The following is a 57671-nucleotide window of genomic DNA, read 5'->3' on the forward strand; positions in this document are numbered from 1 at the left end:
AAATTACACCAATGCCGGGGGGAGTGGCCCTCGGGCTACGCCCTCACGCCACTCCCCCCGGCATGTAACACGATGGCCTGGTTTTACGCCGCCGAATGGCCGACTTTTGCTCCGCCGTTGACACTCGCCTCCCGGATCATTGTCGATGAACAAGTGGAGCTCGCGCACACTCTCGGGAATCGCGACGAGGCCGAACCGCTCGTTCCCGAGCGTTGCCCAGCAAGGAATCCCAAACAGCTGCATGGCTGACAGGGCGCTTTCGATACCTTCGGCAAGGCCCAACCGGCCCGCGGCTGGCGGGGCAAGTCTGACAGCACCACAGCTGAGGCTTCCCAGCGCACGCTTGGGACGCTCGAAACCCGCCAACTTGCCGCTCGCAGTATCGATAAACGTCCTGTGCACCGCTATTATGCCGATGTCAGTCGTGACGGCCGCCAACATTGCAGGGAGGAACTGGACCGCGCCACGTGGTCCGAGCGGCGTGCGCTCGAGGTAACGGAGCTGATCAGAGGCACGCAGGATCCCGCGCTGCGCGAGGTATCCTTCGGCAGGGCTGTCGGAGATCGCCGTCGCCGATTGCCACAAACGCCGCGCGTTGGAATCGAAGGCCCTATTTTCCTGTCGATCAGCGACCACGGCACTAGAGCCATCGAACAGGTCACGGCTGCGAACACCCTGGCGGCCCAGTGCTGCTATGACCTCCTCGTTCGAGCATCCCGCGAAGCAATGAAACAGGATCGCCTTTCTTCCCAGTGTCACGCTCAAAGAGGGAGTTCGGTCATCATGCGCCGGGCAGCAGCACATGCCTTTGCCCCGACTCCATGTACCCTGAAGGCTTTCGACGATCGCGCGGGCGCGGCGTTCGAGTTGATGAGGTTTGTCTAACGGGGGCATCGACCTTCTCCGGTTGAGGTGCCCTCCCCGTGCAGCCTCCACTCTGCACTCGCGCCAAACCAATTTCCTACGCCGCTTGTTCTATATATGTTCTCACTCGATTCGGCTATGGAAGGATCGAAAAATGACAATGAAAGCTATCTTGGTCGCAGGCATCGCGATCACCTCTGCTACCTCCGCCAGAGCCCAGGATTTGCCCGCGCCAGCCACAATCGAAGCCCCCGCCAGCCACTCCGAAGGCATCCGGATTGCTGAAACGTCGAACGGCTTCCAGCTGGTCGAGCATGGGCTGTGGTCATCCCGTCATGCTGGCCCGGCATCTGGTCTCATTGTTCCACAAAATGGCCGGGTGAACCTGCCATACAGATACGAACCCAAAGCCACACGTGGCCCGTCCGACTTCAGGCGAGCAAGCTACCTTCCCCACATCTATGCGGCGGAAGCGAAGTACTCATTGCCCGCGGGCCTGCTCGATGCGCTCGTATGGACAGAATCTCGATATAACCCCTTCGCCGTCAGCCCTGCAGGCGCAGCAGGTCTTGGACAGCTGATGCCAGCCACGGCAAAAGAACTCGGGGTCCTCAATCGCTTCGATCCTATGGCCAACATCTTCGGCGCGGCGCGGTATCTGCGGCAGATGCTCGACAGGTTCGGCGTGGTTCACCTCGCGGTGGCTGCCTACAATGCGGGTCCCGGCGCAGTGGAACGCGCAGGCGGCATTCCCCGGAATGGCGAGACGCCCGGATATGTCCAAGAGGTCCTTCGACAATGGCGTTTCTAAAGATCGACACACGATAGCCAGAGCACGGCCCGTCATCCTGCGGTTTCTAGCTGTGCGGATTTGTAGCGGTTGCGAACCCCTGTGAGATTAGCCGTCTTTGACTTCGACTGGGTACTTGGCTGCAATCTGCATTACCTCCTTACCCCACAGCGCCAACGCCTCCCGTTTCTCGTTGGTATACTGGTGACGGTGATAGACGCCAGCGACGCCAGCCATAGCTGATCCTGACTGGTGATTGAGGACCGCCTCAGAAACCACCAAGGGTATGCCAAGACGCTGGAGACCGGTTGCCACCGTCCGTCGAATATCATGCATTGTGAAGTGACCGGCCTCATAGCCGAGCTTCTCGTCCACGCTTGCCCTGATGCGCTTCCAGGCCTTCGATAGTCCGCTGACGCTGTTCGTATTGGTGACCTTCGATGCCAACAGGATCTGGGATTGCTTATGGGCCTCGTCAGGGTCGATGCCAGCCGCCATGAATATCTCGGTAATGACTGCCAGGGCCTGCGCGGATAGCGGCACCACATTCGCCTTGCCGTTTTTCGCTCGGTCGCCCGGAACTGTCCAGACTCTCGCCTTGAAATCGAACTCGTCGCACGCTGCATCGAGCACCTCGCCCCGGCGCTGAGCTGTAAGGACAAGCATCTGCACAAGATGACCGAATGGATAGCCATCCTCAACAGCAGACTGCCATAGTGCTGCTAGCTCGCGGTCGCTCAGTACACGATCTCGAGGTTCATTCCGCTTCGGGCGCCACGCATCCCGGCAGGGGTTGGCTGGCATATGCTCAAGTCTGGTGAGCGCCCACGTGTAGAAGGTCGAAAGATGGCGATACACGATGCGCGCCATCGTCAGGGTTTCCTTGCCCCGCTCGAACGCAATTTTCTCAACGAAGCGGCTCACGTCACTTCGGGTAATGGAGTCCGCGAGCCGGTCTCCAATCTCGGGCTCGATGTATTTTCGGAACACTCGATCGAACTCCCTCGCGCTCCGCTTTTTGCCCTCGATCTGCTGAGCAAGGTACGTCTCGTAGAGCTCCGCGACTGTCCCGACGCCTTTTGATCCCTTCCTCTTTGCGCCCGCTTTTCTGGCGATGCTCTTGCCCTGTTCGACATCGACAAGCAGATCGCGCGCCTTCTTGCGGGCATGGGCCAGTGTAAAGCTCGGCCCATGGCGTCCGATTGTCACATTCAACCATTTGCCCTGAACCCGCTTGCGCAGAATGTACGTCTTGATACCACTGGCCCCCATGCGGAGCCTAAGACCGGGTACGATACCATCGGCGAGCTCAATCTGACCCGCAGTCGGCGCCTTCAGCCCTGCGATCTTTGCGTCCGTCAAACCTACTTTGTTCGCCATATGTGCCTGCTACCTTAGGTAGCTTTTTGTAGTGGATACTGGAGAACATTTCAAGAACAATGCGGACTATGAATCGCAGATTTCCGCCATTTTTGGACACATGCGGACGCGCAAGGACCCTCTGATCATGGCTCTTAATCAGCGGGTCCTAGGTTCGAGCCCTAGTGCGTCCACCATTACTCCTCCAATGAAAACCGCTATTTATCGAATATCGAGCGTGCTCTCGTTCGTCGCCAGCATTTGCGTGATAGCACTATACGCGCGACTGCGCCGTTCGCAGCCACTGCTGGGACAGTGCAGCTCTTCTTACCCCTCAAAACCGAGCGGATCAGAAGGACTATCTACAGATCGCGAGATCAGGCCAGAGCCGATATGTTCGATTATATCGAGAGATTTTACAATCCGGCACGCCGACACTCGACATTGGGGATCTCAGCCCCATCGACTTCGAGCGACAGGCTGGTGTAGCCTGAATGCGCTTATCTCGATGCGATGTCCACCAAAACGGCAGCAGGCCACTCATACCGGCCAAGGCCTATGAGAGCCAGGTTGCAGACGCGCTGGTGATCGGTGACGAGCGCGCCGTCTATGCCGGCAAGGCGTATGAGAAACGCAGCCGGCGGGCCGATCTCTCAAGGCGCGTGGCATCAGGAACCGCATCCAGCACCGCCGCACCAACGTTCAGCGCATGCTGTCCGACTGGCAGAGCGCGCGCAACAAACTGATTGGCCGTATCCGCGCACGTTCAGCCCCCCCTCAAGCGAGGCGGCTACGGACTGACCCGGACGCGATATCGCGGGCTTTCCCGCTGCGCACCCATCTCGACATCGCCATCATCGCCTATAATCGGGGCCGCATCACAGCCTGAACACCGCAACATCATCCGCCAAGGTCGGGAGAAGCGGAAAGTTGGCCTGAACACGCACAGGCATCAGCCGTCCCGGCCGTCGCACAATGAGCATCGGGCTATATTCTCAGAGGTTTCGCGAAGGCGGGAACCCATCTCCCGGCCTCATGCCCCTATCGCCCTGACCGCGCCCTTATGCGCCTTGGCATTGTGGACATAATGGTCCACCCCTTCGCGCATGTCGATCAGCGCCGCATCGCTCAAATCGCGCATATATTTGGCCGGGCGCCCCGCCCAGAGCTGGCGGTGCGCCACCGTCTTGCCGCCGGGTAACAGCGCGCCCGCCGCCAGCATGGCGTCGCTTTCGACGCACGCGCCGCTCATGACGATCGCGCCCAGCCCGACGAAGGCCCGGTCGTGTAACACGCAGCCATGGATCATCGCCATATGGCCGATCAGCACATCGTCGCCGATGATCGTGGGCCAGCCATCGGCGGGGCGGCCATCGGCGCGGTCGCCGGGGCTGTCGCAATGGACGACGCTGCCGTCCTGGATATTGGTCCGCGCGCCGATCCGCACCCGGTTCACATCGGCGCGGATGACGCAATTATACCAGATGCTGGCGTCCTGCCCGATCTCCACATCGCCGATGATGCGGCATCCCGGCGCGATGAATGCGCTGGGGTGGATGACCGGCGTCTTGCCATTGAACGGGATGATGGAGACATCGGGATAATCGGTCATGTCAGGCACCCAGCAACCGCGCGGCGTGCAGCGCATGATAGGTCAGCACACCGCTGCACCCCGCCCGCTTGAACGCCATCAATGTTTCCAGGATCAGCGCGTCGCGGTCCCCCGCCCCTGCTGCCGCGGCATGTTCGATCATCGCATATTCGCCCGACACCTGATAGGCGAACACCGGCACGGCGAAGCGGTCGCGCACCCGCGCCACGATGTCGAGATAGGGCAGGCCCGGCTTCACCATCACGCTGTCCGCCCCTTCAGCCAGGTCCAGCGCGACTTCGCGCAGCGCTTCCTCCCCATTGGCGGGGTCCATCTGGTAATTTTTCTTGTCGCCTTTCAGCAACCCGCGCGATCCCACCGCATCGCGGAACGGGCCGTAGAAGGCACTGGCATATTTGGCGGCATAGGCCATGATCTGGACATTGGCATGGCCGCCCTGCTCCAGCGCGGCGCGGATTGCGCCGACGCGGCCGTCCATCATGTCGCTGGGCGCGATGATGTCCGCGCCGGCCGCCGCCTGGTTGAGCGACTGGCCGATCAATATATCGATCGTCGCATCGTTCAGCACATAGCCGCTGCCGTCCAGCAGCCCGTCCTGCCCATGGGCGGTATAGGGGTCGAGCGCCACGTCGGTCAGCACGCCGATATCGGGCACCGCATCCTTGATCGCGCGGATCGCCCGGCACATGAGGTTATCGGGATTGAGCGCTTCGACGCCATCGTCGCTGCGTCGGTCGGGCTGAGTATTGGGGAACAGCGCAAGGCAGGGAATGCCCGCATCGCGCGCATCCCGCGCCCGCTCCACCATCAGGTCCACCGACCAGCGCGACACGCCGGGCAAGGCGGCAATCGGCTCCTCGACCTGGCGGCCTTCGGTTACGAACAGCGGCCAGAGAAAATCACTGGGCGACAGCCGGTTTTCGGCGTGCATCGCCCGGCTCCAGGCGGAGGCGCGGGTGCGGCGCATACGCAGCGCCGGATAGGGTGCATGGGTCATCGCGCGGGTGTAGGCGCGGGCGTGCGAGGGATCAAGCGGGGCGGTCATACAGGGCGACTGGACGCCCTTCTCCGATAGGCAGCCTTGCCGGCACAGCCGGCTAGGCGAAGTTGGAAGAGGGGGAGGAATGACCGCCAAGAAACGAAGTCGCAACTTGCTCCTTCTGCTATCGGAAATGAGACGGCAGATAAAAGCCGACGGAACGCCAACGACCATTTTTGGTCCCTCCACCAGATTATCCCCACTCTTGAAACCGGCCACTTATTCAGATGACAGGTCGGAGGCGGAATGACGAAATCGGGTGGAAAGCGGACATTCCTGCTTCACCAAGGGAAAACTATAAACCCAGACCATGGCGCATCCGCTGCCACCACGAACCTTGCCCCGACGACCCCGATGCCAAGATTCGCTTCGCTTGCGCTTCGGGGACACCAAGCATAAGCGCGATCTCCTCCACTGAAATGTCGGGCCGTTCCCTCCGCAGGTCTTGCGCAGTCCACACCAGCGACGCCGGGAGTTGCTCTAAGAAGATGCAAGGTCGAATGCGCAAGGCGTGTCCTGTCTTGAGCACGCGCTCGTAGCTGAGAAACTCGATCGGCCATTCCGCATTGATGGAGATGCGGGTGGCCTCATCGACGGTCAACCGTCGTAGGAAGTGTTCATCGAAGATGCGCTCTTCTTGAGCAATCATCCAATGCTGGCCACAGGCCCGGCACCGCGAAAGATGTAGCCACCAAATGTCTCCACCATGATCGATGACATTCTCGACGGTCGCAAACACTCGCTCGTCGAGACCGTCGCCGCCCATTGGAACTGCGGCCAAGTCTGGCAGGGATGCGCAACAGCAAGGGCTCGACTCTTCATTCACTGAAGCATCATGCAGTTAGGAACCAATGTCCGCTAGTGGGCCGATTGTTGCCGAATAATTTTTTGGCGTTATTATACTTGACGTACCCACTGTGAGAGGGTAGTCAAAATGCATGAGCAGCGCCCTTTCCGCCACGCACTTTCATAACGAAGAAGCCGCCTACGCCTACGTTGAGGCACGCATCTGGCCGGAAGGCCCGGTGTGCCCGCACTGTGGCGGTGTGGATCGTATCAGCAAGATGCAGGGCAAGAGCACTCGCGTAGGCGTGTACAAGTGCTATCAGTGCCGCAAGCCGTTCACTGTGAAGATCGGCACCATCTTTGAGGACAGCAAGGTCGCAATGCATATCTGGCTGCAGGCGATGTACCTGATCGCGGGCAGCAAAAAGGGCATCAGCAGCAACCAGCTTCATCGCACCCTTGGCGTCACCCTCAAGACCGCTTGGTTCATGTCGCATCGCATCCGTGAAGCGATGCGTTCGGACGATACCACCATGTTTGGTGGCGAAGGCGGCATTGTTGAGGTGGACGAAACTTTCATCGGCAAGTTGAAGGGCGTCGAGAAGAAGCGCGCCTTCCACCACAAGATGAAGGTTCTGGCGCTGGTTGATCGGACCACTGGCAAGGCCCGCACCATGGTTATTGATGACGTGCGGGCTGAAACCTTGATGCCGATCGTGAAAGATAACGTGCGGGCTGAAACCCGCATCATGACGGATGAGCATAGCGGATATCGCTCGATCAAGGATCATTTCTCCGCCCACGGCACCACCAGCCATGGCCGGGGCGAATATGTGAATGCCACCGATCGGACGATCCACAGCAACACCGTGGAAGGCTATTTCAGCATCTTCAAGCGCGGCATGAAGGGGGTCTATCAGTTCTGCGGCGAGCAGCATCTGCACCGCTATCTGGCTGAGTTCGAGTTCCGGTATAACAACCGCATCGCGCTGGGCTGCAATGATGCCGACCGCGCCGACGCACTCCTTTCCGGGATCATCGGCAAGCGCCTGACTTACGCCCAATCTAGTGCGAGGGTCTGATGCCAAAAAAAACGAAACAGGAAACACAGGAGGAGCAGAGCGAGCGGTTCCGCGCCGAGGCCGAAAGGCTAATCGCCGCTGGCGAACTAAGCCCCACAGAGGCAGAGGCCGCGATTGACAACCTTGTGCGGAAGCAAGCGCGGAAGCCACCTAGTTAGCCGCCGTGCTGTTGCAGAACGGGTGCTGCGGTGTTGCATTGGCCACCCTGCTAGAACCGCCGTCGCGTTTCGCCTGAATGTGCCCGGTTTGGATGCCGTTGCGGTGTATCAAGCCACGGCAAGTCGGGCACTTTGGAACAGTAGGTAGGGCACCGGCGATAAACGCGGCACCCTTGACCTCGCGTGTAAAGTTGCCTCCTTCCAGATTGAACATCGGTTCCTCGTCCTGCGGTTCGATCAGGAACCCGTATTCTTCGGTCCCCCGGAGGAAAGTCGTGACCTCCTCGGGTGTCTGACTTTCCAGCAACCGGCTCAGGATCGCGCGATAGAAGCCCACAATTCGGGGCCGACTGCGGCTTGCGCTCCCCAGTTTACGGATCGCTTCCGTGATGCTGCGGTTAGCAAGGAGGATGCCTTCAAACCCCTCCCGAACACTCGTGAAACCAAGATAATCTGGCGTGTCCCAATCTCGCATTAGATTGACGATACTAAGCAGCGCGGAAGGCTGAAATGTTCCGGCTCGGCTGTAAAAATACAGGACCGGATGCAGGCCGAGCGACGATGGATGGTTAGAACATAGCCTCCACAATATCCGTCGCACCTCGGTAAGATATGATAGGGTCAACGTGCCGTCGGGATCATCCGGCAGCTCGTCATTCTTCTTGCCGCTGGCGGAAGTTGAAAGACGGTTGCACAGCCCAACAAGGTCGAAAACGAATGGCAGCACGTGAGGCCCATATCCCTGCCCTGCTACTGGCAAATCGAGAGTTTTCACGGGTAGCTCAATAGGGGGCCTGAACATAAGATCATGGATTTCGCGGCCTATGTCCTCGATCCGCTTCTGTGTGCCGGAATGGAAACGATGCCAATAGTTATGCCCGGTTCCGCCTCTTAGGATCGCGCGGGAAGTCAGGGCGGGCGCTGACCGCCTAGCCTTCAATATCCGCTGCTCGGTATCGTTGATCCGCTCACCACCCTGGTTGATCCTAAAGAACGATTTTTCAGCACGTTCTGCGTCCTGTGTCCTGATCCATTGAACCTCGATGTTCTGCCAACCCATCCGCTGCGCCCGCTCTTTTACCGCTGGGTCGGCGCGGTCGGGATTATCTATTGCGTCGCGGTGAGTACGGTAGGAGCCGACGGTTGAGTTCACCAATTCCCGCGTCTTGTTGGCGGCCTTAATCTGATCTTCCGGGATGACGTTATGGAAGAAGCGGCGGCTAACCTCGCCATCACCATAATCGTCGTGAACCCATGCGATCAGGGCGCTAAGACGGTGCGCTCCGTCAATTACAAAAACGTCACTTCCACTTCGCCACAGAATAATCGCCGGGATAAGCTCGCGGCTTAGAAACGTCTGAATGATCCCGGCGACCGCATCGGGCTGCCAATCAGAAGTCTCGCGCTGGAAGTCGGGCTTTCGCAACGACTGATAAAGCCAGCCCTTCGGCTCCAACCCGGTCACGTAAATCGCGTTGATATCCTCTCCGCCTTCGCCGGTAGCAGCCAAGTCGGCACGCTCTATCAGCGCATCGAGGTTCACAACGTTCGTAGTAGTGCGTGCCATTTCCCCGACTTCCCATGCCTTAGGCCAGTTAATGGTCATAGCTCATGCCCTCCCTCTCGGGAAGTGGGTACGCTTGGTATAATAACGCCAATTTTTTACCGCACAGCGTCAGCTATCGCCGGTCATCTCTCCAAAACCGGACAGTCCCCAACCCACCCCATCCCGTCACCCCAGCGAAAGCTGGGGTCTCAGGCGATGGCGCGATACGCTTGAGACAAGCGCCACGACCAACTGTTGCGTGCCTCCGCATGAGACCCCAGCCTACGCTGGGGTGACGGCCTTTTGTTGCGGGCCGCATAGAACATCGCGCAAACCCGACCGCCTGCCCCTACCCATTCCCCAACCCGCCAAAATCCCCTAAACCCGGCCCATGCACGCTATCCACCATATCGCCATCATCTGTTCCGACTATGCCCGCTCGCGCGCCTTTTACCGTGACATCATCGGGCTGCCGGTCATCCGCGAAGTCTGGCGCGCCGAGCGGGAGTCGTGGAAATGCGATCTCGACGCGGGCAATGCGCAGATCGAACTCTTCTCCTTCCCCGCGTGCCCGCCCCGCCCCAGCCGACCCGAAGCCTGCGGCCTGCGCCACCTGGCGTTCAGCGTGGACGATCTCGACGCGGAGGTCGCGCGGCTGGCGGCGGCCGGAGTCCTGTGCGAACCGATCCGGGTGGACGAGCATACCGGCCAGCGCTTCACCTTCTTCGCCGACCCGGACGACCTGCCGCTGGAACTGTACGAGCGCGCCGCCTGACCGCCGCTACTTCGCGAACCGCTTGAAAAAACTGTCGTCATTCCAGCGTGGCCGCGCCGCGCTGTTCGCGACGCGCAACGCCACGGCGGTCACATAATCGTTCAGCTTCGCGCTTTCGGCGGGCAACACCGGCTGGTTCAGATCGTCGAACGGCGAATGATAGAGGTTCGCGCGCCACGCCTTTTCCATTTTGGCCTCCGGCGTGCCGGCCTTGAACCCATATTTGAAGAACAGCGCCGGTATCCCCTCCCGAATGAAGGCATATTGGTCCGACCGGATGAACACATTGCGGTCCGGGAAGGGATCGGGCGTGATCGGCAGGCCCATCGCCGTGCTGACGGCGGCGGCATCCTGCCCCAGGCTGCTCTGGTCATAGCCGATCGGGGTCACGCTGGTCAGCGGGAAGATCGGCAGCGCCATGTCGAAATTGAGGTCGGCGACGATGCTTGCCTGCGGCACGGTCGGCCGGCGGGCGAAGTAGCGCGCGCCCAGCAGCCCCTTCTCCTCCGCCGTGACGAAGGCGAACAGGATCGAGCGTTTCGGCTTCACCGTCCCCGCCTTCAACGCGCGGGCGATTTCCAGCAGGCTGGCAACGCCCGATGCATTGTCGAACGCGCCATTATAGATCGCGTCGCCCTTGATCGGGGTGCCCACGCCATAGCCGTCCAGATGCGCCGACAGCACGACATATTCCCCGCGCAATTTGGGATCGCTGCCCGGCAGCACACCGACCAGATTGGGCGAGGACAGGTCGCGCCGCTTCGCCGCCACCTGCGCCTTCAGCCGCACCGCCAGCGGAAAGCTGGCCACCGGGGCGGAGGCGTCGGCGGCAGCAGCGATCGCGTCGAAATCCTGGCCCGACCCGGCAAAGAGCAGCGCGGACTTGGCCGGGTCGAACTGCGCCCCCAGAAACGCCGTGCGCGTTTCGCGCAGCGTCACATCGGCATAATAAAGCGCGGGGGCACTGGCCAGCGCGACGCGGCGGCTCCACGGTATCTCCACCTGTTTGGGCGTCACCAGCGCGATCAGCCCGACCGCCCCCTGCGCCGCCAGCCACTGCGCGCGTTCCGACCGCGCGTGCGATTTGAGCGCGCCCGAAATGCCCACCGGCCCGCCCGACAGCACCACCACGACCTTGCCCTTGAGGTCCAGCCCGGCAAAATCGTCATGCCCGACTTCGGGCAGGTGCAGCCCATATCCGGCGAACACGATCGGCGCGTCGATCGCTTCGGGCACCGGCCCGCCGCTCCCTGAAAAGATGATGTCGCCCGGCACCGCCAGCGCCGCCTCCCCCTGCGGCCCGGCCAGCGCGGCGCGGCTCTGGTCCGGCAGGATCACCTGCTCGACGAAGGCGACCGGCTGCTTGTAGCCCTCCACCCCCGCGGGTTTCAGTCCCAGCGCCTGCATCTGGCCGATCACATAGTCGGCCGCGCGATCATAACCCGGCGTCCCGGTGCCGCGCCCTTCCATCGCGTCATTGGCGATCGCCTGCACATGGTTCCACCAGCGCGCGCCCTTCTGCGCATCCGTTTCCGCCTGGGCGGGCAGGGCGAGGGCAAGGGCGAGCAAAGGGAGGGCGAGGCAGGAGAGGCGCATAGAACAGGGACTCCTTAAGGTGGAAGCGTTCAGACCCGGCGACCTGCTCCGCTCGCAATGGCGATTTTGCACTATCATCCGTTCCAGTCTGGCTTGAACCGATCCGACGAACAAGGGGCTTGGAACCGCCACGCACATGTGTATTATTATGGCAATACACGTTCAGGAGAATGACGATGCCTCGCCCCCTTCCCTTGCTCGCCCTGGCCTTGTCGGGCCTCGTCCTTTCGACCGGCGCCTGTTCGCGCACCGACCAAAGCCCCGCCGCCGATGCAACCGTCCAATCTCCGCAGAACTGGACCATGCTCAAGGATTTCGACGCGATCGAGGCAACCGGACCGGACGATGTATCCGTCACCATCGGCAGCGCCTTTTCGGTCAGGGCGGATGGCGATGCGAAGGCGATCGGCGATCTCGACATCCAGGTGAAGGGTGGCAAGCTGCTGATCGGCCGCAAGTCGAAGGGCGACTGGAACTGGGGCCGCAAGGATGGCGACAAGGGCGCCACCGTCCATGTCACCATGCCCGCGATCACCGCCGCGGACCTGACCGGCGCGGGCGATTTCTCACTGGACAAGGCGACGGGCGACCGCCTTGCCCTCTCGCTCACCGGCGCGGGCGATTTCCATGTCGGCGCGGTGACGCTCAAGATGCTGGAGGTCGATATAACCGGCGCCGGATCGGTCAAGATCGCGGGTGCCGCCGAGCGTGCCAAACTGTCGATCACGGGTGCAGGTGATATTGATGCCGAAGCGCTCAAGGTCAGCACGGCCGACATATCGATAATGGGCGCGGGCGACATCGACATTGCGTCCGATGGCCAGGTCGCTATCGATATCATGGGACCGGGCGACGTGACGGTGAAGGGCAAGGCGCAATGCACGACCAAGGGTATGGGACCGGGCGAAGCGCGCTGCGCGCCCTGATCGGCGCGGGGTTCGCGCTGCCAGGCCCTGTTCCCGTGAAAGCGGGAACCCCGTCCCGCCGCATCGGCCATGGCACCGCCCTTGCAGCCCTATGCAGCGCCCTCCTCCCCCTGCCCGCCGGCGCGGCGACGCGCGGCTTTACCATCAGCAGTTTCGACGCGATCCGGGTCGACGCGCCGGTCAGCGTGATACTGACGACTGGCACCGGCGCATCGGCACGAGCGGAGGGCGATGATGCCGCCGTCGACCGGCTGAAGGTGGACGTTTCAGGCCGGTTGCTGACCGTGACCATGGACCGGCTGCGGCCGGGTGAAAGGAGCAGCGGTACAGCAACCCTGCGCCTGTCCACGGGCGCGGTGGAGCGGGTCGTGCTGACCGGCGGCGGATCGATCGCGATCAACCGGATGAAGGGGCTGCGCGGTCAGATCATCCTGGGCGGTAATGGCGATGTCAGCGTGGCCGATGTGCAACTGGACCAGATCGACCTGATGCTGGCAGGCGGCGGGCGCATGACGCTGGCGGGCCGGGCGGGCATCGCCAATGTCCGCGTGACCGGACCGGGCAGCGTCGCCGCCGAATCGCTCCACGCACGACAGGCTGCCGTCGGCAATGACGGGCCGGGCAGTATCGCCCTGACGGCCGAGGTCAATGCGAAGGTGACGGCCACTGGATCGGGCGACGTGACCATCACTGGGAAAGCGGCATGCAGCGTGGACAATCGCGGGGTTGGGCGCGTGACCTGTGGCGGTGAAGGAGATTGAAGGCCGTTCGGTCAGAAAACCGCCCTGCCATGACGGCAAGGTTGCCCTGACCGTTCATTTCACGCCCCCAGGGCCGCGCGTGTCACCCTCTCCGCTTCGGTCCAGGCGATATCACGCGCGGCAAGCCATGCGTCCTGATAATAGGTGCAGGCGTAGCGATCGCCACCGTCGCACAGCAAGGTGACAAGGCTGCCTTCCATGCCTGCCCCCGCCATCTCCCTGATGATCCGCAGACAGGCCCATAAATTGGTGCCGGTCGATCCGCCGACGCTGCGGCCCAGCCGCTGCGACAGGGCGCGCATCGCGCCGATGCTGTCGGCGTCGGCGACCGGGATCATGCGATCGATGACGCCCGGCACGAAACTTGGCTCTACACGCGGACGGCCGATCCCCTCGATGCAACTGCCGCAGCCTTCCGGCAGGAGCGTCTCCAGTCGATCGGCGAAATGCCGGTGAAAGACGGAATGTTCAGGATCGGCAACGCACAGGCGCGTCGCATGCCGCCGATACCGCAGGAAACGCCCGATTGTGGCCGATGTGCCGCCGGTGCCCGCCCCGCAGACGATCCATGACGGGATCGGGAACCGTTCCTCCGCCATCTGCGCGAAAATGCTTTCGGCGATATTGTTGTTGCCGCGCCAATCGGTCGCCCGCTCGGCATAGGTGAACTGGTCGATATAATGGCCGCCCGTCTCCACAGCCAGGCGCTGCGCGACATCATAGACGGTGCGCGGGTCATCGACCGCATGGATTTCGCCGCCATGAAAGCGGATTGCGTCCAGCTTTGGCGCGGCGGTCGTGGCCGGCACCACGGCGATGAAACGCAGCCCCAGCATCCGCGCGAAATAGGCTTCGCTGACCGCCGTTGACCCCGATGATGCCTCTATCACCGTGGTATCAGGTCCGATCCACTGATTGCACAAGGCATAGAGGAACAGCGATCGGGCAAGCCGGTGCTTGAGGCTGCCGGTCGGGTGGCTGCTCTCATCCTTCAGGTACAGGTCGATGCCGGGATAGTGTGGCAGCGGCAGATGGATGAGGTGGGTATCGGCGGACCGATTGAAATCCGCCTCGATCCGCCGTACCGCCTCATCCAGCCAGGCGCGCGTCGCGCCACCTGCTTCCCTGTCGCTCATGCCAGTCCTCGCCTGACCAGCAGCGCCTCGATATCCGGGTCGCGCCCACGGAACGCGCGGAAACTGTCTGCGGCCGGCCGGCTCGCACCCATGGCCAGCACTTCGTCCCGGAACCTGTCGCCGGTGGCGCGGTCGACCAGTCCCGCCTGAACGAAACGCTGGAACCCGTCTGCGGCCAGCACCTCCGCCCACAAATAGCTGTAATAGCCCGATGCATAACCACCGGCGAAAATATGGGTGAAGCCATGGGGAAAGCGGTGCCATGCGGGCGGGCGTATCACCGCCACTTCATCCCGCACCGCTTCGATCACCTCCATCGGATCAGACCCCATCGTGCCCAGGTGCAAAAGCAGATCGAACAGCGAGAATTCGACCTGCCGCACGACCGCCATCGCCGACTGGAAGCGTCGCGCGGCGAGCAGCTTTGCAAACATGTCCGCCGGCAGCGGCGCGCCGGTCTTGTAGTGGCCCGACATGCTGGTCAGTATGGCCTGATCCCAGGCGAAATCCTCCATCAACTGGCTGGGCAGTTCGACCGCGTCCCATTCGAACCCGCTGGTGCCCGCGATGCTCGGCCGGTCGACGCGCGTGAACAGATGGTGGAGGCAGTGGCCGGTTTCGTGCAGCAACGTCACCACATCGCCATGCGACAGCAAAGAGGGCGCATCCGCTCCCTTGGGCGCGAAATTGCAGACCAGATAGGCGACCGGAAGGCCGATCGCGTTGCCATCACGCAAACGCGGTCGCGCTTCCGACATCCAGGCGCCGCCACGCTTGCCGGAACGGGCATGGAGGTCGAGATAGAGTCCGGCAATGACACTGCCATCCTCATCCGACACATCATAATATTGCGCGTCATCATGCCACAGGGCAACATCGTCGCGCAGGGTCAGGCGAATGCCGAACAGGCGACCAAGCAATGTCTGCCAGCCTTCCAGCACATGCTCGACCGGGAAATGCGCGCGCACAGCCTGTTCATCGACGGCATAACGCATCGCGCGCAGCCTTTCGCTGACAAAACCGACATCCCACGATTGCATGTCGTCAATGCCGCATTCGTCAGCCGCAAAGGCCCGCAGTTCGGCCAGTTCCTGCGCCGCGATCGGTTTTGCACGGGCGGCAAGATCGCGCAGGAAGGTCAGAACATCCGCGCCGCCAGATGCCATCTTGGTCGCCAGCGACCAGGACACAGGATCGGCAAAGCCCAGGATATGCGCCATTTCATGTCGCAAGGCCAGAATGCGGGCGATGCGCGGGCTGTTATCGAACTGCCCTGCCTGCGGCCCCTGATCGGACGCGCGTGTCCCGAATGCCCGATAGACACGGGCGCGAAGGTCGCGATTCTGTGCAAAGCTCATCACCGCATTGACGCTGGGCGCGTGCAGCGTGACCAGCCAGCCGTCGAGCCCCTTCCCTTTCGCAGCGGCAGCGAACATGGCAAGGTCCGCCTCCGATATGCCGGCCAGCAGCGCAGGGTCGGTGACATGCTCGGTCCAGGCGTCGGTGGCGTCGAGCACGGCGCTGCCGAAATCCGTCGACAGTTGCGACAGTTCGAGCGAAATTTCCGCGAAACGCGCGCGGCCATCCTCGTCAAGCGCGACGCCGGACAGGGTGAAGTCCCGGATCATATGTGCGACCGCGGCACGATCCGCCTGCGGCAGACTGGCGAAGGCGGGCGTCAGCGAAAGAGCAACCAATATGTCGTATATGTCACGGTTCTGGCGCAATCGCGTACCCGCATCGACCAGCTTCGCCATGCCCTGCGCATAGGTGGCGCGCAATTCCGGCGTGTCGGCGACGCCGTGCAGATGGGACACCGCCGACCACAATGCATCGATCGCATTGCCGCTTCGCTCCAGTGGCATCCACGCCGCCTCGAACGTCGTTGGCCGCTCGGCCACCAGCCTGGCCACCATGGCGTCCTGATCGGCCAGGGCGCGATCGAGCGCCGGCAATATCGCGTCAGGCGTCAGCACGTCGAACGGCGGCAGCCTGGTGGGAAGAAGCAGTTCGGCACTTGTCATCATCGCTGTCTCGTCTTTCAATAGGGGGGCACTGGCAATTATGCCGAAACGCGGGCTGTGTCGCCCGGTTATCGGCTGGCCCCCGCAACCCAGGCCGCGACTTCGGACCTGAAACCGATATATGCCAGATTGAAAGCCTGGAGGTTCATCGCAAACCGCCTTTCAAGCTCCGGCTCTGCAACCCGGAACAGGCCGGGTATCTCTTCCCGCGCGGGTGCCGTACCTTCGTTGTCGCCGACAATTGCATGAAAAGCGGCATTGGCTTTCTCCTCATCCGCCTGCGTCCAACCCGTATTGACCGATGCCTGAGACGCGCGAAGCTGGCAAATCGCCTGCATCAATTCCACAAGACCTGCCTGCGACGTGGACAATGGCCATGCCGCTGCCTCCGCAACAGCACCGAACGCCCTGACCATGGCATCCTCGCTCTCGCCCAGGCCGACCGCCGCCCGGCGCAGGTTGCGCCACACGCCGGCATCCTGTGCAACATCGCGATGCGCGACATACAGGGCCTCCATCGTTGCGCAAGCCTCGACCGGCCAGGGCTGCGTCGCGGCCAGCATCCAACATGCCAGCCGGGTCGCTTCATCGGCATCATGCAACACAGGGTCGATCACCTTGATTGCAAGCACCTGCCGCAGCGTGGCCATTGCCGGGGACATGCCATCATCGCTCATGCTGCGGCATCCCCCTGTTCCATCGCATCGTCGATCATCATCGCAAGGCGGGTGCGCGTCAGCCCGCCGACATGGCGGTGGATCAGCGCGCCATCGCGCCGGATCACCAGCGTGGGCACGCCCCGCACCTCAAACGTCGCGGCGAGTTCGGGGGACGCCTCGATATCGATCTTCGCAACCGCCACGTCATTGGCATAGCTCGCCGCGATATCTTCGACGGCAGGCGCCATCGCCTTGCACGGCCCGCACCAGGTTGCGCTGAATACCAGCATCTGCATCCGGTCGCCGCTCGCTGCATCGATCGCAGCCAGCGAATTGCCGTCGATCTGGATAATGGGGGATGTCATGGGAAGCCTCTTTTACAGGGATAAGGAAGGGGGTTTTGAACAGGGGCGATCAGGATGCGCCGCCGACCATCATCTGGTCGATGCGGATCGTCGGCTGACCGACGCCAACATCGAGATGCTGGCCCTGCTTGCTGCAACTGGCGACACCATCGTCCAGCGCCAGGTCGTCACCGACCATCGAGATATGCTTGAGCGCCTGATGCCCGACGCCGATCAGCGTCGCGCCTTCGACCGGGGCGGTGATGCGGCCATTTTCGATCAGCCATGCCTGCGTGGTGGTGAAGTTGAACCGTCCGCTGACGATATCCACCCGCCCGCCGCCAAAAGCGGTGGCATAGATGCCGTCCTTGACCGATCCGATAATGTCGCCGGGCTGGTGCGCCCCGGCCAGCAGGAAGGTATTGGTCATGCGCGGCATCGGCAGATGCGCGTAGGACTGACGCCGGCCATTGCCGGTAGGCAGGTCGTTCATCAGCCCGGCATTCAGCCGATCCTGGATCAGGCCGGTCAGGACACCGTCCTCGATCAGCATCGTGCGTGCGCCCTTTGCCCCTTCGTCATCGACGCCAAGCGATCCGATCCGGCCCGGCAGCGATCCGTCATCCACAACCGTCACGCCTTTCGCCGCGATCCGTTCCCCCATGCGCCCGGCGAAGGCGGACTGGTTCTTGCGATGATGGTCGCCCTCCAGCCCATGGCCGATCGCCTCGTGGAACAGCACGCCGGGATAGCCGGGGCCAAGCACGACGGGCATCGTGCCGGTCGGCGCGGGACGCGCATCGAGGTTGATGCACGCCATTTCCACTGCCCGCCGGATCAGGGCGTCAAGCGTCGCGCCGACAAGGACTTCGGCGCCATGTCGCCCGCCAAACCCCGCTTGACCACGCGCGCGCCGTCCCGCCGCCTGCGCGACGACCGTGACGAACAGTTGCATCGATGGCCGGACGTCGGCGGCGATCCGACCATCGAGGTCGGCGAACAGGATCGCCTGATCCGCCGTGCGTAGGTCCGCCTCGACGCGCACGACGCGCGGATCGACGGCACGCGCCTGCGCATCGATCCGACCCAGCAGGGCGATCCACGGCGCAGCGCTGTCTGCACCATTCAGGTCGATCGGCGGATACAGGTCGTGGACCGGCGGCTGACCAACAAGCGGCACCGCCACCTCGCCGCCAGTCCCGCCATCCAGGGCCCGCACGGCATCCGCCAAGGTCGCCAGCGCGCCAGCGCCCATGTCCGCCGAATGCGCGAAAGCCACTTGCCCGCCACGGGCCGAGCGTGCCCCGACACCTTGGGCAATCTGGAACGACCCGCCAGCGACGCGCCCGTCCTCCAGCCGGAAGGTGCGTGTCCGCTTCGTTTCGAAGAACAGATCGGCAAGATCGGTCCCCGCGCTCGCCAATGCGCCCAGCGTGCGCGACAGGTCGGCAGGTGCCAGCCCCGCCGGTGTCAGGATGCGCGCGGTCGCGATATCGAATATCGTGCCGGCAGGTTCATTTTCAACCTCGGCGATCATGCCGCGCCTCCTATCTGCAATCCGTCGATCAGGATGGATCCGGTGCGCACCGCACCGGCGCGGTGCATATCGTCGCCGACCGCAACGATGCCCATCAACATGTCGCGCATGTTGCCGCCCACGGTTACGTCCGCGACCGCGTGCACCAGCACGCCATCCTCGACCCATGTGCCCACCACGGCATAGGTCCAGTTGCCGCTGACGGGATCGGTCGCACCGCCGGTCAGGCCGCGAACGATCAGCCCGCGCCCCATCTGGCGGCACAGCGTTTCGAACGATTCGCTGCCCGCGCGACTGGCCAGTCGCAGATTCCACGGCCCGTCGGCATTGCCGGTGGAGGTCATGCCCAGCCTGCGGGCCGAGCGCGTGCCCAGAAACAGCCCCTCGACCACCCCGCCGTTCAAGATGGCGCGACGGCTGCCAGCAACGCCTTCACGATCGAAGCCGCCGCTGGCAAGGCCATAAGGCTCGAACGGATCCTCCATCAGGTCCAGATGCGGGGCGGCAACCGTCTTGCCCAGTGCATCGGGCAGGAAAGTCGTTCCGCGCTGTTGCGGGTTGCCCGACAGCGCGCCGACCAGATCGCCGATCAGGGCGGTCGCCACCCGTGCTTCGAACAGGACGGGACAGCGCTGGCTGGGCAGAGTCCGCGCGCCCAGCTTGCCCGTGGCGCGGGCGATGACCCGTTCGGCCAGCACCGCCATCGGCTCCAGACTGTCGAACCGGCGATCTTGGCTATCGGCACTGTCGTTGACGGCGCCGCCCGCATCCCGCGCCAGCGCGACGAGCCAGGCGCTGTGGAAGGAAAATATCTCGCCACGGCAGAATCCGGCGCTGGTGGCCAGCGCCATCCCGCCTTCGCTGGACAGGACACCGGACGCAATCGTCTCGATCATCACGCCGGGCACGGTTGCCCCGCGCAGCAGCGCATCACCCTCCAGCGCCAGCGCGCGCAGGCTGGCGGGATCACGCCCCGATGGTGCGTCGATCGGCGGCAACGGCGTATCGACCGCCATCTGCGCAAGCGAAGGCGGCAGGCTGTCCGCATCCTCGCCGACCAGATCGGCTATCGCAAAGGCTTCCTCCGCCGCGCGGCGGATCGCCGCCGGATCGAGCGCGGCGGTCGTCGCCGTGCCCGCACGCGCGCCGCGATACAGTGTCAGGGTCAACCCCTGGCCAGCATCGCGCAGCGCCGTATCCGTCTCGCCCATGCGCGCCGTCACCTTGATCCCGGCATTGGCGCGGGCGGTGGCGACGGCCTGATCCGCGCCGACGGCCTGGGCGATCTTCACCGCCTGGGCCGCGACATCCTGCATCCGGGCGACATCGGTTGCGAGCAGCCGCATCATGCGATCTCCTCGATCGGACCGGCAGAGGTGCGTCCGTCGGCAATGACCAGCGCATGATCGTGATAGCGGTGCAATCGTTCGTCATGGACGACGCTGATCAGGGTGATGCCGGGGAGCTGCGCCTCCAGCAACTGATGGAAATGCTGCGTATTGGCGGGGTCGAGCGCGCTCGTCGCCTCGTCCAGGATCAGCAGGGAGGGCTTCTGGAGCAGGATACGCATCAGGGCGACGCGCTGCTGCTCACCTGGCGAGAGTTCCTCCGACCACATGCGCAGGGCGTGCATGTCATCGGCAAGGTGCGAGAGGTGCACCATGTCGAGCAACGCCGCGATCGCGCTGTCGTCATGGTCCTCCGGCGCATCGGGAAAGCAGATTGCGGCCTTGAGCGTGCCGAGCGGCAGATAGAGGCGCTGGGGCACGAACATCGCCGTCGAGCGATCGGCCAGCGCCACCTGTCCCTCGCCATCGGGCCAGAGACCGGCAATCGTCCGCAGCAGCGTGCTCTTGCCTGCGCCCGATGGCCCGCGGATCACCCAGCGTTCGCCATCGCGCACCTGCCAGTCGCCCAATATGACCAGCGGTTCGCCATGCGGACGACGGACGGTGAGCCCGGTCACAGCCACGGCCACGCCAGCGGGCGTGCCGATGGTGGCGGTGATGCCGGCCGGTCGTTCGTAATCGATCGCATCGTCCAGCGCCTTGATACGGTTGATGTACGAAATCTGGGTCGCCATGCGCGGATAGAAATGCACGAAGAAACCAAGTTGCGGCACGAGCGCGCTGAAGGCGTCGCGCCCGCCCATCACCTGGCCGAAGCTGATCGCGCCGGCGAAGTAGCGCGGCACCAGGATAAACAGCGGGATGATCGAACCGAGACGATCATAAAGACCATTGGCCATGTTCAATCCGATTTGCGCCCGAATGACCGATCGCCAGCTTTGCCGGATATTCTCGACATTGATCCGCAGCGAACCACGCTCGATCTGCACTGCATTCGCCATGCCGATCTGGGCGGCATTGCGCCGGACATGGACCAGGTTCGATCGAAAATCGGCTTCGCGATGCTGCCACCGCATCATCGAGCGGATATAGGGCTTGCCGAGCAGCACCATGACGACGCTGCTGACCAGAACATAGGCAACGGCATACCAGATGGTGCTGCCGGGGATCGATATCGCCGTGCCGAACAGCGCAAGCGTGATCGGCGGCGCGGTTTCCAGCAGGATAGCGACGGTCGCCCAGACCATCACCAGCGCGCTGAGCGCATCCAGAAGGATCACCATCGAACCCAGTTCGGGATCGGTGATGTAGCGCAGGTCATCGGCGATACGCTGATCGGGATTGTCGATCATCCGCAGCCGTTCGATTTCTGCATAACGATTCCGGCCGAGCCAGCGATCCACATATGTCTGGGTGAGGTAAACGCGCCAGCGGATGCAGAGCAGGCGCTTTACCAGCGGTTCGACAACCACGAACACCATCTGTAGTGCGAGAATGGATATATAGGCGGCCACCAGCCCCCCGAAAGCCGCAACCTCGCGCGCCTCGACACTGTTGAAAAAGCGCTGCTGCCAGCGGTTCATCAGCACGAAAACATAGGCGCCGCTGAATTGAAAGGCGACCAGGACGAGCAGATATCCCCACGCCACCTTCCAGTCCTTCGAGGTCCAGTAGCTGGCAAAGAACCGCAAGGCATGGCGCCAGCGATCCCCTGCCGGCTGGGGTGGGGCAAGCCCCGTCTCGCGACGGGACTCACCGGAAGGAACTGGCTGGGGCAGCATCGTTCGAAAAGCCTTTTATTACCGGAAGCGATAGCCGACGGTGAGGCGCCAGGTGCGCGGTTCACCAAGTGGGACGTAACTTGTCGTGGACGTGATGCCATAATTCACGCGATCGAACAGATTGCGCACACCCAGATTCACGTCGAACTTGTGCAGGTTCATGAAGGCATTGATATCGACCTGCCTGTTGCCGGGGATGCTGTTGCGCCCGAAGCTGTCGACCACCGCGCTCGACCGGCCATAAAGCCCGCCGCCAAGGCCGACGCTCACATCGTCCGCGATGCGATGCCGGTAGGAGGTATAGAGGCTAAACTGGTCGCGCGGGGCCATGGTTACGGTGGTGCCCGTGGTCAGGCTTGGCCGCAGCAGGCTGTAGTCGATGCGCGTCAGGCTGGCGCTGATGAGCCAGCCCTTGAGCGGTTCACCCTGGACACTGACATCGATGCCCTTGCCCACCTGACCAGGTATGGCGATCTGAAAGCGGCGGTTGACGGGATCGTTCACGCGCAGATTGCTCTGGCGCAGATTGAAATAGCTGGCGTTGATCAGCACGCGCTTGTCGAACAGGTCCAGCTTGAAGCCACCCTCGACATTGCGGGTGCGATTGTCAGGAAGCAGGTTCAGGAAACGGTCGGTCTGGAAACTGGGGATGAAGCCATAGGCCAGCGCCCCATAGACCGAGAAGTCATCCGTCACATTGAACACCAAGCCATAGCTGGGCGTGGTCGCGCCGTTGGAATGATAATTTGCGGTCGGTCGCCCCGGTATGACGACGGTCGAATCCGAATTCGTCCGACGCACGCTCGCCATCAAGGCCAGCTTCCAGAATTTCCCGACATATTGCGCGTAGTAGGATTTTTGCTTGCCCGTGACGGAGTTTGAAAACACATATTGTGAGGCCAGGGCGCCCAAAGTTGGCTGTTTCGTCACGAAATTATAGAGGAACATGCCCGATTCGCTGGGTGGATAAATGGCTTGATTGGCAACCACGTCATAATCGCTGGCCATGCCGCCGACGACGACCTTATGCTCGACCGGTCCCGTCTTGAAGGTAGCGCGCGCATAGCCGTCGATGGCATTGTTGACGCTATGCTGATTCACGCCGCTGCGGGAAATCACCAACCGATTGGGTTCCCAGAGAGCGAATGGCGAATATTGGCGGATCAGCAGGGAACTGTCCTGATGCTGCCAATGCCCCGCCACCGTCAGCCAGGGCGCTATTTCCTGCTTGACCTGCACATCATAGATGCTGCTCTTGATCTGGGCGAACTGGTTGCGCCCGCCAACGATCGGCTTGTCGCGCGGGACCGAAAGCGGCACCCCATTTGCATCGAAGATCGTATAGGGAACCATGCCGAATACCTGGTTGCCCAAGGTGATGCTGGCGATGATATCGGTATGCGCATTTTTGAAGCGAATGGACGGCGCGAACAGATAATCCTCATTGCCGCGATAGCCCCCGGCATTGCGATCGGCATCCGCCGCCGCCGCGATGACTCGCCCACTGAGCTTCCCATCCGCCGTGATCGCGCGATTGGCGTCGATCGTGATGCGTCCTGCGCCAAAAGAGCCGGTTTCGGTTGATACATAGAGCCGTTCGTCCGCACTCGGCTTCTTCGTCACGATATTGACCGTGCCGCCCAGGCTTTCCCCGCCCAGCAGGATCGCGTCAGGCCCCTTGAGCACCTCCAGCCGCTCGATATTGGCGATGGGTTGCGTGCTGCCGGCGGCAAAGGTGCTGCTTGATGGCGTGGGCAGGCCGTTGACGGAGCCACCCGACGAAAAGCCGCGTACCGAATAGGTGACGCCGCCCTGGACGGTTGCGGTGTTGACCGCGACGCCGCCCGCATTGCGCAGGGCGTCGGGCAGGCTTTGCGCCTGCTGATCGGCCAGCAGCTTGGACGAAATCACCTGAACGCTGCGCGGCTGGTCACGCAGGCTTTCGCCCGTGCGGGTCGATGTGGTCGAACCGCGGACCATGACATTGGTTTCCGCCTCGTCCCGCCGCGCGACCACGACGATTTCGCTGACCACGGAAATGGCCCCGTCGCTTTCCATGATCGCCAGCCTCATACCGCGCGTCGCCTGCCTGACCGCTGCGATCGCGGTGCGGGCGTTATCGACCGGGGCGGAACGCAGGTCACGAATGGCGTCCGGATCGGCATTGACCTGCGTGCCGGTCTGACGCTGGATCCGGTCCAGCGCATCACTGAGCGGCATCGCGGGCAGCGTCAACCCCTGCGTTTGGGCCGAAACCGCCACCGGAGCGGCCAAAGCCAGAATCGGCATCAGGCCGATCGCTGCGACATGAACATGCAACATTGCTTGACGACGGAACATAAACCCTCCTCCCCGCGCCGCAGACATGCATCCTCATGCCCTTGCGGGCACCGTTCAGGATGGCGTATCTACGCCACGTTTACAGCCGTAGGCAAAAGCTTCGCGGATGGCGAAGCGATCGATCGCCGCAGGCCCCCTGGCCCGCCGACGGTTCACTCTGCGTTGCCAGGGTTGATCGTCTTTCCTGGGCCTTCGCCCCGTGATGCGATCATTGTCCTGACAGGGCGAAATCTGCGCGCAATTCGTCACGTCATCAAATTGTAATTGGTTATGACCTCATAATGAAATGGGTATGGGCTGGCCAATGGCATCCGCACCGCGTTTGAGTTCCGCGATCAGCCAGCGAATAATCGGTTCGCGGTCGCGATAGGGCTGCCACTGCGCCACCAGGGCCGTCGTGGGCGATGGGATCTCCAGGTCGAGCAGGGTCACGGGCAGGTAGCTGGCCTGATATTGGGCGAACCAGTTGCTGGTCGTCACGATCAGATCGGACCCGATCGCCAGCGCCGGGAGCATCGAGTGCAATCCCGTCCGCACCACGACATTGCGCCGTGCAAGCTGATGATTGCTGTCATACTCTCCGAACATCTGCTTTTCCATATCCCCATGGACCGCTGCATGGCGCGCGGCGAGATACTCTGCTTCGCTCACAAGGCGTCCAACCAGCGGATGCTTCTCCCACACCAGCGCCGAAGGACCATGTGCGAACAGTGTCGTCGCGCGCAGTCCATCGTCCACCATCGCACCCGGCACGATCGCGACATCGACGCCCGCGTCAAACAGGCGGCGGGTCGACCCATGGACAAAGGGCACCATTTTCAGTTCGATGCCCGGCGCGACCGCTCGCAATTGCGGCACGATCCGGCTGATGAACATCAGTTCGATCACTTCCGGCGCGGTCAGCGTCACCGTCTGATGCGCGGTCGCCGGATCGAAATGCAGCGTGAGCGTGAACGTGTCGTTGATTTCCCGCAACAGACGCCCGACCCTGCTCTGCAAGGCTTCGCCCAGTGCCGTCAAATGCCGCCGTTCCCCGAACAACACCAGTTCATCGCCAAAATGATCGCGCAACTGGCGCAGCTTGACGCTCATGGCCGGCTGGCTGATGGCGATCGCGTTGGCCGCGGCGGTCAGGGAAGGCGAATGCAGCAACGCATCAAGCGCATAGAGCAGGTTGATGTTCAGCCGGCGCAAGCGCGCCCGCTCGTCGCTCTCTGTCGATGACGTGTCGAACTCGCGCAACCCTCACTCCCTTTTATCGGCGGTGAGTGCGCAGCATAGAGTGCGACAAGGCGCTTGTCCTGATGATTAAGAGGACCCACAGGCGCTTTGCTGACGGTCGTGCTGCTGGACCATGGCACATGCGGCAAATGGCATAGCCCCTATCCTGAACCTACAGCTTGAACCGACAGCTTGAACCCTGCCGCCAGCGCGTTACGCTGGCGGCATGAACGCGCCATCTCCCTTTGCCCGCCGCCGTCGATCCCCCTGGATCATGATCCCGCTGAAGTTGCTCTTCATCTTCATTGCCCTGTCGCTGATGATGGTGGTGATCTACCGCTTCGTGCCGCCGCCGGTGACATGGACCATGCTGCTCGACCCGAACGGCATCACCAAGGACTGGACCAGCCTGAACGAGATCGATCCCGACATGGCGCGGGCGGCGATTGCCGGCGAAGATGGCAAATTTTGCAGCCATCACGGCTTCGACGTGGATGCCATAGCCAAGGCGGCGATCCACAATGCCAGCGGCGGCCGCATTCGGGGCGGCTCCACCATCAGCCAGCAAACGGCCAAGAATGTGTTCCTGTGGCAGGGCGGCGGCTTCGTCCGCAAGGGGCTGGAAGCCTGGTTCACCGTGCTGATCGAGGCAGTTTGGGGCAAGCGCCGGATCATGGAAGTCTATCTGAACGTCGCGGAGACCGGCATCGGCACCTATGGCGTACAGGCGGGCGCGATCCGTTACTTCCACCATGGCGCGGGCAAGCTGACCCGTGCGCAAGCCGCTCGCATCGCCGCCGTCCTGCCACTCCCCAAGAAGCGTGCCGCCGTCGCCCCCAGCGGCTTCACCCGCCGCTATGGCAACAGCATCGCCGCGCGGATTGGCGTGGTGCAGCGCGACGGGCTGGATGGCTGCCTGCAATAAAAAAGGGCGGGGATCGCTCCCCGCCCTCCTGTGTTCTGGCTGATCGTGAAGATCAGAGGCCCACCGTCAACGTGCCCATGATCGTGCGCGGCGCACCCACCGAGAAGTTCGGATTGGCGCCATTCAACCCCTGGATGGTTCCGGCGTTGATCTGCGTGCTGATGTTGCCCAAGTAGAATTTGTTGAACAGGTTGGTGACGTTCAACTGGAAGTAGGTCTTTTCCGCGCCCCATTGTGCCAGGCTGAATCGGGCGTCGAGATCGACCAGCGTGTAGTTCGGCACCTTGACGTCGTTGACATCTGTGGCGAAGCGACTGCCAACATATTTAGCCTGTGCGCCGACCGACACCGGACCGACTTCGACCTGTGCCCGACCGCCAACAGTCCAGTCAGGTGTCTCGGTAACACGCTTGCCGGCAGTCGGTGCGAAGATCGCCTGACCCAGGGCGGAGCAACCGATGGCTGCATTGACCGTCGAACAACTGCCGATCTGCACGTCGTTTTTCAGGCGGCTGTGGTTGTAGGATGCAAAGGTGTAGAGCGTCAGTTCCTTGATCGGCTGATAAGCGATGTTGGCATCGACGCCATAAGCCTCAACCTTGCCGACGTTGCGATCGACCGAGATACCCTGGTCAGCATCAAACGACGTAACGATGCGATTCTTGAAGCTGATATACCAGGTCGTCAACTGCGCCTGGATCTTGCGCGATGTATAACGGGCACCCAAATCGAACGAGTCGGTCGTTTCGGGCGTGATGTCGATGATCGGCGCGCGGTACAGATTGTCGGTGCGTGGGGCCGAAATACCCTTTGCATAGCTCCAGAACAAGCTGGCTTCCGGCGTCAGGCTGTAGGTCAGGCCGACATTGGGCAGAACCTTGTTGAATTTATAGTCAGCCTTGAACGGTGCGTAGAGCGAGTTGCTTGGGAAGGGGGCAACCTGCGTTGGTGGCACGATAACGAGTTGGCTGGTCGGCTGGCTGGTGCAGGTCGCAAAACCGCTGCCCGATGTCTGAATGGGGCAGTAGGTTTCCAGATCGCGCTTGAAGAAGGGCGCACGAACGCCGACTTCAACGCGCAGCTTTTCGTCCATGAACTTACCGACATACTGGCCGGCAACCTGATTGAGGAGCGCGATCGAGAGTCGGTCGCGCTGTTGCATCTGGAAACCGTCGGCATTCAGCACCGGCCGCCCGTTGCGACCGCCAAATACATTTTCAGGCGCACCGTTGCTGCCCAGATAACCCCACTCGCCGGTCTGGCGATGACGGGCGCGGTCATAGGTGTAGGCGACACGCACGCGATGTTCCGGCGCGATGTCCCAGATCAACGATGCCAGCAGGGTGTAGCGATTGGTGTTGGTGTTGTTCGGCGTGTAGAAGCCGATCGTATCGGTCGTATCACCATCACCATTATAATCGACGCCGGTCGCCTTCGAACCCTTGATCAGGGCAGCATCTTCGCGGATCGACGTGTAACCGCCGCCATTGGCCAGTACATATTGATAGGCGCCATCGACGGTGAAGATCAGATTGTCGGTCAGCGTCCAGCGCGAATTAAGGCGCACATTGCCAGTATTCGACGGATTGATACGCACGCCATAATAGTTGGTGCATCCGGTAACCGGCGAATTGCAGACCGCGTCATTTTCGAAGTTGAACAGCGCGTCCTGCTGCGCATTCGTAAGCTTCAGATAGACGGGACTGGCGGCTGAAATGCTGCCAGAGGCGGGCACGGTGCCTGTACCGAACAGGGTGCGCATGTCATTGACGCTGGGGTTGCGATAGAAATTGTTGCGGTTGACGTTCCAGTGGCCTGCCAGCGAAATAAAGTCGCCATTGCTGCCGATCGGCTGGTAGATTCGGGCGTTATATTGCTGCTTCTCGACACCGCCCGGCCCCTTGAACTTGTCATTGCGAGCGGTGCTGGCGGCGAAGAACATCTTCGTCCCCCATGGTCCGATCTCGCCTGTCTGGACCATGCCGAACAGACGAAAATAATCATCTTCGCCCGCAGAACCGGACATCAGGACACCAAAATCATCGCTCGGCATGATGGTGCGATAGTTGACGGTGCCACCTGCGGCCGACGCAGTTGGACTATCGATGTCGGTCGCACCCAGATTGACGTTGACCTGCTCGATCAGTTCGGGGTCGAGCATCTGGTTCGGATAGATCGCATAATTGCCCGAATCGTTCAGCGGAATGCCGTCGAAGGTCAGCGATACACGGTTGCCGTCAAAACCGCGGATGCGGATATTGCCGCCGGCCGATCCATAAGCGTCGGACTGGGTGAAGTTGACACCCGGAACCAGATTGAGTGCATTCAAAATGGTCTGGCCTGCGGGCTGGCGCGCGATGATCTCTTGCGTCAGGACAGCGCGGGCCTTGGTCGAATCCGGGATAACGACGCCGCTGACACCGTTGGATGCCGTGCGCGCACCTGTAACGATAATGCTATTTTCGGTTTCAATGGATCCGGTCGACTGCGCGAATGCTGCAGTAGGGGCGGCGACGGCGATGATCGCGGCGCTGCCCATCAGAAACTGTTTCATGTGACCCTTATCCCTTTTTCAAGAGTGGCGCCTGTCGGCACCTGATGCTGTGATGCTCTTGCAAGCCGGAGCCGCTCTCTGGCGGCGTCTGGCGAAGGCCCTGTGATGCTCTGATTGCAATTATGTTACAACGCACCCGCAGGACTGTCACATTCCTCCCCTGCCTCCGTCACCGCAGTTTGAAGGCGCATCCTGACTGCCCGTAATATATTGAAGTTTAATGACTTATCTGAATTCCAGAACGCCTGTTTAACAGTGGTGCAATTTTGCAACGCGGCGAGAATTTTTGTGCGCCGCACGCATGGCCAATGAAAAAGGGGCCAGCGATCATACGCTGGCCCCTCGTCAAATCGGGCTTTCCGTAAGGGAAGGTCAGGCCGCGTCTTCGGCCCGCTTTTCCTTCTCACTGAACACGCGAATCGGTTCCTTGGTGCCTGCGACGACATCCTTGTCGACCACGACTTCCCCCACACCTTGCATGGACGGCAGATCGAACATGGTGTCCAGCAGGATGGCTTCCAGGATGGAGCGCAACCCACGCGCGCCAGTCTTGCGCTCGATCGCCTTCTTCGCGATCGCGACCAGTGCGTCGTCGGTGAAGCTGAGGTCGACATTCTCCATGTCGAACAGCTTGCCATATTGCTTGACCAGCGCATTCTTCGGCTCGACCAGGATTTTGACCAGCGCGGTCACGTCCAGATCTTCCAGCGTCGCGATCACCGGCAGACGACCGACAAATTCGGGGATCAGGCCGAATTTGAGCAGATCTTCCGGCTCGCTCTGGCGCAGCAGTTCGCCGGTGCGGCGTTCTTCCGGCGCAGCGACATGGGCACCAAAGCCGATCGACTTGGCTTCCAGCCGATCGCCGATGATTCTTTCCAGGCCTGCAAAAGCGCCACCGCAGATGAACAGGATGTTGGTCGTGTCGACCTGTAGAAATTCCTGCTGCGGATGCTTGCGCCCGCCCTGCGGCGGGACCGAGGCGGTGGTGCCTTCCATCAGCTTGAGCAGCGCCTGCTGCACGCCTTCGCCCGACACGTCGCGGGTGATGGAGGGGTTTTCGGCCTTGCGGCTGATCTTGTCGATCTCGTCAATATAGACGATGCCGCGCTGCGCCTTTTCGACATTGTAGTCCGACGCCTGGAGCAGCTTGAGGATGATATTCTCCACATCCTCGCCGACATAGCCCGCTTCGGTCAGCGTGGTGGCGTCGGCCATGGTGAAGGGCACATCGAACGTCTTGGCCAATGTCTGCGCCAGCAGCGTCTTGCCGCAGCCTGTCGGGCCGACCAGCAGGATGTTCGACTTGGCCAGTTCGACCTCGCCCGGCTTGGAGCCGTGGTTCAACCGCTTGTAATGATTGTGGACCGCGACCGAGAGCACGCGCTTGGCGCGCTTCTGACCGATCACATAATCGTCGAGCACATCGCAGATTTCCTGCGGGGTGGGCACGCCGCCATCCTTCTTGCCGACAAGACCGCCCTTGGTCTCCTCGCGGATGATGTCGTTGCACAATTCCACGCATTCGTCGCAGATGAACACGGTCGGTCCCGCGATCAGCTTACGCACCTCATGCTGCGACTTGCCGCAAAAGGAGCAGTAAAGCGTGCTTTTCGAATCCGACCCGGTTAGCTTAGTCATTCGCCATTCTCTCTTCCCCCTCCAGTCAACAGTCACCAGATCCGCGATCGGCGGGGGATTTCTGGTCCAAACGCCATATTAGACCGCCGCGCGCCCGTTTCACAAGGGTAGAAAGTGGCGCGCGGCGGTAAAGATGTCCTTTAGGCGTCGGTTGCTTCCGCCGGAGCCGGACGGCGATCGAACACTTCGTCGACCAGGCCGAACGCCTTGGCCTCATCCGCCTCCAGGAACGTATCGCGGTCCATGGCCTTTTCGACCGCTTCCAGCGTCTGCCCGGTATATTTGACATAGAGGTCGTTCAGGCGTCGGCGAATCCGCAGGATTTCCTTGGCCTGGATCTCGATATCGGACGCCATGCCCTGCGCGCCGCCGGACGGCTGATGCACCATGATGCGGGCGTTGCCCAGCGCGATGCGCTTGCCCGGTTCACCGGCGGCCAGCAGGAAGCTGCCCATCGACGCAGCCTGGCCGATGCACACGGTCCCGACCTGGGGCCGGATATATTTCATCGTATCATGGATCGCCATGCCGGCCGTCACCACCCCGCCGGGCGAGTTGATGTACATCCATATGTCCTTCTTCGGATTTTCCGATTCGAGGAACAGGAGCTGGGCAACGATGAGCGAGGCCATATGGTCCTCGACCTGGCCGGTGACGAAGATGATCCGTTCACGCAGCAGCCGCGAATAGATGTCAAAGCTGCGTTCGCCGCGGTTCGACTGTTCGATGACGATAGGGACCAGCGCGGCCATGGGATCGGACATGATATCGGTCATTGTGCTCTTTTCCGGGTAGTTGCTTTTGCCCACTCCCTACATCGGGACAAAAAGCGAATGGTTCAAGGGGGGAACGATGCCCCGCCCACATCGATGCCTAATCGCGGCACGCGAAATCGGATGGCGCGCGAAAGGCGAGATAGGCCAGCCGCCGTACTTCACGACGCCCGCGCACCACAGTGTCGAGGATGAGCCCGCACATGGCCGACAGGGTGGCAAGGATCATCAGGCCCGTCACTAGGATCGCCGTCGGGAAGCGGGGCACCAGGCCCGTCTGGAGATAGGTAACGATCAGCGGCGCCGCCAGCCCCAGGCCAAGCGCCGCCAGAAAGGCCGCGATGATGCCGAAGAAGAGGATCGGCCGCTCGATGCGATACAGGGTGATGATCGTACGCAGGATGCGAAATCCGTCGCGATAGGTGCTGAGCTTGCTTTCCGATCCTTCCGGCCTGGCGCCATAGGCCGTCATCACCTCCGCCACCGGCATCGCGAGTTCGAGCGCATGGACGCTGATTTCGGTTTCGATCTCGAAACCGGCGGACAGGACCGGAAAACTCTTGACGAAGCGGCGTGAAAAGACGCGATAGCCCGAAAGAATGTCGGTAAAACTGCGGCCGAACAATTGCTTGAGCAGGCTGGTTAGCGCCCAGTTGCCAAAGCGGTGGCCACGCCGATAGGCCGACTCCACCTGATCCCGGCGACACCCGACAACCATGTCGAGATTATCCTCCAGCATCGCCGCGATCATCGCGGGGGCGGCGGCGGCTTCGTAGGTCGCATCGCCATCGGCCATTATATAGATGTCCGCATCGACATCCGCGAACATGCGGCGCACGACATGCCCCTTGCCCTGCTGGCTGACGCGACGGACGATCGCCCCTGCCCCGGCCGCCAGTTCACGGCTGCCGTCGCGGCTGTTATTATCGAACACATAAATGGTTGCGGTCGGCAACGCGCGGCGGAAATCCTCGACCGTCTGCACGATCGCGCCGGCTTCGTTATAGCAGGGCAGGATCACCGCGACGCGCGGGGTTGCCACGGCCGTTTCGCCATTCACTGCGGGAAATTCCTTCATCGTCGCAACCAATCCCTGCCCTTTGCCGCCTGCATCGGACAACATGATTAATATTTCGTCTGCCATGCCGATCCCGAAATGAAAAGCGCCCGCGCTTCCCAGGGAAGCCGGGCGCAGATCATTTTGCTGAAGGCAGGCTTATTCGGCCTTGGCGGCAGCCTTCTTGGGAGCAGCCTTCTTCTTGGGCTTGTCCTCGCCGGCGGCATCATCGGCCACGGCCTCATCCTTCTTTACCGCCTTCTTGGCGGCAGGCTTCTTGACGGGGGCCTCTTCGGCTTCGTCGGCCTTCACCTCTTCAGCAGACGGTTCGGCATCAGCATCCGCCTTCTTCTTGGGTACAGCCTTCTTGGCCTTCGGCTTCTCGTCATGGTCATGGTCATGGCCGCAGCCCGGACCGTGGACATGGGGCTTCAGGTCGCCATCTTCGGCCTCGATCGCGGCTTCCAGCTCTTCCTTGGTCACGACGCGGTCGGTGACTTCAGCCTTTTCGAACAGGAAGTCGACGACCTTGTCCTCATAGAGCGGGGCACGCAACTGGGCGGCGGCCATGGGATCCTGGCGGACATATTGCACGAAGCGCTCGCGATCCTGCGGGCTATACTGTTGCGCCGCCTGCATGATCAGGCGGTTCATTTCCTGATCGTTGACAACAACGCCATTGGCCTGGCCGATTTCGGAGAGGAGCAGGCCCAGACGGACGCGACGCACCGCGATGGCGCGATAATCATCCTTCTCCGCTTCCATTTCAGCGATCGCGGCGGCCGGATCTTCCTCATGGCTGGCTTCGTGCTGAAGCTGCTGCCAGATCTGGTTGAATTCGGCCTCCACCATGCTGGGCGGCACGTCGAAATCATGGGCGGCGGCGAGCTGGTCGAGCAGCTTGCGCTTCATATGCGTGCGGGTCAGCCCGTTATGTTCCTGCTCGATCTGGCCCTTGAGCAGATCCTTGAGCTGGCCGATGCCTTCCAGGCCCAGCGACTTGGCGAATTCATCATCCAGCTTGGGCTTGTCGCCATCCAGGATCGACTGGACGGTAACATCGAAAGTCGCCGCCTTGCCCGCCAGGTGCGCCGCGCCATAATCTTCGGGGAAAGTGACCTCGATGGTCTTTTCATCGCCCTTCTTGACGCCGGCAAGCTGCTCTTCGAAGCCGGGGATGAACTGCCCCGCGCCGATCTTGAGCTTCACGCCCTCGGCCGAACCGCCTTCAAATACTTCACCGTCGACCTTGCCAACGAAGTCGATGGTCAGCGTGTCGCCGTCCTTCGCCTTGTGGCCGGCGGGAAATTCTTCCAGCGCGCCCTGCTGGACGGCGATACGGCCGGCGGCCTCATCAACCTGCGCATCGGCCACTTCCGCCGTCAGCCGTTCCAGCTTCAAACCATCGATGCTGGGCGCGGCGATTTCAGGCAGCACTTCCAGTGCGACCTTGATCTCGGCATCCTGGCCGAACTCGAACCCCTCGTCCAGTTCGACCGACGGCTGCATCGCAGGACGCAGCTTCTGGTCAGCGATCAGCTTCTGGATGCTTTCCTGGATCGAATTGTTGAGCGCATCGCGTTGCAGCGATTCGCCGTGCATCTTCTTTACCAGGTTGGCGGGCACCTTGCCGGGGCGGAAGCCGGGCATGCGGACTTGCGGTGCGATCGCGGCCACTTCCTTTTCCACCCGCGCGTCGATATCCTTCGACGTGATGGTCACGGTATAGGCGCGCTTCAGGCCCTCGTTCAACGTCTCGACAGTCTGCATCTCTTCTCTCAAACGCTTTCTTCAGCTGAATTTCGGTGGCTTGGCCGCAGGCGGCGCAACTGGTGCGGGCGAAGGGACTCGAACCCCCACATCTTGCGATACCAGAACCTAAATCCACAAATTGCAGGACAAGGGAAAGTTTTTATGCTATGTTTTCAACAACTTCTGTTCAACATTTGCTTTCATACCCTTGGACACATTGCGGACACAACACGGCCACCAATCTTTAAGTCGATCGCCCATAATGCAGGAGGCCGCGAATGACCAGCCATGATTTGTTCGATGGGCGTTTGCAGGTCTATAAGCGCGGTGAAGGACGCTATTGGCAGTGTGCGGCGCGGGTCGGCGGGCAGCGCTATCGCGAAAGCACCAAGCAAGAGAGCTTGGCACTTGCGAAGGAGATCGCAGAGGACTGGTATTTGAGCCTTCACGGCAAAATGCGCCGTGGAGAATTGTCAGACCCGCCCCCCTCCTCTCGCTCCGTCAACTATCATTCGACCAAGCCGAAAAAGCATGAGCCGACCTTCAAGCAGGCATATGAGGAATATCTGGCCGAGGTGAAGGTGCTGGCCCTGAGCGTGCGCAGCCCGAAATATGCCCAATACATGGAGCTGCGGATGAATCGGCACCTCCTGCCCTATTTCGGCAAGGATAAGGTTTCCGCTATCACCAGCGGCAAAATGCAATCTTATCTCGTGCAGCGCTTAGCGGAAACGACGGAGAAGAAAGGAAAGCCCCCTGCCCGCAGCACTTTATTGCAGGAGGTGGTTCACGTCCGGCAGGTACTCAAATACTGCGAGCGCCAAGGGCAAATCGCGTTCGTTCCAAACCTTTCCTCCCCCTTCTTGAAGAAGACGAAGAAGAGTCGGCGCGCGTGGTTTTCCCCAGAGGAATACCAACGGCTCTATGAAGCCACGCGCGCCCGAATCACCAATGGTAAGCGTCCTGGCTGGGAAGAGCGATACGCTGACACCCACGATTTCGTGCTGTTTCAGGGTAACAGCGGCCTGCGGCCCGACGAAACCATCGGCAACCTGCAAATCCGGGACATTGAAGTGATCGACGAGATCATTGATGGCGAACGGACCGGAAAGCAAATCCTCGATATCGACGTGCGCGGCAAAACCGGCGTGGGCTATTGCAAGACCATGCCGGGTGCTGTTCTGCCTTATAAAAGAGCGAAAGCACGGCGTGAGGCAGAGCTTCGTGCCCAAGGGCACGACAATCAGGCCATTGCTCGCCTGCTCCCCAGCACTCCCCTCTTCCCAAAGTTCAATCGAGAGGTTTTCAACGCCGTCCTTGATGAGGAAGGCTTGAAATATGACAGGGACGGCAAGCCCCGCACGGCATACAGCCTCCGCCATACCTATATTTCCATGCGACTGATGGATGGGGCCAATATCGTGCAGGTAGCAAATAATTGCCGCACGAGCGTGCAGATGATCCATGAGCATTACGCCGCTCATATCCGCGAACTGGTGGACCCATCAGGCCTGAACACCCGCCGCTCCAAGACCGCGCGCGCCGCCTCGAAACAGTTGCGCGAACGCCGCGATATGAGGAAGCAAACGGATCAACAGTCACCCGGCTTCTAACGATTTGCTTGGCTTATAGACTTTGGCGAACTATAGGCTCGCATCCTGCGTGCGGCTATGGCGAAATTGGTAGACGCAACTGGTTTAGGTCCAGTCGGGCAACCGTGGGGGTTCGAGTCCCTCTAGCCGCACCACTGCCCTTTCTCTGGGCGAAGGCCCAGTGCTTGCGGGCAGGTGATAGACCGGAACCGGTCGCCCTGCCCGCTTTCGCGAAGAGCCGCCCGAACGGGCGGCACGGTGGCGTTCAGCACACCGAACGGGGTGCAGCCATCGCAACAAAAATATACAATCACTTTTGGAAAATGGAGCCTCTCTCTGGAAGTTACGAGCACCGGCGTCCTTTCCGCATGTCTGACGGGCTGGATTTCCGCGAGTCGCCGCCATCTATCCGGCGTTTGCTTCGCGAATCGCGCCATTACAGGCGTATGAAAGGAATACGGCTCTACTCAACGGATTTCAGGCTGAACCGTAGCCGAAGCTACGGCCATCGCCGTAACGCGACAATGAGTTGCGCTACCGCTGCAATCAGTTGAGCGATGCTGTTAATGGTCAGCAGAATGATGGTGGTCGTCATGGGTTCCTCCCCGGATGCGCCCCGCGCGGGATTGCGTGTGGACGGGGGCTGAACCGCCGACCGGACCAGCGCCACGGACACAGGCCGCCAGCCGCGCCAGCGGGCCGCTGCTGCACGAAGGAAGCGAGGAGCCTTTTCCGGGGTGCGCGGTCGGCGATACCGCCCGCATCCCACGCCTTTCCCGAAGGGCCAACGCGGGTAGGCACCCCTGACGATCCTGCCGAGCCTTCACTGAACCACGTCATGCCTTGCGGTTGACGGAGGTGGCAGCTTGTCAGGTCACATGCCCCATGGCCGCACCACCTTCCTATCGGAGGGCTTCTTGTGGAGGAGCGATGCGGCAGTCCCGCCGCCGGTCAAGGCGCTCCCTTCCGCGCTGCGCTTGTGCAGGTTCGCCCCTGTCGGGCGCTGGCGCGACCTTGACCGGACGGCTCGATGGCCTGCCGCGAACGGCTCCCACGAAGCCACCGGATAGGCCGGAGGCACAACCAAGGAGCCAACCATGACCAATCAATCCACGACCCCCGCCAAACCGACTCACCGTCTTTTCCTCGTTACCGGCAAAGGCAAGAACGCCAACTGGACGCCGATCGGGGCCGCATGGCCCAACCGCGACGGCGAGGGCTTTTCGCTCCAGTATGACGCGCTGCCGCTCACGGGCCGCATCATCATGCGCGCAATCACCGAGCGCGCCAGCGCCGAATAGCGGCGATAGCGGCCCAGGGCATTCGCTTTGGGCCGTTAGGGATATATTAACCAAATTTTAGCAGTTGGCCGGTTATGATAGGGCGAGTTTCACGCACGCAGAGGCGAACCATAGACGGCGATATGACAGTTTCAGGGCCGGGTCATCCGGCCACGGATGACCCGCTGGCTAGCCAGCGCCTTGAAATGGTCGGCCAGTTGGTGGTGGCGCAATTCGATCTGGAAACGGCTATTGCCGCACTGACGCGCAGCGGCGGCGATGCCGCCACCGCGCAAACCCAACTCCAAAACATTACCCAACTGCGCCAGCAGATCGGCACCGCCAGCTCGACCGCACTCGCCGCCCTCCGCAGCGAGATTGTCGCTGCCGTCGCACAAAGCCAGAGTGCCGTGCAGGAAGCCCGCACCGCTGCCCATGGCGCGGACGGCGAAGGCGCGGCACTGGCCAGTCTTGCCAGCCGGGCGCAATCGCAGGCAACCGCCTTCATGCGCGACCTGCGCCAGTATGACGGCCTGCTGCAATTCGAGAACGACGCCGAGCACGACGCCTACCGCCAGCGTGAGGAAGATCGCCGCAAGCAGCATGACGCCGGAATCGCCGAGGGTGGGCCAGAAGGCGCGCTCAAAGCCAGCGGCGCGGCTTATGGGCAGGCTGTGGACCTGGCCGTGCATGGCGGCAGCGCCGATCCCGCGCTGTTGCGCCGCGTTGACGAACTCGCCGCCAGCACCGCCGCCCTGCGCGCCGGAATGATCCGCGACGGCAAGGACGTGTCGAAATTCGATGAGAATATGCGCGACGATCTGCGCGCCATCATGCGCTCCAAGGGCAAATCAGACGCCGAAATCGATGCCCTGCTGGCCGCGCATCCCGACAATCCTATGGAGGCGATGAAAGCGTTCGTCGCGCAAGAGGGGGTAGCCGTTTCAGGCAGGGAGATCGACCGATTGGTTCAAGGCGTCAAGGAACTGCGCTGGGAGGCTGAAGAGTCATTCGAGCCAGTTCATCCGACTGCGAGCGTTTCCCCTTCCGCGCCGATTAGCGGCGCAAATTCATTGCAGAATGCGTTCGCCGACGTGAAGGCGCTGGGAATCACACTTGTAGAATATGACAAAGCAGCAACGCCGAACCATGGTGTCGCTGCATCGGTGCCGACGCGCTCATCATTGCGGACGATTTAGGAGACTGGGACCAGTTCGCCCTGTGCGGCACGCGCGCCTAGGATATAGCCCACCGAGTTGCAGAGCCGACCATTTGGCTCTTGCTGGCCAAGGCACTTGTCCGCGACCGGCAACAGTGCCGACATAGATGGTACATCCGTGCGGAGCACCTCTCTGCGAGAAAATCCTCGGACGAACCCTGTGTCGAACTGAAGCGACGACGGCATTTCACCCTTCCTCACGCTGACATACCCCAGCGATCCATCCCGTCCGATCCGCGTCAAGACCGTGACGCAGTACGCCGCTGCCGATAGCGTTTCCATGCCTGCCGCTCGTATGTCCGCCTGAGCCGATGCCGCTTTCCCAGTCGCACATAGCGACCGCCGCCGCGCGACTTTGTCACCGGATAGCTCGCGCAGCACCATATCGCGTTCGCTTTGGAGATCGCCAGCCATAATTGGAGCCGACGCGCCTAAGGCGGCGGCGACGGCGATGGCTGTCTTGGTAAAAGTGCGCATAGTCCGAACCTCCTGAGGTTCGGATTTTGCCCGCATGCAACATTATGGGCAATTTTGTTGCATGGTCAATGGTTTACAATCAGTCACTTAGCACACCTTGAAAGCCGCTTTGGAACGAACTCCGTTGGTAAAATACACGACTCGCTATAACCTGTTCGAGGGTTTAAACTCACGTGCCAGCACGACCTCTTTAGTTCAACGCCCGATAGTGACGTGAGGAGCATCCGTGAGTCTATTACCTACGCTTGGAGTAGCTAAACTGAAATGGCTACGGCAGACATTCAAGATCGTCGTAGAAGTATCCTCCATACTGACGATCTTAAGTTTTATATTTTCATCCACGCTGTTATTTTTAACATTGCAACTAAACAACATACGATTTTCCGATGTTGTCACTGTTGACGACATTGTTATCGCTGGAGTTAATTTCGCTGCACGGTCAACATGGATCTTCTCATTGACGCTGCCTCTGACATTTCTGATAGCCAGATACTTTAGCGGAGCCATTCATATGACGTTGCGCCGGATGAAACCGTGGAGCTGGCGCACCACACTGACAAATGTTGGACACTATCTCGTATTCAGCTTCCTAGTGTGCATTGTTTTCAGCTTGGTAATACTAGGGATTGTCGGCTCTTTTTCGGGTGTTTCGATAGTGGCCGCCGCAGCCCCCAGCGGTGACGGAGTTGCACTAATTGTAGGCGCCATGATTATTGGATGGCTGTATGCTGCATTGGTAATGGCCGCGTATCTTGGCGGAGGACCCTTTTCCGCTCCAGTCAGCGCCGAACTCACCATCGGGAACGAAGAACAGCTGCTACCTAGAGTTCCGTCTCGTTGGTTTGACCCCGTGCACTTGCTGAAGGTGACATTAATATATTGCTTCGTCTTATCCATCATATCCGGATTTTCTGAGCGCGCTTGGTTTTTCAGGCAGCCGAGAGATCTTGACTTGATCACATTGCAGCAACCTGACGTGGGAGCCCTCTGTGGCAAGCATGTGCGGCGTATTATATGGATTGGAACTAGCTCGGTGGTTTTGCAATGCGGTCGTCGGCGAGTGCTTGTGAAGGGATTGGAAAACGTAATCGTCATCTGAAGCGGGCGCGTACCGCATCCGATCGGAATCGAGAATTTATTTCTGCAACCCTATTGCCCATAATGTTGCAGGAGTGGGCAGTGCGGGAGAACGAAGCAGGTTGGCATATCTACGATGCCGATGGACGGCGAAAATACCTGAACAAGGATGAGCGAACGCGTTTCACCACTGGTGCCTATGCCTTGGCACCTGCAGATCGAGCTTTCTGCCTTGTGCTTGCCTATACAGGTTGCCGTATATCGGAAGCGCTTGCGCTCGCTCGATTTCAGATCGACGTGGATCGGAGCGCCATCACTTTCAGGACGTTGAAGCGGCGCAAGGTTGTGTTCCGCACGGTGCCTGTTCCTGGGCACCTCTGTGAGTTGCTGCTTTCGCTACCCCCGCAAAACCAAGACAGATTTTGGGCCATGCATAGAGTAACAGCGTGGCGATGTGTCCGCGCCATGTTGGATGGCCTGTCTATTGTCGGCCCCATGGCCTGCCCACGCGGTCTGCGGCATGGGTTTGGCATTCATGCAGCGACATGCAATGTTCCACCCAATCTAATTCAGCGTTGGATGGGCCATGCCTCTCCCGCCACTACCGGAATCTATATCGATGCCGTCGGACCTGAAGAAAGCGAGTTCGCCAGCCGCATGTGGCAGGAGCCGTAGGCCGATCAGCTTGCCGCGTCGACACGCCGGATGGCAGTTACGATAGGCTGCGTCATTGACCCCGGCCAGAGCGCAATGCTGTGTTCGATGATTCCCAGCACCGTCCCTTGCTGAATATGCCGTGTCAATTCATGAAGGCCGCGCCCCTTAATGACGAACTGCCGCCCGGAACTGAAATCTAAACTTAGCATCCGATCACCAACAGACTCAACAGTACACAGTGCGTGGTAAGGCAGGCCCCAACTGTGCCAGAAGCCGGAACGTGGTTCGTAGCGCCGCAGTTCCAGCATCAGCGCGGGGCGCGAGCGCACCCGCTGCACGATCCACGGCTTGTATTCCGTCAGATCGAGCGCACCGCCATCCTCGTCGGGCAATTCGTCCCGCGCCGTAGGTGGCTGGGCTGCTTGGCTAGGCGGCTGGCCGTCGCGTTGGGGATCGCGGAACATATCGCGCCAGTTCTTGCCGACCTGGCGGGGATCGGGTTCCCAACTGTTTGGAATGGAATCAGGCATCGTCAACGCTCCATGTCAAAGGTGGTGCTTCGTGGCGGTTCGCGTTCCGGCCCGTCGCGGGGCGGGGCCAGCCGATCCAGTTGCCGGTCGAACCAATCGTAGAAGCGCTGGAAATTGCGCGCGGCATCGCCCGCCCGCGTCGGCGCTTCTTCCATCCGCGCAAACGCGGCTTTCGCGCGGCTCTCGACCGCTTGATAATGTTTGGCCATCTGGAATTGGCCGAACCGCTCTTTGAGCGCCCCGCGCAAATCCTTGAGGTAATAGGCCAGCCGTAGGGCTGGCTCCGGCATCCGGGCCAACCCGCGCTCCAATAGGCTGCGCCGGTCGATCCGTTCGGCGGACCCCACCCGCGCCAGCGCGGCGTTGGCCGTGTTTTCCCAATCCTCCCGGCACCGCTCGTAATATTCCGCCGAGTTCCAGGATTGTGAGTTGCTCTCGATCATGATTGGTCTACCGTCGTCGTGGGTGCGGCCCTGCGGGCACGCGATCCAATCGTGCCGAACCTTTTGCCCCCAGCCGCCCGGCTCGACCGCAGGGCGCATGGTGAGCATCACATGGGCATGGGGCTGTTCCAGCCCGTCGCTGGCAACCTTGTTGTGCCAGGCCACATCAGCGATCATGCCCTTAGACACGAAGTTGCGTAGGACGTAATCCCGCACCAGCTCGATGCGCTGGTCGGGCGGAATTTCCCTTGGCAGGGTTAGGCGCAATTCCCGCGCGGTCTGACTGTCCTTGCGCTTCTCGCCCGCCTCAACTGCATTCCATAGGGCGGACCTATCGATACCAACCGTCCATTTGGGGGCATCTTTGGGCAGCAGGATTTCGCTATGCTCTACCCCCGTCCGGTTGCTGTAGTCGTGGGTGATGCCCTGGCGTTCATCGACCAGCTTCTCGCCTGCCCGGTAGGCAGCGGCCGCGACCGAACTGCGCCCGGCGCTGCGCTTGATGACCTGCATCCGCATAGAGAAGATCGCCATCATCTTCCCCCTAGTTTGTCATCGCCATCCATCTCTCCCCCAACGGCATATCGTTTCGTTTCCGTAACAGAAAAAAGGCCTAAGCGTGCACAGATACGTTGCCCGCTAAAGTTGCGGACAACGTGCACCCCTGCGGGAGGCCTTTTGCAGGATATTATGGGGGATACGGTGGTTAACGATTTCCTAATGCGCCACTGAAACAGACTGTTTCCCGCGAGCATGGGGGCGATGGCGACGGTCGCCTTGCGGGTGGCTGGGCAGCGACCAGACCGCCCGCAAAGGGCAATCGGCGGTTGCATGGCGGGATGGCCGCCATGGTCCCTGCGGGAGCCGATTGCCCCATGGGCGACCATGATGCGGGCGGGCATGTCAACGCCCGCCCAGCACGACCCAGCAATGGGCTGGGAGGGCGGCATAAGCCTGTTGCAGGGTTGGCACCGGCAACAGCGGGCTGCGTATGCAGACCGTCACGAACGCGGCCTTGGCGGCGCGACGTCTCCGCAGCCGTCGCCACAGGCTGCGACCGGCGAAGATGGCGCAAGCGCCGATTACGCCCACGACCGACAGGCTGAGGGCTGCCTGCGTGTCCGTCCGGTCGAGCGTCGCGACCACGTAGAGCAACACCACGATGATGCCGACTATGCCAGTTAGCGGCTTCACGATCTTGCGCTGTGGTGGCGTTTGCCCCGCCATGGCATTCCATGCGCGCTTCCATGTCAGGTAAGCGTCGCGCTGTTCATGAGCGCGCATGACCCAAACGACGAGCAGCGTTGCCGTGATCGCCATGGGCCACATATCATCGCCCTGCGTCAGGAGCATGTAGCCCGACCACAGGAAGAACCCGACCGTGGGCAGCACGACCGGCGGCGAGCCGATGATGCGCGTTTTGAGGGATGGCTGTTTCATTGGCGAAACTCCACCAGAAGGGCGTTGCCGCCACTGGCCGGAAAGATGCGTCCGGCCTGATACCAGACGGCGGAGACGATGTTGCCATTTGGCGGGCCACCAGTCTTGAGCATACGGCTGAACTGGCCGGGTTCGACCAGCCAGTCGCTGACCTCACTACCGCCCCAGCTCTGGCTATGGTTGCTGCCGCTGCTGCGGTTACGCCCCCATTGGTCGCCGCCACCGCGCGACGACCCGCTGCTCCAGCTACTGCCACCGCCATAGCTGCTGCCGCCTGGGCCGCTATTATGGCTGCTGCTCCCACCACTGCTGCTGTTGGTTCCCCAACTGCTATTTTCACCCATATTGTGGCCGAACTGGCTGCTGCTGCCCTGCGACTGGCTTTCGTTGCGCCGCCACTGGATGCTTTTGCCGAGGATGCGAGCAGCCCAATCCGCCGTCTCGCTGCATCCACCGGGATTGTGGAATACCTTGGTGCCGAAATTTCCCAGCAAATGATGGGTGCGGTCATGGGCATTCTCGCCGCCGATCTTCGCATAGAAAGTTGGTAGGCTCTGCGAGAGAAATACGGTGCAGATGCGCGATCCCCGGCAGGTTGAGAGGAACTCCGCGTCATAGCTGTTGACGAAATACTGCACCTCATCCGCCCACAGAAAGGTCGGGCGTTGCTGGTGTGGTTGTTCCAGCGCATTGCGCGCCAGCATCGCCCGCTGCCAAAGATATTTGACGATCTGCTGCGCAATGATGCCGTCCTCATTTTTCGTGAGGGCAGGCATATTGAGTAGCAGGATAACCCCGTGCGCGCAGAGTTCCGGTACAATATCGGTGGTCGTGCAGAACATCTGTTCCAGCCAACCGTGATTGAACCGATCAAGCGCTGTCGTCAGTGAAAGCTGCACGGAGGCGCGAGTCTTGGGGTCCAGCTTCGCATAGTCGTTTTGCCAATAGCTAGTAGCGCGCTCTCCGGCGTGGTCGTCAAATCCAACGACCGGCCCGGCGCGCAGCCGTTCTGCTGCCATCAGGAACACATGGAAGAAATAGCTCTGCTTTTGCCATTCAGGATCGGCCATCTCGCTGGGGCTGGAGGGCGCACTACGCACGAAACGCAGCAGGTCGGAGATTCTGACCGTGCCGGTTGCCGCGAACAAAACCGGGATCGCGTTGCGCAATATCTGGCGCAGCGTGTCGTCCCAGAAATGTTCGCCCGCCCGGCCCGGCGACGGGCTGGCGTTGCGCGCGATTTCCAGCACGCGCATCAGCAGTTCCACCACCGAGTTCAGGCCATCGCCGCCCTGTCGGGCCAGCTCATAGGCCATCATGTTGAGATGGATGTTGGTGCCGTCGCACTCGATGAGTGAGCCGCTGCGGTCAAATTTGGCACAATAGCCGCGCCAGAGGTCGGCTTCTTCGGGCTTGGCGCACAGCACCAGCCCGCCCATGCCTGCCTTGAGGAAGGACGCAGCGATCGTCGCGCCGCTGCCAGAAGTTTTGCCACTGCCGACGCCGCCGAGGATCAACGTGCCCTGGCAGGCGTCGCGGACGGTGTAGGGGCTGCTATTGTCGAGGGTGAATAATATGGTGTCGAGGTCACGGGCGGGCATCGCCATGATTGCCTCCATCTAGCGGTCGATGCCGCGTTCCATGCCGAGATCATCGGGCGCAGAGGATCTGGGTTGGTCGTCGCGCGACCAGCCCAGATCTCCCCGGCTCCAGGGTTCGGGCGACCGACGTGAGAACCAGCCCTCATCAATGAGTTTGGCTCTCACATCATCGACAGTCGCACCGAAGGCTTCCGCAAACCAATCGCAGCTCATCCGTAGGTGAAGCCGCAATGATTGCATTTGTATGGCGGGCGCAGCCGATTGGCGACGCTGATTCCGGCCCACAAAGTCAATCGGCTTAGCAGGTCTTTCAGCCAGTTGGGCTGGCGTTCAGCAATGACGCCGTTGGCAATTGTGGCGATGGGCATGTTCGGAAAGGCGTTGGACGCGCAGTCCGTGCTGCCGCAGCGAGGACATCCTACAGTCATGGGTTTTCTCCTGATAGGTGGGGTCAGCGGAACTCGTGGCTGCACTTGGTGCATTGCTTGAGGCCGCCGCCCGGTATGCGTTTGTAGATTTCGCGGCCGATCTTGATGCTCAGATGGGCAAGCTGCATGTGGGGGTGTGCATGGTGGCGCATATTCTCGAACCGCAGCGCGCCACCGACGCCGTTATTGAGCGCATCGATCCCATCGGGTTCGATGGACTTGGCGGCACCGCCGCATTCGGGGCATTTGGGCATGAACATGGTCTATTCTCCTTTGAGTTGCTCAAAGTAGCGGCGCGCAGGTCTGCTTGCGTGGACACGCACCTGCGCGCCGCCTAGTTAGGTCACGATGTTGGATTGGAGGAAGCTCCTACCTTGCGGCCAGGAAGCCTCCAGTTATGACCGTCTTGACGGTGGTAGCGACAAGAATGATGCTCGCGGTCAGTGCCGCAAGGGCTGCTGCAATTCTGGTCTGTATGTTCATTTTGAGTTTCCTTCCATCGGGGTAGTCCGGCATCGACCGGGGAATGGGGTTGCGGCGGGCATGGCTCTTTCTTTCCAAAATCGCAGTTACCGAATTGGATTGATTGTGCTCGTCGTTGAGTGGAAACGGGGCCTGGGTGGGCCTGCCCCTCAGTTTGGCAGGCCGTCCGCCCCGGCGTCAGGGCTCCTCACGCTTTCCTCTGAGCTTGGCGCGCCTGCGCCACACCCTGAATGCACGACCGACTGCACTCAAAGCCAGCGCAATGCGTGCCACCTCGCCGAGGGCCTTGACGAGGCAGATGATTTTGGTGTCGTCCATGAACTGCTCCATTTCCATCTATGCACCCAATCGACGTAGCGCTTGGGCTGCAGTTGAAATGAGCCAATTTCGCAGAAGTGTATGTAGGGTTGACGGAAGCGGGGCTAGCGCGCCCACTTCCGAGGCGCGCTTCTGATTGCTTCATCAAGCGCGGCGAAGATCTCGGGTCCCTCCTCATAGGGAATGGTTTTGTCGTCTTCCGAAACACCGAGCGCCTTAATCATATCATTGAATTTTGCGTATTCCTCGTGCCCGATTGGTCTGCTCACGATGCTGGTTTCGCCAGACTGGCGATTATATTCGACATCGAATTGCCAAGGCTCTAGCCCGTAGAGCTTTCCTAGCTCAACAAACCGGCTCATCAGTGCAAACTCGTACATCGTGAAAAACATCCATCAAAAAGGCCATGATTTTTCAGAAAGTGCTTGAAAAACTGGTTTTTTGGTGGCGCAACAACGATGGATTAATCCGCGTGTTGCTATTTCAGAACAGTTTGGAACCTTGAAGAATGGGAAAAGCTGACAAATCTCATAATAATAACATGCCTAAGTATCATTCGGCTTTCCGCGACAAACTGCAAAAGTATTTTGATAATCCGCCATATACGCCAACGAAAAACTCCCTAACTCGCGGAGACAACGTTTCATATCTTGGTCGACCAATGAAAAAATTCGTCTGGTTTCCTGAGAGTTTTGGCCCCGAAATTGGCGTCTCAGCTTCAGCTGTCCGGCGATGGCTGAGGCGGGTCTCATTGCCATCGCTGAGCAATATGAAAGCAGTGATCAGCACCATTTTTGGTCCAAATCCTGAGCAATTTACCGAGGAGATTGAAGGGTTCTGGGAATCGCTGCGCTATTGTGAGCGCGTTTACAAGGGTGACACAGAGGGGGTGCTCACAGAGACCGGCACCGGTGATGGGAGCAGCCTTCGCGGAAACACATCAACCAAGAAACTTGAGTTGCCTCCTGTTCTGCAGAACCTTAGTGAAGCAGGCGATCAGACTAGCCTGCCCCAATCTGCTCTGAACGCTGAGATCGAAAAACTATCGGTCAATGAGAAAGCGGCACTTTTCGCTATTGCTGCAACCTCAACGCCACTCGATGAAAATCGACTCAGGGGGCTTCTGGGGCTGGACGGGGTCAATTGCGCTGCGTCGCTGACTAAAAAGTATCTGGTCCAGCGCAACGGATCGCTTTTGACGCCAAGCGGTGCCGTTACGACCCTGCGAGAAGCGTTGTGCCAGTCACTCGCCGATGATTTTCAAGTTCGCGTCCCCGATATGCTTGCCAAGGTTCCACTTCTCGATACGCGTGAACCCGAGGACGCGCTTCAACGGCGTTTGGAGAGCGTCGTTTACCGGTTAGTCGCTATATTGGTAGCGCGCGGGATGAGCGGATCGGAGATTGCTAGGCGAGCCGAGGAAATGCTGAAAACCGCCCGTCAAGGTGAGTATCGCGATACCTTTCTTGCAGGAAATCTTGTCAACCTGCTCGCTTGTGATCGGCACAGGCTTTCGGGCATGGATTTGAGCGGGTTGCATATCAAGCATGCCTTTTTGCGCCACAGCGAGCTTCGCGGAACAGACCTGAGCAACGCCCACCTCGAATACTGCGTGCTGGCCGATATTTTTGGTTCAATCTGGCAGGTAGGCTTCCGAGACGACGATAGGGAAGTGCTCGCGAGTTCCGCGTCGGGGATTGTCCGCACGTGGTCGGTTGTAACAGCGGGCAGCATTGAGACTTACGGCGGGAGGCAGGACGCTCATTTCGGCTGGAGTTTTGGATTCGCAGTGAGTGCCGATGGGCAGGAGTTGGCAAGCGCCGGTGGCGACGGAGAGATTCGAATTTGGCGAAGAGATGGGAAGCTTGTTGACCGCCTCACCGGCCATCAGAGCCGCGTTCGCGCGTTGGCGTTTAGGCCTGACGGCTCACTCATATCCTGTAGTGAAGATAGGCGAGTTTTGCAGTGGAGCAGAAGATATGGCGAGCAGGCAAGGCCTGCGGAGCTATATCGTCATCGTGACCGGACGACGACGTTGGCACTGTCAGCCAATGGGCGCTTCCTGATTTCTGGCGCAAACGGTGGCGAGGTTGTGCTATATGATTTCGATAATCCGAGCTCTCGCCATTGTATTACTCCCCACTTGAAAGAGGTTCGGGTTGTTCGATTTTCAACTGATAGTACGCATGCAATTTCGGCAGGCGACGATGGAAAAATATGCATCTGGCATGCGGATTCGCATTCTATTGTGAAAGAAATACGCCTGAATTACGATCAGCCGACTAAGGCTTCCTGCTTTATTGGCGAAAGCAACGAAATGTTCGCAGCGGGTACGGATGATGGTTGGATTTCTATTTGGAAGCCGCCATACGAGAAACCTTATTACAAGTGGCAAGCGCATGCCAGTCTTATCCGTTCGCTTGCATCTTCAAGCGACGGGGCATCACTCGTCAGTGGCGGCGATGATCAAACCGTTATGGTTTGGCGATTCAATGAAGAGCATTCAGATTCAGCTTTGGTGCGCTCGTTCAGTGGGTACTCTGCCGAGGCGCGAGCCGTTGCCTTTGTGAAGCGTCTGATCGCGACCGCACACGACGACGGTGTGGTGCGCATCTGGGATTCTGAGACCGGGAAAGAAGCTCCCCCATTTTTAATCGAAGGTCACAGGGGGCGAATATGGTCGCTGGCATTTTTTCAAAATGATCAGATATTGGTGACAGGCGCAGAAGACGGGGGCGTTCGTGCATGGCGGATGGGCAACCGATTGCCATTTTGGACAGGCAGCGAACACGAGTATCGTGTTTTCGCTGTCGCGACGCGCGACGGGCCGACCCCCTTGATAGCTAGCGGCGGTTCGGATTCGAGAATTAAAATTTGGTCGATTAAGCAGTCAAACTCACTGTTCACGCTTGGCCACGACGAAGGACATACCCGACGCATTCGAGATTTGGCATTTAGTCCAGACGGTGGATTGCTATGTTCAGTCGGCGAGGACAATCAAATCTTGGTGTGGCAAGAAGCCGACGATGCTTGGCGCTGTGTGGCTAGGAAATCAGAAACTTCGCCGGTCACCAGCGTCCGGTTTTCGCCAGATGGAGGGCATATTTATTGGGGCACGGATGCGGGGTTAGTTGCGGCTTGGGATAGAGATGCCGACACCATCAGGTATGTGAGCCTGTCTGACAAACCAGTCCTCAGTGTGGGCGTGACACCCAGGGGCGACAAATTGGTCGCAGGAATGGCGGACGGCAAAATTGCCGTCATCAGCTCCCAGACGCTAACTGTTCTTGCACTAGAAAAAGCACATGACGATTGGGTCGAGCAGGTAGCAGTTTCCCCTGATGGTCAAACCATTGCCTCTGTTAGCGACGACCAGACTGTGCGTCTTTGGCACCTCGAATACCTGTCCGAAAAGGTTCCAGCAATGAGAGCACGTGCTCCATATGATGGATTGCAAATAGATGGCCTGACAGGCATCACTGAAATTGAAAGGGGCCGTCTATGCGCCTTGGGGGCTCTTGAAGCTGGCGGAGAACGTGATGAGTAAAAAGCTCCCTTACCTCGAAAAACTTGAGAGCTTCTCCCGTCCCACCGCATTGGGATTTTCAGCCGTACTTCATTCCTACAAGCATGACGGGGTCGTCTTGTTTGCTTTGGCGAAGGGGAATGTTTGCCAAGATGATGTTCATGTCCGCATCCAGTCGCCGTGTCTGTTTGGTGAGTCCTTTGGAGTGAATAGCTGCGATTGCGGCGCGCAACTATCGCAAGCGCTTCAGGCGGCAGCGACCGCCGAGGCGTTCTTGCTCATTTATTTGAGCGACCAAGAGGGACGCGGACACGGCGTCGAAACGAAGCTTCGAGCCGTGGAAAAGGAGGCAAATCTAGGCCTTAGTATGCCTGACGCTTTTCGCGCCCTCAATCTGGAATTCGACAAGCGCTCGTATGGGACTGCCGCCGCAATCATCAAGGATTTGGTTGGCAATCATTCCATTTGCCTTCTGACTAACAATCCAAAGAAGGTTGAAGGGCTGGAAGATTTTGGAATCGAGGCGAAGCGGATCGCGCACGTGGTTGACAATCCGACCGATGAATGTCGCCGCTATCTGCGTAGCAAGCGTGACGAGTTGGGCCACCTGCTTCCTGCAGACTTGTGATGAGGCCAGTCGACCTTGCACGGCTGCGATCATTCGTAAGGCATGTCGATGATTTTCCGTCAAAGGGAGTGCGTTTCCTTGATGTAACCCATGTTATCAGTAACCCTGAGTTGTTTGCATTTATTATTGATGCGCTTGCTCGTCCATTCCTTGAGCGAGGGGTTACCCATGTAATGGCTTTGGAAGCACGAGGATTCTATTTTGCGGGAGCTGTTGCGCTGCGTCTGCAAGCGGGGCTGGTTCCTGTGCGCAAGCCGGGAAAGCTGCCGCCTAGGACAATCAATGCCAAAGGATTCATAGCGGACGGTGACGGGATCATTCAATCTAGCGATGCGCTCAAAAGTGGCTTCAACACCTACCAAAAGCCATATGAATTTGAACTGGCAGAAGGTGTTCTCAGGTCAGGTTCAAGAATTGTCGTCGTTGATGACCTGCTAGCCAAAGGCGGATCAATTGATTCTTGTCGAAAATTGGTAGCAAAAACGGAAGCCGAAATCGTGGGCGCGGCTGTTGTGATTGAACTGAGCGCGCTCGGTGGTCGCGCCAATTTGACTGGCATTGAGATTACAAGCATCATTGAGTATTGAGGATCCCAAGCGCCAAGTCATTTCTTAGACGGGGCAGCTTGCGGCCGCCTGCTATAACAATGAAGCACTTATCAGCGCTGCTTCCCCGCAGCACCGAGATCGGATTATTCCTAAAATCCGCCTTACCAAACTCGCTGTTGATAGTGCGACCAAGCGCGTCAAAATCCTGGGCTTTTGCTCCTTCAAACGCTTCGCACTCAAATACGAAAGCCGCAAGTGGCGCTACAGCGTCAACGCGGAGAAATCGGGCAAACTGATCCTTCCGACTTCCCGCATCCATTTGCGCCGTTTCTCCCCAAACACCAATTTGTGGCCCGACCAGCTCGCCTTCGGCTAGAGCGAATGCGACAAATGTGTCGCGAACAGGTGAAGTTACGGTGTCGATCCGGCCCTCAAAGCGCTTGGCGTCGCGCAATGCGTTGCTTCGCACCCCATCTACCGCCATCTCGAATAGCTTGGTGGTAGAGCAACCGACTATTTGTGCCAGAAAATGGAATAGGGAGACAAACTCGGCAGCCAATGACACGCCCCTCTCTCCTGGCTTAGGGGGCTTGCTCCCCTCGAACCGATTGGTGGCCCTGGAAATCTGTCCCACGTTAATCAAAGCGCCGCGCAAAGGGTCGCATTCGGCAAAACTGACCGACTCAGTCCAACTTAAGTCGAGTGCATACTGATTGGCGAGAGCGACGCTCGCAACGACCACGTCAGCAGCTTCGCGCTCAATTTGTGGCTTGTAGCCACCGTCTATCGCTGCGGCAAGCTCGCCCAGTTCCTCCGAAATGCGAGCTAGACTTGCTAGAGCAACCCAATACCCACCCATCGACCGGATGGCTGCGTCCACCTCTCGCTGTACGCTACCAATTTTCATTTGATCGAATATTCGAGCATTATATATCCCTACTATATTGCTTCACTAAGACACATGACTTTAGTTGTCAGTTTATGTGCAGCAGTGCGGCAGCCTACCCAGCGATGCTGCGTCAAGCGTGGTAAGCTCCTTTTGCCCTTCACAAAATACCATTTCTTGAATTGGGCGACGTTGCCTCCTGCCCGCGCCCTCGGCGCTAATCGCGTCCCGAGCCTGTAGTCTCACCGCCCTCCCCCCCAAGCTGCTTGACCGCCTAGCGGCGTCATGCATAGTTGTCGCAAGGCTTGCAGGCAGAATTGTTGCCCGGTTTCGAGGCATATGATCCAATGTTACGAGGGCACTTGTGCTCCTTATGACACTTATTGCGGTCCATGCATTATGCATGATGAATGCGGACCGTTCGCGTAGGAGTGCCTGCAAGCCCCTGTATTAGGTGGGGGATATGTGTCGGTACTGGCGAAGCTGAAAGAGGCAACGACGTTACATGAATTTGCGGCGTTGCTGGGGTATTCTGCAAAAGGCCTTGCATACGTCCTTTACCAGCTTCCAATGGAAGCAAAGTACACGACATTCCCCATCAAGAAAAAGGACGGTACGGACCGCATAATAAAAGCGCCGACGCCTGAGTTGAAAAAGCTGCAAAGCCATTTGGCAAATCTTTTGTATGCATGCCGCGATGAAATTGAGAAGGAAGGGTTCCGCAATTCCGTTTCTCATGGCTTTCGGCGAGGCCATTCTATCATCACCAATGCCAAAGAGCATAAGCGTCGTCGGTTTGTATTTAATATCGATCTTGAAGATTACTTTCCAACATTTCACTTTGGAAGAGTTCGGGGATTTTTCCTCAAAGACAAGAGCTTTGCCCTTAACGAAAAAATCGCAACGCTGATTGCACAGATCGCGTGCGATGGCACCGCGCTGCCACAAGGTAGCCCCTGTTCGCCCATTATTTCGGATTTGGTCGCTCAGATTTTGGATATGCGGCTCGTTCGTTTCGCGAAAAAGCATAAAGTTACATACAGCCGGTATGCTGACGACATCACATTTTCGACAAGCCAGAAGGCATTTCCCACGGCAGTCGCCGTTGAGGAACCCGCCGAGAGCGGTATTTGGGTCATTGGCGAAGGTCTGGCAGAACGGCTAAAGGAAGCCGATTTCACCGCCAATCCCGGAAAATCGCGCATGCATTGCCGGGGCAGCCGCCAGACGGTCACGGGGTTAGTGGTCAATGCTAAGGTCAATGTTAGCGCGGAATATTTTCGTAACGCCAAGGCGATGTGTCGGACCCTGCTAAGCACAGGCAGATATCACACAAAGCTTTTGCCGCTTGAGGATGGGCAGGACAAGGCACAGCCGGACTGGACGACGACGACCAACCCACTGCTCGGTATTATCGGGCATATCTTTCATGTGAAACGGTCTACTGATCGACGGTCGGAAAAAGAGCAACGCGATGACCCAGATGCGACAAGAAAACTGTTCCGCAGCTTTCTCTTCTACCGATATTTCGTTGCACCCGATCGCCCCTTGATCGTTGGCGAGGGTAAAACAGATAACGTCTATTTACGCGAAGCCATCAAACATTTGCCGCAATACCATCCTGGCATGGGAGGATTTGTAGAAGGTCGGTTTGAGCTTGCGGTTCGATTGTTCCGCTACTCCAACCATATTCACGAAATAATGGATATCGGCGGCGGGTCAGGCGACCTAAAATCTATCATCCTCGACTATTATCGCCTCCTGCCAAAAATCCAGCATCGGCCCATGGCATTTCCGGTCATTCTGGTGTTGGATAACGATGACGGGCTGCAACATATCGTCAGCACCATCAAAAAATGTTTCGGTGTCACCATATCCAAGCAGACCACAGCCCCATATTACCATCTGACCGATAACCTCTATGTCGTTAAAACGCCGGAATCGGGCGATACGGATACGTGCATCGAAGGTCTTTTTCCGGTAGATTGGCTCAACAAAGAGTTAAATGGCAAAGTCTTTAATCCAAATAAAAAACACGGTGCCCAGGGCGAATATGGCAAAGCTGACTTCGCTGATAAAGTTGTGCGGCCAAACGCGGCCGACATTGATTTCAGCGGATTTGCATTTTTGCTCGACCGAATCGTAGCTGCGCAAAATCATCACATGGCGAAGTGATTTGTACGCTTCATGTTTCTAGGCCCCGCCAACTTGCAAAACTTTGTTTCCCGCTAGGCCGATAGGCTTTGTCAAATGCAATGGCCGAAGTACCCGCCGTTTTTGCTGACTGTTTAGATGTAATATCGGAATGGAAGTGGAGGCAAATCCCTTACCGGCGCGGCTGTTAAAATCTCACCGACAGCATCGGCAAACTTGAGCGTTACTGATAGCCCATCACTGCTCGCCACGACCGCGTTCGGGACTGGTATGCCTCAATTCACACCGTAGGCAAGCTGAGGCAACTCTCCACGCAATGCCTCGACCGTTTCGCGCGCATTGGTTGCGAGCATCAACTCGGACTGACCAGTGCCGATCTGATCAACAAGCCAGGCCGAAAGAGGCTGCAGCCGAATTTGCCGACCCGCTGGCGACGTCTTGTCGAAGATCGCGAAATGAACTGCTATATGCGTCCCAAAGTCGTTTGTGCGCTCGATGCGAACGACCGTGGGCGACAAACGCTCTATCCTGACGCTGTTGCCAGAGATGTTCGAGGTTAGCGCCTTTTGCGAAAATTCGTCCCAAAACTCATCGACATCTTTCCCCACCGACAGCTTGGTGAGCTGGATCATCGTGGTGCTGTAGAGACCATAGCTGCTTTCTGGTGCCATGACATGCACACTCATCGGTTCGGGAGAAGAAGAGCAGCCGCCGAGGCATAGCAGAGCCGCGGCGGTGAGGCTCATGACGCATGCCGACTCTTGCCAGGGGCGTATCATCAATCGAGCCAGCATGGCTGCCCATCAACTCCGTTCACCGACTTGTCCTTCTTGAAATAACCCGCTTCGGCATCGAACTCCGCAGCGGCCGAGCAGTTGAGCACCCAACTGCCATAAGCGGCGAAATCCGGAAGATTGCGCTGGGTCGCTCGATAGAAGGTGTCGAGGTAGAAGCCCTTCTCCGATTCATCGATCTGCTTTGCCGAAGCATCGCCCACCAGCTTGGCGAAGCTCGCTTTGTTCGGCCGTCGGCGAAAGGCCTCTCGGGTCGCCAGGACCGACAACGCCGATGTCAGTTTCGCCGCATCAGCCTGGGCTACCAGCAACTCGTCACCGGTCACCTTTGGATCAGTCAGCCGCTTCATGATTGCATCAGAGCGTGTTCGCACGATGCTGGGAACCGCAAGGTCCGACGTCAAGATCGTCGCAAATATATAGGGTTGCTCCCGGACCTCGCCGGTTATGTCCTCGATCCGGTTGAGGGTATAGTCGAACTTGAGCTTCTCATCCCAATAGCTGTTGTCGCTTCCGCAAGGAGGCGCCGTAACGACAACGCCGCCTGTCTGGAGGACGCCAAGCGGCACGCCCCCCGCCTCGTCAAGCATGCTCGAACCGTAAAGCTGGAAAGTGAAATCCAGGATCGGGATATTCTCTTCATTGCCCAGTATCTGCTTGGCTGCCAGCTTGGCGATGCCGATTAAAGGCGAATCCGGGACGCCAATCAGGCCCGTGATGGCCTTTGTCGATCCTTCAATCTGGTCAAGAAGCGCTCCAACACCGGTGTTGCGTTCGGCAGAGACGTCGATGAGTCGCATCCGGAAATAAGGCGGGAAGTTGGAGTTCCAAGAATCCTCGCTAAACACTAAAAGGTCCTGAAAATTCAGTGTGCCATCAGGCTGAGGGCCGCCAATTACCCCGGCGCTGTCAGTCGAGGCGGCTGACTTGCCATCGATCATCACGCCTTGCTGATACCAGACCGCGATTGATTCCTGCTTGTCGTTGGCCGTCGATGTCTCCAGAAGCACCGCTATGTCCCGGCGTTTGCCAAATATGTCGGAGAGCCGTTTGGCGCATTGCCGTAGAGTGGCGGGAACATAGGCTCGATTGATTACGATACTCACCGGCTGTCGGTTCAGAACCGACCTGCGCTTACTCGTGCGACCCGCCTGGATATCGGCGGCTACCTGATGGGCCTCCAACAGCTCCGCATAGCGCAATTCGTCCTTTACCCCCGGCTGCGCGGGTTTGCTCATAGTGGTCGGATTGAGGAACAGCACCTTGTTGGCGGAATAGGCCGACGTGCGGACTGCGCTCTTGTCATCAAGCCCGAGCGGTCCATGGAGACTGCATCCGGCGAGTAAAAGGAAGGTGCCAAAAGTCGGCAGCAATCCCAAGCTCAGCCAGGGCTTGGCAACTGGATCGAGCGCTTGCGCGACGATCTCTGTCTCACCTTCGCTCTTATGCTCGCCATCTGTCACCTGGATTGGCTTCTGGACGAAATCGCTCAATGCCATCACATGCCCCCATGTTCAGCGCGGGGGACGCAAGGCTTGCATCCCTATCGCGATGCCATTCGATGCGACTAGACTTGATCGAACGACAATTTCCGATCGACAGCCCTTGCTGTTCGAGCGGCAACGCGACTCACCTCGATGCCTTTCATTATGATCGATTTACTCGTCGGATAAAGACCAGATCATATCCGAAATGATTTTGAAGATTTCTTCTGCATTCGAGCAGCAAAGCTTCAGTCACTTCTTGATATGGAACATGGCGTTGCCTTGCGGCTCGCGCTCTAGGCGCTGCGCGCCCGGAACCGCCATGGGCGTTTCCGCCGAAGGTGACGATCACTAACGCAAGGGCTGGGGCGCTGCCCCTAGCGCGCTGCGAAGCGCCTTCCGCCCAGCTTCCTTCGCTACGCTGCGTGCAGCCGGTTCCCCGCGAAGGCGCTTGCTCCGCTTGTCCCCCGATGCTCGCCGCATGGGCAGGGTTTCAGGTCAGCACTGAAACCCAAACCCAACGGAGAAAGCCATGGGAGTAACTATCACCCATCAAAACGAACAACCCCGCATCTATGTGGCCTGCCTCGCGGCCTACAATAACGGCATCCTGCATGGGACGTGGATCGACGCCGCGCAGGAGCCATGGGCGCTGTGGGATGAGGTGCGGGCCAGCCTGCGATGGCGTTTGAAGATAGGCTTCACTTCGGGAAGATCGATTTCGTCGTATTCGCCGATCAACGCGCCCGCTTCATCCTCAGCAAACGGCAGGCCGCAATGGCGGCATTGCGTGGGACGGTGATCTTCAACCAGGTCCGGCGCTTCGGACAAATCGCGGGCATGCCCCTTGTGCCCTGCCTTGGCACCCCCGGGACGCGACCCATCTCGCTTCGCCTTTCGATCGGTCGACGGTGGTTTCGACGATGTCCGCGAGGTCTTGTCAGGACGCTGCAGGCGTAGAACCAGCTTACCAACTCCCGCTTCGTAAGCCCCTCGAGTTCATCGCGATTCACAGATAGGATGAATCACACGCCGGCCGCATTGGCAAGGGGGTGGGTAGTTACGGATTGGCTGCCGCCCAGCTTCCTCCAAGCTTCGCATTTCGTGCAGCCGGTTCCCCGCGCCGCCACCCCTCCGTTTGTATACCCGTCCTCACCGGAAGGCAGGGTTTCAGCGCTCGTCCCGCTGCGCGTAAAGGCCATTCTCGTCGAAGCCGTCAAAGAAATGGAAAAGGCTAAAGGCACCGGCCGTTTCGTCGCGGCCTATCAGAAATTCATGGGCCTGATCGCCGATCACCAGGGCGTGATCACGCCGTTCCATCCCGCGCTGGCGAGATTTATGGCGGGCTGAGTATCCCGTCAAAAATCATCGGGTTGCCCTCGCTCTGCCGTCATCCATCCTCGAACCCAGGCCTCACCGGCTAGTCCGCTCGGAGCGCTCTCGACCGGTTCCCCGTCGTGGTACGCGTCCCAGCCTGCCCTGCGAAGCTCCCGATTATTAGCCATCCGATCATGCCGATCCATCTGGACGTTGGGGCAATCGGCGGAACATACTAATTGACCATCATCCCATTCCATGTCCGCTCCGCACTCGCCGCAAACTCCCGGCGTCTGCTCGTCTAACAATCGCTTGCTGCCGCCCATTGTGTCCTCCTCTGTCGGCACCTATATGGGCCGGGCATTATGCGGCTCAAGGCGCTTACTCAAACTTTGTTGACAG

General features: G+C 59.9%; 48 protein-coding genes, 2 tRNA genes and 2 pseudogenes. 20 read left to right on the forward strand and 32 right to left on the reverse strand.

Annotated elements, in window-relative coordinates; translation table 11 throughout:
• Positions 1-126: 126 nt before the first annotated feature.
• Positions 127-894 (reverse strand): annotated as a pseudogene (locus Q4610_RS18560) (DUF7146 domain-containing protein); the annotation flags it as partial.
• A gap of 124 nt (positions 895-1018) precedes the next feature.
• Between Q4610_RS18560 and Q4610_RS18565 the strand changes: the two are divergent.
• Positions 1019-1675, forward strand: a complete 657-nt coding sequence (locus tag Q4610_RS18565; RefSeq protein WP_304537363.1) for a lytic transglycosylase domain-containing protein — start codon at positions 1019-1021, stop codon at positions 1673-1675.
• Positions 1676-1762: 87 nt separating this feature from the next.
• Here Q4610_RS18565 and Q4610_RS18570 read toward each other — a convergent pair whose 3' ends face one another.
• Positions 1763-3034 (reverse strand): tyrosine-type recombinase/integrase, encoded by a 1272-nt coding sequence (locus Q4610_RS18570; RefSeq protein WP_304537364.1) that lies wholly within the window; start codon positions 3032-3034, stop codon positions 1763-1765.
• Between the two features lie 94 nt (positions 3035-3128).
• Here Q4610_RS18570 and Q4610_RS18575 point away from each other — a divergent pair.
• Positions 3129-3210, forward strand: a tRNA-Lys gene (locus Q4610_RS18575).
• Positions 3211-3337: 127 nt separating this feature from the next.
• Positions 3338-3507: pseudogene (locus Q4610_RS18580) on the forward strand (IS3 family transposase); the annotation flags it as partial.
• Between the two features lie 539 nt (positions 3508-4046).
• On the opposite strand, the gene Q4610_RS18585 reads toward Q4610_RS18580, so the two are convergent.
• From Q4610_RS18585 to Q4610_RS18595, 3 genes are all read right to left on the reverse strand, one after another.
• The gene (locus tag Q4610_RS18585) at positions 4047-4625 is read right to left on the reverse strand and encodes a gamma carbonic anhydrase family protein (RefSeq protein WP_304537365.1); all 579 of its coding nucleotides are present in this window, start codon (positions 4623-4625) and stop codon (positions 4047-4049) included.
• Position 4626: 1 nt separating this feature from the next.
• Positions 4627-5622, reverse strand: a complete 996-nt coding sequence (gene hemB, locus Q4610_RS18590; protein ID WP_304537417.1) for a porphobilinogen synthase — start codon at positions 5620-5622, stop codon at positions 4627-4629.
• Between the two features lie 337 nt (positions 5623-5959).
• On the reverse strand, positions 5960-6430 hold the full coding sequence (locus tag Q4610_RS18595) for a hypothetical protein (protein WP_304537366.1): 471 nt from the start codon (positions 6428-6430) through the stop codon (positions 5960-5962).
• A gap of 172 nt (positions 6431-6602) precedes the next feature.
• Between Q4610_RS18595 and Q4610_RS18600 the strand changes: the two genes are divergently transcribed.
• Positions 6603-7532, forward strand: coding sequence for an IS1595 family transposase (locus Q4610_RS18600; protein ID WP_304537367.1), 930 nt, complete (start codon positions 6603-6605; stop codon positions 7530-7532).
• 150 nt (positions 7533-7682) lie between these two features.
• Here the strand turns inward: Q4610_RS18600 and Q4610_RS18605 are convergent, their stop codons facing one another.
• The gene (locus Q4610_RS18605) at positions 7683-9296 is read right to left on the reverse strand and encodes a DUF262 domain-containing protein (protein ID WP_304537368.1); all 1614 of its coding nucleotides are present in this window, start codon (positions 9294-9296) and stop codon (positions 7683-7685) included.
• Positions 9297-9627: 331 nt separating this feature from the next.
• Between Q4610_RS18605 and gloA2 the strand changes: the two genes are divergently transcribed.
• A complete protein-coding gene (gene gloA2, locus Q4610_RS18610; RefSeq protein ID WP_304537369.1) occupies positions 9628-10011 on the forward strand; it encodes an SMU1112c/YaeR family gloxylase I-like metalloprotein in 384 nt (127 codons plus the stop codon).
• Positions 10012-10017: 6 nt separating this feature from the next.
• Here gloA2 and Q4610_RS18615 read toward each other — a convergent pair whose 3' ends face one another.
• Positions 10018-11607 carry a M28 family metallopeptidase gene (locus tag Q4610_RS18615; protein WP_304537370.1) on the reverse strand — a complete coding sequence of 530 codons (1590 nt, stop codon included), beginning with the start codon at positions 11605-11607 and terminating at the stop codon, positions 10018-10020.
• Between the two features lie 176 nt (positions 11608-11783).
• Here Q4610_RS18615 and Q4610_RS18620 point away from each other — a divergent pair, with 176 nt between their 5' ends.
• Both Q4610_RS18620 and Q4610_RS18625 read left to right on the forward strand, forming a co-directional pair.
• Entirely contained in the window at positions 11784-12533 is a 750-nt protein-coding gene (locus Q4610_RS18620) for a head GIN domain-containing protein (protein ID WP_304537371.1), read from the forward strand.
• A gap of 35 nt (positions 12534-12568) precedes the next feature.
• Complete coding sequence (locus Q4610_RS18625; RefSeq protein ID WP_425262589.1) at positions 12569-13294, forward strand: GIN domain-containing protein; 726 nt, start codon at positions 12569-12571, stop codon at positions 13292-13294.
• 59 nt (positions 13295-13353) lie between these two features.
• Here Q4610_RS18625 and Q4610_RS18630 read toward each other — a convergent pair whose 3' ends face one another.
• From Q4610_RS18630 to Q4610_RS18670, 9 genes are all read right to left on the reverse strand, one after another.
• Positions 13354-14430: a PLP-dependent cysteine synthase family protein gene (locus Q4610_RS18630; protein WP_304537373.1), complete on the reverse strand. Its 1077-nt coding sequence runs from the start codon at positions 14428-14430 to the stop codon at positions 13354-13356.
• A complete protein-coding gene (locus Q4610_RS18635; RefSeq protein ID WP_304537374.1) occupies positions 14427-16457 on the reverse strand; it encodes a M3 family metallopeptidase in 2031 nt (676 codons plus the stop codon). Before Q4610_RS18635 ends, Q4610_RS18630 begins: the two co-directional genes overlap by 4 nt.
• Before the next feature lie 65 nt (positions 16458-16522).
• Positions 16523-17131, reverse strand: a complete 609-nt coding sequence (locus Q4610_RS18640) for a hypothetical protein (protein WP_304537375.1) — start codon at positions 17129-17131, stop codon at positions 16523-16525.
• Entirely contained in the window at positions 17128-17478 is a 351-nt protein-coding gene (locus tag Q4610_RS18645; RefSeq protein WP_304537376.1) for a thioredoxin family protein, read from the reverse strand. The genes Q4610_RS18640 and Q4610_RS18645 overlap by 4 nt, the downstream gene beginning before the upstream one ends.
• 49 nt (positions 17479-17527) lie before the next feature.
• A complete protein-coding gene (locus Q4610_RS18650) occupies positions 17528-18994 on the reverse strand; it encodes a metallopeptidase TldD-related protein (protein WP_304537377.1) in 1467 nt (488 codons plus the stop codon).
• On the reverse strand, positions 18991-20343 hold the full coding sequence (locus Q4610_RS18655; RefSeq protein ID WP_304537378.1) for a TldD/PmbA family protein: 1353 nt from the start codon (positions 20341-20343) through the stop codon (positions 18991-18993). Before Q4610_RS18655 ends, Q4610_RS18650 begins: the two co-directional genes overlap by 4 nt.
• A complete protein-coding gene (locus tag Q4610_RS18660; RefSeq protein ID WP_304537379.1) occupies positions 20340-22124 on the reverse strand; it encodes an ABC transporter ATP-binding protein/permease in 1785 nt (594 codons plus the stop codon). Before Q4610_RS18660 ends, Q4610_RS18655 begins: the two co-directional genes overlap by 4 nt.
• A gap of 18 nt (positions 22125-22142) precedes the next feature.
• Positions 22143-24464 carry a TonB-dependent siderophore receptor gene (locus Q4610_RS18665; RefSeq protein WP_304537380.1) on the reverse strand — a complete coding sequence of 774 codons (2322 nt, stop codon included), beginning with the start codon at positions 24462-24464 and terminating at the stop codon, positions 22143-22145.
• A gap of 276 nt (positions 24465-24740) precedes the next feature.
• Complete coding sequence (locus tag Q4610_RS18670; RefSeq protein WP_304537381.1) at positions 24741-25706, reverse strand: LysR family transcriptional regulator; 966 nt, start codon at positions 25704-25706, stop codon at positions 24741-24743.
• Between the two features lie 205 nt (positions 25707-25911).
• Here Q4610_RS18670 and mtgA point away from each other — a divergent pair, with 205 nt between their 5' ends.
• On the forward strand, positions 25912-26610 hold the full coding sequence (mtgA, locus tag Q4610_RS18675) for a monofunctional biosynthetic peptidoglycan transglycosylase (protein ID WP_304537382.1): 699 nt from the start codon (positions 25912-25914) through the stop codon (positions 26608-26610).
• 52 nt (positions 26611-26662) lie between these two features.
• Here the strand turns inward: mtgA and Q4610_RS18680 are convergent, their stop codons facing one another.
• From Q4610_RS18680 to tig, 5 genes are all read right to left on the reverse strand, one after another.
• Positions 26663-29164, reverse strand: coding sequence for a TonB-dependent receptor (locus tag Q4610_RS18680; protein ID WP_304537383.1), 2502 nt, complete (start codon positions 29162-29164; stop codon positions 26663-26665).
• Between the two features lie 372 nt (positions 29165-29536).
• Entirely contained in the window at positions 29537-30805 is a 1269-nt protein-coding gene (gene clpX, locus Q4610_RS18685; protein WP_304537384.1) for an ATP-dependent Clp protease ATP-binding subunit ClpX, read from the reverse strand.
• 140 nt (positions 30806-30945) lie between these two features.
• Positions 30946-31581, reverse strand: coding sequence for an ATP-dependent Clp endopeptidase proteolytic subunit ClpP (gene clpP / locus Q4610_RS18690; RefSeq protein WP_304537385.1), 636 nt, complete (start codon positions 31579-31581; stop codon positions 30946-30948).
• A 97-nt stretch (positions 31582-31678) separates the two neighbouring features.
• Entirely contained in the window at positions 31679-32656 is a 978-nt protein-coding gene (locus Q4610_RS18695; RefSeq protein ID WP_304537418.1) for a glycosyltransferase family 2 protein, read from the reverse strand.
• Between the two features lie 138 nt (positions 32657-32794).
• Positions 32795-34405, reverse strand: coding sequence for a trigger factor (gene tig / locus Q4610_RS18700; protein ID WP_304537386.1), 1611 nt, complete (start codon positions 34403-34405; stop codon positions 32795-32797).
• A 260-nt stretch (positions 34406-34665) separates the two neighbouring features.
• On the opposite strand from tig, the gene Q4610_RS18705 reads away from it, so the two are divergent.
• The 3 genes from Q4610_RS18705 (at position 34666) to Q4610_RS18715 (ending at position 37280) form a co-directional block, all read left to right on the forward strand.
• Positions 34666-36000 carry a tyrosine-type recombinase/integrase gene (locus Q4610_RS18705; RefSeq protein ID WP_304537387.1) on the forward strand — a complete coding sequence of 445 codons (1335 nt, stop codon included), beginning with the start codon at positions 34666-34668 and terminating at the stop codon, positions 35998-36000.
• Positions 36001-36051: 51 nt separating this feature from the next.
• A tRNA-Leu gene (locus Q4610_RS18710) sits at positions 36052-36134 on the forward strand.
• Between the two features lie 942 nt (positions 36135-37076).
• Complete coding sequence (locus Q4610_RS18715) at positions 37077-37280, forward strand: hypothetical protein (protein WP_304537388.1); 204 nt, start codon at positions 37077-37079, stop codon at positions 37278-37280.
• A gap of 131 nt (positions 37281-37411) precedes the next feature.
• On the opposite strand, the gene Q4610_RS18720 is transcribed toward Q4610_RS18715, so the two are convergent.
• Positions 37412-37747, reverse strand: a complete 336-nt coding sequence (locus Q4610_RS18720; protein ID WP_304537389.1) for a hypothetical protein — start codon at positions 37745-37747, stop codon at positions 37412-37414.
• Between the two features lie 18 nt (positions 37748-37765).
• Here Q4610_RS18720 and Q4610_RS18725 point away from each other — a divergent pair, with 18 nt between their 5' ends.
• The 3 genes from Q4610_RS18725 to Q4610_RS18735 all read left to right on the forward strand — a co-directional run bounded on the left by Q4610_RS18725 (position 37766) and on the right by Q4610_RS18735 (position 40707).
• The gene (locus tag Q4610_RS18725) at positions 37766-38458 is read left to right on the forward strand and encodes a hypothetical protein (protein ID WP_304537390.1); all 693 of its coding nucleotides are present in this window, start codon (positions 37766-37768) and stop codon (positions 38456-38458) included.
• A 723-nt stretch (positions 38459-39181) separates the two neighbouring features.
• On the forward strand, positions 39182-40054 hold the full coding sequence (locus Q4610_RS18730) for a hypothetical protein (RefSeq protein WP_304537391.1): 873 nt from the start codon (positions 39182-39184) through the stop codon (positions 40052-40054).
• Between the two features lie 80 nt (positions 40055-40134).
• On the forward strand, positions 40135-40707 hold the full coding sequence (locus Q4610_RS18735; protein ID WP_304537392.1) for a tyrosine-type recombinase/integrase: 573 nt from the start codon (positions 40135-40137) through the stop codon (positions 40705-40707).
• A 5-nt stretch (positions 40708-40712) separates the two neighbouring features.
• Here the strand turns inward: Q4610_RS18735 and Q4610_RS18740 are convergent, their stop codons facing one another.
• From Q4610_RS18740 to Q4610_RS18770, 7 genes are all read right to left on the reverse strand, one after another.
• A complete protein-coding gene (locus Q4610_RS18740; RefSeq protein WP_304537393.1) occupies positions 40713-41219 on the reverse strand; it encodes a hypothetical protein in 507 nt (168 codons plus the stop codon).
• Between the two features lie 2 nt (positions 41220-41221).
• Entirely contained in the window at positions 41222-42196 is a 975-nt protein-coding gene (gene mobQ / locus Q4610_RS18745; RefSeq protein WP_304537394.1) for a MobQ family relaxase, read from the reverse strand.
• A gap of 369 nt (positions 42197-42565) precedes the next feature.
• Positions 42566-43102, reverse strand: coding sequence for a hypothetical protein (locus Q4610_RS18750; RefSeq protein ID WP_304537395.1), 537 nt, complete (start codon positions 43100-43102; stop codon positions 42566-42568).
• On the reverse strand, positions 43099-44709 hold the full coding sequence (locus Q4610_RS18755; RefSeq protein ID WP_304537396.1) for a type IV secretory system conjugative DNA transfer family protein: 1611 nt from the start codon (positions 44707-44709) through the stop codon (positions 43099-43101). Before Q4610_RS18755 ends, Q4610_RS18750 begins: the two co-directional genes overlap by 4 nt.
• A 445-nt stretch (positions 44710-45154) precedes the next feature.
• Positions 45155-45391, reverse strand: coding sequence for a hypothetical protein (locus Q4610_RS18760; RefSeq protein ID WP_304537397.1), 237 nt, complete (start codon positions 45389-45391; stop codon positions 45155-45157).
• Between the two features lie 400 nt (positions 45392-45791).
• Positions 45792-45932: a hypothetical protein gene (locus Q4610_RS18765; protein ID WP_304537398.1), complete on the reverse strand. Its 141-nt coding sequence runs from the start codon at positions 45930-45932 to the stop codon at positions 45792-45794.
• Positions 45933-46036: 104 nt separating this feature from the next.
• The gene (locus Q4610_RS18770) at positions 46037-46312 is read right to left on the reverse strand and encodes a hypothetical protein (protein WP_304537399.1); all 276 of its coding nucleotides are present in this window, start codon (positions 46310-46312) and stop codon (positions 46037-46039) included.
• A 128-nt stretch (positions 46313-46440) separates the two neighbouring features.
• Between Q4610_RS18770 and Q4610_RS18775 the strand changes: the two genes are divergently transcribed.
• From Q4610_RS18775 to Q4610_RS18785, 3 genes are read left to right on the forward strand one after another with little or no spacing between them, the layout of a single operon-like run.
• Positions 46441-49479: a WD40 repeat domain-containing protein gene (locus tag Q4610_RS18775; RefSeq protein WP_304537400.1), complete on the forward strand. Its 3039-nt coding sequence runs from the start codon at positions 46441-46443 to the stop codon at positions 49477-49479.
• Positions 49472-50086 carry a GTP cyclohydrolase II gene (locus Q4610_RS18780; protein ID WP_304537401.1) on the forward strand — a complete coding sequence of 205 codons (615 nt, stop codon included), beginning with the start codon at positions 49472-49474 and terminating at the stop codon, positions 50084-50086. The genes Q4610_RS18775 and Q4610_RS18780 overlap by 8 nt, the downstream gene beginning before the upstream one ends.
• Positions 50086-50673 carry an adenine phosphoribosyltransferase gene (locus Q4610_RS18785; protein ID WP_304537402.1) on the forward strand — a complete coding sequence of 196 codons (588 nt, stop codon included), beginning with the start codon at positions 50086-50088 and terminating at the stop codon, positions 50671-50673. The genes Q4610_RS18780 and Q4610_RS18785 overlap by 1 nt, the downstream gene beginning before the upstream one ends.
• Here Q4610_RS18785 and Q4610_RS18790 read toward each other — a convergent pair.
• Positions 50660-51541: a MazG nucleotide pyrophosphohydrolase domain-containing protein gene (locus Q4610_RS18790; RefSeq protein WP_304537403.1), complete on the reverse strand. Its 882-nt coding sequence runs from the start codon at positions 51539-51541 to the stop codon at positions 50660-50662. The genes Q4610_RS18785 and Q4610_RS18790 overlap by 14 nt on opposite strands.
• Before the next feature lie 444 nt (positions 51542-51985).
• Between Q4610_RS18790 and Q4610_RS18795 the strand changes: the two genes are divergently transcribed.
• Positions 51986-53695 carry a retron Ec67 family RNA-directed DNA polymerase/endonuclease gene (locus Q4610_RS18795; protein WP_304537404.1) on the forward strand — a complete coding sequence of 570 codons (1710 nt, stop codon included), beginning with the start codon at positions 51986-51988 and terminating at the stop codon, positions 53693-53695.
• Between the two features lie 254 nt (positions 53696-53949).
• Here Q4610_RS18795 and Q4610_RS18800 read toward each other — a convergent pair whose 3' ends face one another.
• Both Q4610_RS18800 and Q4610_RS18805 read right to left on the reverse strand, forming a co-directional pair.
• Positions 53950-54420, reverse strand: coding sequence for a hypothetical protein (locus Q4610_RS18800; RefSeq protein WP_304537405.1), 471 nt, complete (start codon positions 54418-54420; stop codon positions 53950-53952).
• A 32-nt stretch (positions 54421-54452) separates the two neighbouring features.
• Positions 54453-55967: a hypothetical protein gene (locus tag Q4610_RS18805; protein ID WP_304537406.1), complete on the reverse strand. Its 1515-nt coding sequence runs from the start codon at positions 55965-55967 to the stop codon at positions 54453-54455.
• A gap of 517 nt (positions 55968-56484) precedes the next feature.
• On the opposite strand from Q4610_RS18805, the gene Q4610_RS18810 reads away from it, so the two are divergent.
• Both Q4610_RS18810 and Q4610_RS18815 read left to right on the forward strand, forming a co-directional pair.
• Positions 56485-56754, forward strand: coding sequence for an antirestriction protein ArdA (locus Q4610_RS18810; RefSeq protein WP_304537407.1), 270 nt, complete (start codon positions 56485-56487; stop codon positions 56752-56754).
• 218 nt (positions 56755-56972) lie between these two features.
• Positions 56973-57302: a hypothetical protein gene (locus Q4610_RS18815; protein ID WP_304537408.1), complete on the forward strand. Its 330-nt coding sequence runs from the start codon at positions 56973-56975 to the stop codon at positions 57300-57302.
• The last annotated feature ends 369 nt before the right edge of the window (positions 57303-57671 follow it).

This window comes from Sphingobium cyanobacteriorum (assembly GCF_030580935.1).
GTDB classification, from domain to species: Bacteria; Pseudomonadota; Alphaproteobacteria; order Sphingomonadales; family Sphingomonadaceae; genus Sphingobium; species Sphingobium cyanobacteriorum.

Bases quoted from the DNA above. Each gene is read 5' to 3' on its own strand.
- hemB (WP_304537417.1), bottom strand. From the start codon at position 5,622: ATGACCCATGCACCCTATCCGGCGCTGCGTATGCGCCGCACCCGCGCC.
- Q4610_RS18595 (WP_304537366.1), bottom strand. From the start codon at position 6,430: ATGGGCGGCGACGGTCTCGACGAGCGAGTGTTTGCGACCGTCGAGAAT.
- Q4610_RS18760 (WP_304537397.1), bottom strand. From the start codon at position 45,391: ATGTTCATGCCCAAATGCCCCGAATGCGGCGGTGCCGCCAAGTCCATC.
- Q4610_RS18695 (WP_304537418.1), bottom strand. From the start codon at position 32,656: ATGAAGGAATTTCCCGCAGTGAATGGCGAAACGGCCGTGGCAACCCCG.
- Q4610_RS18645 (WP_304537376.1), bottom strand. From the start codon at position 17,478: ATGACATCCCCCATTATCCAGATCGACGGCAATTCGCTGGCTGCGATC.
- Q4610_RS18750 (WP_304537395.1), bottom strand. From the start codon at position 43,102: ATGAAACAGCCATCCCTCAAAACGCGCATCATCGGCTCGCCGCCGGTC.
- Q4610_RS18705 (WP_304537387.1), top strand. From the start codon at position 34,666: ATGACCAGCCATGATTTGTTCGATGGGCGTTTGCAGGTCTATAAGCGC.
- Q4610_RS18780 (WP_304537401.1), top strand. From the start codon at position 49,472: ATGAGTAAAAAGCTCCCTTACCTCGAAAAACTTGAGAGCTTCTCCCGT.
- Q4610_RS18765 (WP_304537398.1), bottom strand. From the start codon at position 45,932: ATGGACGACACCAAAATCATCTGCCTCGTCAAGGCCCTCGGCGAGGTG.
- Q4610_RS18790 (WP_304537403.1), bottom strand. From the start codon at position 51,541: ATGAAAATTGGTAGCGTACAGCGAGAGGTGGACGCAGCCATCCGGTCG.
- Q4610_RS18755 (WP_304537396.1), bottom strand. From the start codon at position 44,709: ATGGCGATGCCCGCCCGTGACCTCGACACCATATTATTCACCCTCGAC.
- Q4610_RS18725 (WP_304537390.1), top strand. From the start codon at position 37,766: ATGCGCGACCTGCGCCAGTATGACGGCCTGCTGCAATTCGAGAACGAC.
- Q4610_RS18565 (WP_304537363.1), top strand. From the start codon at position 1,019: ATGACAATGAAAGCTATCTTGGTCGCAGGCATCGCGATCACCTCTGCT.
- Q4610_RS18785 (WP_304537402.1), top strand. From the start codon at position 50,086: ATGAGGCCAGTCGACCTTGCACGGCTGCGATCATTCGTAAGGCATGTC.
- Q4610_RS18660 (WP_304537379.1), bottom strand. From the start codon at position 22,124: ATGCTGCCCCAGCCAGTTCCTTCCGGTGAGTCCCGTCGCGAGACGGGG.
- Q4610_RS18615 (WP_304537370.1), bottom strand. From the start codon at position 11,607: ATGCGCCTCTCCTGCCTCGCCCTCCCTTTGCTCGCCCTTGCCCTCGCC.
- Q4610_RS18600 (WP_304537367.1), top strand. From the start codon at position 6,603: ATGAGCAGCGCCCTTTCCGCCACGCACTTTCATAACGAAGAAGCCGCC.
- mobQ (WP_304537394.1), bottom strand. From the start codon at position 42,196: ATGGCGATCTTCTCTATGCGGATGCAGGTCATCAAGCGCAGCGCCGGG.
- Q4610_RS18655 (WP_304537378.1), bottom strand. From the start codon at position 20,343: ATGATGCGGCTGCTCGCAACCGATGTCGCCCGGATGCAGGATGTCGCG.
- Q4610_RS18640 (WP_304537375.1), bottom strand. From the start codon at position 17,131: ATGAGCGATGATGGCATGTCCCCGGCAATGGCCACGCTGCGGCAGGTG.
- Q4610_RS18585 (WP_304537365.1), bottom strand. From the start codon at position 4,625: ATGACCGATTATCCCGATGTCTCCATCATCCCGTTCAATGGCAAGACG.
- Q4610_RS18805 (WP_304537406.1), bottom strand. From the start codon at position 55,967: ATGGCATTGAGCGATTTCGTCCAGAAGCCAATCCAGGTGACAGATGGC.
- Q4610_RS18605 (WP_304537368.1), bottom strand. From the start codon at position 9,296: ATGACCATTAACTGGCCTAAGGCATGGGAAGTCGGGGAAATGGCACGC.
- Q4610_RS18635 (WP_304537374.1), bottom strand. From the start codon at position 16,457: ATGATGACAAGTGCCGAACTGCTTCTTCCCACCAGGCTGCCGCCGTTC.
- Q4610_RS18810 (WP_304537407.1), top strand. From the start codon at position 56,485: ATGGGAGTAACTATCACCCATCAAAACGAACAACCCCGCATCTATGTG.
- tig (WP_304537386.1), bottom strand. From the start codon at position 34,405: ATGCAGACTGTCGAGACGTTGAACGAGGGCCTGAAGCGCGCCTATACC.
- clpX (WP_304537384.1), bottom strand. From the start codon at position 30,805: ATGACTAAGCTAACCGGGTCGGATTCGAAAAGCACGCTTTACTGCTCC.
- Q4610_RS18715 (WP_304537388.1), top strand. From the start codon at position 37,077: ATGACCAATCAATCCACGACCCCCGCCAAACCGACTCACCGTCTTTTC.
- Q4610_RS18680 (WP_304537383.1), bottom strand. From the start codon at position 29,164: ATGAAACAGTTTCTGATGGGCAGCGCCGCGATCATCGCCGTCGCCGCC.
- Q4610_RS18800 (WP_304537405.1), bottom strand. From the start codon at position 54,420: ATGAGCCTCACCGCCGCGGCTCTGCTATGCCTCGGCGGCTGCTCTTCT.
- Q4610_RS18630 (WP_304537373.1), bottom strand. From the start codon at position 14,430: ATGAGCGACAGGGAAGCAGGTGGCGCGACGCGCGCCTGGCTGGATGAG.
- Q4610_RS18665 (WP_304537380.1), bottom strand. From the start codon at position 24,464: ATGTTCCGTCGTCAAGCAATGTTGCATGTTCATGTCGCAGCGATCGGC.
- clpP (WP_304537385.1), bottom strand. From the start codon at position 31,581: ATGACCGATATCATGTCCGATCCCATGGCCGCGCTGGTCCCTATCGTC.
- Q4610_RS18620 (WP_304537371.1), top strand. From the start codon at position 11,784: ATGCCTCGCCCCCTTCCCTTGCTCGCCCTGGCCTTGTCGGGCCTCGTC.
- Q4610_RS18570 (WP_304537364.1), bottom strand. From the start codon at position 3,034: ATGGCGAACAAAGTAGGTTTGACGGACGCAAAGATCGCAGGGCTGAAG.
- Q4610_RS18650 (WP_304537377.1), bottom strand. From the start codon at position 18,994: ATGATCGCCGAGGTTGAAAATGAACCTGCCGGCACGATATTCGATATC.
- mtgA (WP_304537382.1), top strand. From the start codon at position 25,912: ATGAACGCGCCATCTCCCTTTGCCCGCCGCCGTCGATCCCCCTGGATC.
- Q4610_RS18770 (WP_304537399.1), bottom strand. From the start codon at position 46,312: ATGTACGAGTTTGCACTGATGAGCCGGTTTGTTGAGCTAGGAAAGCTC.
- gloA2 (WP_304537369.1), top strand. From the start codon at position 9,628: ATGCACGCTATCCACCATATCGCCATCATCTGTTCCGACTATGCCCGC.
- Q4610_RS18775 (WP_304537400.1), top strand. From the start codon at position 46,441: ATGGGAAAAGCTGACAAATCTCATAATAATAACATGCCTAAGTATCAT.
- Q4610_RS18815 (WP_304537408.1), top strand. From the start codon at position 56,973: ATGAATCACACGCCGGCCGCATTGGCAAGGGGGTGGGTAGTTACGGAT.
- Q4610_RS18740 (WP_304537393.1), bottom strand. From the start codon at position 41,219: ATGCCTGATTCCATTCCAAACAGTTGGGAACCCGATCCCCGCCAGGTC.